The sequence below is a fragment of the Bifidobacterium sp. MSTE12 genome, from assembly GCF_000513015.1.
GTDB classification, from domain to species: domain Bacteria; phylum Actinomycetota; class Actinomycetes; order Actinomycetales; family Bifidobacteriaceae; genus Bifidobacterium; species Bifidobacterium dentium.
In genome coordinates this window covers 1-57671 of sequence record NZ_AZYA01000035.1, presented here as the reverse complement: position 1 = coordinate 57671, position 57671 = coordinate 1, and the positions used below count along the sequence as shown (strand labels likewise).

The window sequence follows — 57671 nt, the reverse complement described above, 5'->3', positions numbered from 1 at the left end:
AAGCCGGAAAACTATGCGAAAAAGAAGGAGATGTGGGCGGACATCAAAGCCTACTCGCCTTCCATGTATGCGGATGTACGCAAAAAGGCCATGTCGCGCGCGCTGAATCTGCGCGGCTCAATCGGTCGGTTCGTGATTCGCAACGGCTATTTCGTGGCGGAACACGTCGTCGGATTCAACTGAGTCGGCCGAACCGGAGCCGATGCGCCGTACGACGGGCTCAGTTCCAGCGATCCGACATCGCGAAACCGTTGCGCATAAGATTGCTGGACGTGTACAGCACGTCGTTGAGCAGTTTCGTGGCATGCGTACGCAAGTATTCCGCCATCTCGTCGTTGGCCGCCTGCAGCCGCCCGGCAATCGGCTCCCCCGCTGTCTCCGCCACGGAATCGCCGACGGCCGAATCGTCTGAATCCTTGCCGATATTGCGTAAGGCGGCATCCGCATGTTCGACCAAACGATGACCGTACGTGCGAGCGGCCTCCGCGAATGCTTCAATCGCATTGCTGGTCTCATAGAAATGTGCATCGGCGAGCGCCGCAATCAGCCGGTTCGTCCAATACAGATTGTCGGTCGAGACCTCCGGCGCGATGGCGACGAATCGTTTCGGATCGTAACGGCCGGATCCGGAATCGTCATCGCGGGCGATGATGGTGGAGCCGTCGTAACTGGCTTTTTGCCTACAAGAATCGTGGTGCATGACATATGCCTCACTCTAGGCCGATTTGATGGGTGACGACGGAATTCCCGATATATTCACTGGTAGATTCACCGCGCATCGCCAATTCGTGTGGCGTTTGGTCCGAATGTGCTGTATACTATGTCACTGTTGCCCCTCTAGCTCAACGGTTAGAGCAGCGTCCTTTTAAGTCGTGGGTTCAGGGTTCGAATCCCTGGGGGGGCACAGGTTCTTATCCCGCGTTTCGTTGCGCATCTTGTCCCGTATCTCGTTGCGTAGCAATGTCATTCCGAAAGCACTAACCCGTATCTCAGTGGCATTTCATTCGCTATCTCCGGCTCCTGTTCCTTTCGTTGTTGAGTGTCCTCATGCCATTTCAGGGCTGGAAGATCGTTCGCATTGGCCACCGGGCAATCCATCTGCGCGGAAAATCCGTAGGACGATGACGCGACGGATACGCCAGCCGCAATGGTCGGCATGGACGGATGCGGCCTGCGCACGCTTCAGGAACGGGCGAGGACTCGATTGGCGACATGCGAGATGGGTCACATTCCACGCTTTGGGATAGACTGGAATCATTCGAACAAACGTTCGTACCTGACGTCAATCTGGGGAATTCCCCACTATATGCAGTGGTGAAACGCGCGACACACCACTACAGGTAGTGTGTATCCTAGATAGTGGTTTGCAGACGAACAAGCACAACCGAAGAACGTGGCCAGTACAGCTTGCATAGGGAGGAATCGATGACCGTAACCGTTTTCACCAATCCGAGCAACCCGCAGTGCGAAGCCACCGAGCAAGAGCTTGCAAAACTGGGCGTACGCTATGTGGCCATTGACCTGACGCAGAATCCCTCAACGTTCGAGCAGATCAAGGACGCCGGATTCAAGCAGATTCCAGTGGTGATTTCGCCAAACTCGTCCTGGAGCGGGCATAGGCCGGATCTGATTCGACAGCTGGCGCAAAGCTTCGCGGCATAGCAAGCACCCCCTAATGCCGTCACGCCCACAGCGTAACCCTCCCCCGTCTGGGGAAGGGGCAACGGCTACATGCGGCCAGCGGAAGACGGGTCGATAGACATGGTCTGGAAACGGTCGACCATGAACGCATCATTGAAATAGGTGGCAAAGAACCGCGAGACCGGTGAATTCTGGGCGATGCCGGCCATGCGCGAATACCAGGCGTCCAATGCCATCAGCGTCATTACGCCGTCGACGAACAGCAGCACGAAGCATACGGCCGTCAACGAATAACGCACCTTCCACGGAATGCGCTGAATCAACGCCAGCAATCTCGGCAAAATCAGCTTGACCCATATCAGACCGAGCAACCCCCAGAAAAACATGTACTTGCCGGAAGTGCGGCCGTCAATCGACAGCCATTGACCCGTATAGTTCCACGCCGTGATGCCGAAGGCCGTTTCCATGAACCAACTGGTGAAATATTCGAAGGCACCGCCGATCAGCGCACTGGCACAGAAAATCAGCAGCCAATTGGACCGCCACAGGTGATTCAACAGCACGGTCAGGATCACCGCGCCAAAGCCGTAAATCGGCGAAAATGGCCCCCATAGGAAGCCGGCACGATCCTGATACTCGCCGAACAGAATGAAATGGTAGATGGTCTCAATCGCCAGACCGAACACGCAACCGACCACGAATAGCCAGAACAGATTGAAGAAGTCCAGCGAAATGTAGCCTTTGCCGGTCAGATCCCGGCCGGCCATGCCCACGGCCACGGCATCCTCGTACTCACTACGCGCATCCATGCGGCGCAAGGCGAACTGCAGTCGGCGCTCCTCGCGCAGCGACGGGTCGGCGGTGATATGCAACGCAATCAACACGACCAGCTGCACGGCCGGAGCGATCAGATTGACGTCAAGACCTTGCAACGCCAACGATAAGAGACCCTCCGCGAGGGTGAGCGGAATCATCACGTATGTCCACTGCGCCACGTGACGCCGTTTGTTCAGTACCAGCAGCACGCCGAACACCGCCAGACAGGCCGTGGTGGCCAACAGCACGACCGCATGAATGACCGACAGGATAACGGTGAGGTTGATGGCGTCGACCGCCATACGGCCTTCGATCACGGCACGTACCGCATACAAGGCCGCAAGCACGATGATCGGCAGCGTGACCACACCCTCGACCAGCATGATGATGCCGTAGATGCGGAAAATCAACGGCAGGCGGCGATCGGCGGGGTTGCTGGATTCATCGGCCGTCACCGCATCAACGGCTTGCGCACCTTCGATGGCGTCGATAACGGTTTCGTCGGCGATGGCCGCGCTTGTTTCGTGCTCGTTCATATGTGCACCCTCCCGGGCCAACGCTATCAAAAAACGCGTAATATCGCGTAGGGAAAATGCCAAGTGCCCGAAAACATGAAACCTCATACCCCCTAAAACGCTATCTGGCTGCCGTGTGAGCGAAAAACATGACATGCCCCGATATCGGTTCCTATAGGCCGCTATTTTTAGCGAATCCCAGGAACCGATATCGGGGCATATGGGCAAAGATGCTCACACGGCAGCCAGATAGCGTTTTAGGAGCATAAAGAATCCTCGCGATGAAGGCGCAAACCTTCACCGCGAGGAGGAAAACGCCGCGCGTTCCCATTCAGCATGACATATGCGGTCAGCTGGCGATGGTGTCCGAATCGTCGGCGTCGGAATAGCTGCTGCTGGAGTTCGAACCACTGGACTTGCCGGAGCTGGAGCCGTCGGACTGGCTACCGGAATTGCCATTGGAATCGGACCGGCCATCAGAGCCGCTTTGGCCGCCCTGCCCGCTCGGAGGCTCACCCATCTGGCCATTGCCATTCTGGGAATTGCCATTGCCGGACTGGCCGCCCATCTGCCCCGGGCCGCCCTGGCTCGGGCCACCTTGCTGGCTCATCTGCGGCTCATTGGAACCGGACAGCGCATTCACGGCGAAGGCACCGCCGACGCCACCGACCAGACCGCACAGGAGGCTTATGCCCGCCACGACGCCGATGACCTTGCCACCGAGCTTGGTATTGGACTTCGCGGCAACCGGACCATTGAACGAATCCGGAACAGGCTGCGCCGGCTGGGTGGGCGGCGCATAATATTGCTGAGCGGGCTGCGAAGCCTGCGTACCCTGCTGTTCGGGCATGGTCTGGGTCGGCTGCCCGTCGGTGTTCTGCTGCTGGTTCTGGGTGTTCCTGGTATCGAAATCGAAGTTAGTCATGATGTACTCCTTTGAGTGCTATTGCAGTGATGTTGGATATTGGGTTTGCCGTGGGGATCAGAAGGACCAAGAGGTGCTGGTGCCGAATTGCTTGTCGAATGCCGTGCGGTCAGTCACATCCGAGCTGAGTTCGGTGTCGGAACCGGCCTCGACGGTGGTGCCGTAGGAGCCGGTGACCGTGACGGTCAGGTCACTGTCGCCGGAGACCACGGTTTTGCCGTTGGCCTTGATGGTGACGGTTTTGCCGGAGGAGTCCACCACCTTGCCGCCATCGGCCACGTTCAGGGCGGAGACGGTCGTGTCGGCCGTGACCACCCACGTCGAAGTGCCGTCAACATTCACGGTGATCGGAGCGTCCGAAGTCGAACCGGCGGAATTCTCAGTGATTTCAGCGGAACCCGTCCACGTGGAGCCTTCCAGCAGGTTGAGCGTCACGCTCGAAATGGTGTCGGCGCTCACCTTGCCCTTCAACGTCTGCGAACGCCCGGTGAAGTTCACCGTCGCACCGTTCGAGCCTGCGGTACCCCAGTTATTCGAATCGTTGCCGGCCGCCATGATCAGGTTCGCCGCGTCCGAGTCGAAGTCCAGATCGGTGTTCGAGAGCACCACGTCGGCTGTGGTGTTGGTGAAATAGAACATCGATCCGCTGGTGATCGCCGATTTCAACGTGGAGTCCTTCGCCTGGAAGGTGGCATGTTGACCGGTCGAGGATTCCGCGTCGCCGGAGGTCGACTGGTAGATGATCACGCCGTTCGCCACCGGATCGGAACCGGTGGTGCCGGTATTCGTGCTTTCCAGCGTCGAATTGTTGATCAGGATGGTGTTCAGGCCCTCCATACCGGCGATCTGCGAACCGCTCGCCGTACCGGTCACGCCCGAAACCTCAATATCGCCGGTCGAGTACAGCAGTGGGGAGCCACTGCCGGCCGTGTTCAGCGTGGAGTCGGTCACGGAAACCGATCCGCCGCCGCGATCGGTGGCGAGTGACGCACTGTGGTCGCCCTTGGTCGAAATCGTCATCGCATTGGCGATGATCGAGCCTCCATAAGTGGCATCAAGGCCACGCGAGTTGGCCGCGGACGTGGTGATGTTGACATTATTGGCCAGCACGGATGCGGAATCGGTGGAGAAGATGGCGTTCGATCCGGAGCTCGTCGCGTCAATGGAAGAGTCGGAGATGATGGCCTTCGACTTCTCCCCCACCGCCAGCAATGCGGAGTTGGTGCCGTAGAAGTTGCAGTTGTCGGCGTTGTCACTGTCGCCGGATTTGGTCAGCTTGCCATTGGCGATGGTCAACGTTCCGCCATTTTGCACAAGGGCTGCGTTCTGGTCGGAGCTGGTTGCGGAAACCGTTTCACCACTCGACTCCACCGACTTGCCGTCGGCGGTGAGAGCCCCGGAATAGCTGCCGGTGTAGTCGTAGCTCATGGTGTCGGCGCCGCCTCCCTGCCCTACCAAAGACATGACGGATTGCTGACTGGTTGCGCTCGCTTTCACGATGGCGGCTACGCCTGCGCCCGCACCAAAACCGGAGACTAGCGAGACGGCCGCCGCGATGGCGATGATTTTGCCGACCGGTCGATGCGTTTGCCGTGGATGATGAGCTGCATAAACCATGATCGTTCCTTTCACGAGAAGGTGGATGTTCTTGGGTTATGCGACGTCGTTAGTTGTATTGAACAACAGCCGATTGGCCGATCTCTGGAAACCGTCAGGAAGGTTTCTAGAAGATTTTTGAACATTCGCTGACAATGATTTCCCCCTTTTCCGCCGCATTTCCTACGACACTGCCCGTATCTGAGAACGGGAAGCGGAATTGTCCGGGAGATGGTATTACGCTACTTGAAGCGTAGCGCTACGAATTGCGTATCGCTACGCGACAGTCGTGAACACCGCCACTACCGGAGCGATCCGGCAAAAGGGAGCACTTCCTATGAGCAACGTGCTGAAGATCCTGCACCGTGACATCATGCGAATTCTTCGCGTGCCCGCGGCGTGGGTCATCATGACCGGCCTGACCGTCATTCCGCCGCTGTATGCATGGTTCAATATCTATGGATTCTGGGATCCATACGGCAACACCAACAACATCAGGGTGGCGGTGGCGAACGTCGACGAAGGCACCGACAACGCCATGCTGGGCCAGCTGAATCTCGGCGACCAGATTGAAAGTACGCTCAAGAAGAACGATCAGCTCGGCTGGCAGTTCATGAGCAAGGCCAAGGCCATGGAGGCCGTGCAGTCGGGCGATTGCTATGCGGCCATCATCATTCCCAAGGACTTCAGCGAAGACCTCGCGGGCGTGATCACCGGCAATTCCGAACGTCCGACCCTCGAGTACTACGTGAATGAGAAGGCCAGCGCCTTCGTACCGAAGGTCACTGATTCGGGAACCACCACCGTGGATCGCACCGTGAACAGCACCTTCGTTTCCACTGTGAGCGAAGTGCTCTCCAAAACCGTGAACTCGGTAAGCGATACCATCACGACACAGACCGACAACGTGACCAGCGAAGCCGTTGCCGAACTTGACAAGACACAGCGGAACGTAGAGAAGATTCGCACCACCATCAGCGATCTCAGCGCCAACCTGGCCAACACCCCCGATCAGATTCAGGCCGCACGCGCCGCGTTGCACGACGTACAGACCGCCGCCGCGAGCGCCGGCAAAGGGCTGTCCGGCACCGCCAATCTGATCACCGATACGCAGACCCGCATCAACACCTTCTCATCGACCGCATCGGCCTCGCTTGACCAAGGCTCGGCGCTGCTCTCGCAACTGTCCACGCAGACGAACACCAGCGTCAACACGGTGACCAGCGGTCTGGCGGCGGCCAACGGCTACGCCGGCAGCGCCATCGGCACCATGCAGAAGGTCAACAGCGACAATGCGAAAGTGCTCGACAGCCTACAGAAGATCGACATCTCCAATGTCAGCCCCGAACTGAACAAGCAGTATCAGCAGATCATCAGCGACCTGCAATCACGTAACCGACAGTCGGCGAATACGCTCAACGACCTCAATCAGCTCAATACCGACACCAAGAACACGGTGGCCGGCACCACGAAACTGTCGAACCAGTTCAACACCTCCACGCAGTCCACGCTGAACTCCGCCACGGACGCACGCAACGCCATCAATTCGAGTGCGCTGCCCCAACTCAACAGCGGCCTGAGCTCGCTCGCCGCGACCGCCGGAACCCTTTCCGGCACCGTGACCAGCCAGAATTTCCTGACGCAACAGACCTCGTCCGTACTCGACCAGCTTGAGCGGGTCTCCGCCGACACGCGTTCCATGCTTAAGGACACCGATGAGCAACTGCAGACCATCGAGAACAAGCTGAGCCAGCTATCCACCGATCTGAACGCACTGTCGGGCGCGAGCCTGCTGAACGACCTCATCGGCGAAGATGGCCTGGACGTCACGAAAATCGCTGATTTCATGCAGTCCCCCACCGTGATCAAGACGAAGAACATCTACCCGGTGAACACGTACGGCTCCGGCATGGCACCGATGTTCAACACCCTCTCGCTATGGGTGGGTGCGTTCGCTTACATGGTGATCATGAAGCTCGAAGTGGATGACGACGACCTTGAAGATCTCGATCTGACCACCACCGAGAAGTATCTCGGCCGCTTCCTGCTGCTCGCCATTCCGGCCGCCATCCAAGGCGCACTATGCGCAATCGGCGACCTGATCATCGGCGTGCAGGCGGTCAACCCGTTCATGTTCATACTGACCGGCACATTGACGTCGCTTACGTTCCTGAGCATCACCTACGCGTTGTCGACTACCTTCATGCACGTTGGCAAGGGCATGTGCATTCTGCTCGCGATTCTGCTGATTCCGGGAGGTTCCGGCCTATACCCGATCGATATGATGCCGCGATTCTTCCGCGCGGTCTACCCATTCATCCCGTTCCGCTATACCATCGACGCCTTCCGCGAGACGATCGCCGGCTTCTATGACGGGCATTGGCTGAAGATGGTCGGCGTGATGCTGCTGTTCGTGGCGATCGCCTTCTTCATCGGCATTGTGATCCGCCCGCTGCTGACCAATCTGAACCGCCTGTTCGCTCGCGAGATCGAGGAAAGCGACATGATCATCGGCGAGCGGCCGATGGTGGAGAATCGTGGCTATAACGTGTCGCAGATCATCCACGTCCTGTCCGACAAGGGCGGCTACCGCGAGGCCATCGAGTACCGTGCGAGCCGGTTCACCGAACTGTACCCGAAGCTTAAGCGCGGCGCACTGATTGCGGGCTTCATCGTGCCGACCATTCTGGCCACCGTATTCTCGCTGACCAATGGCACGAAACTGGTAGCACTGGCCACATGGATCATCTGGGTGTTGCTTATCATCGGGTTCCTGATGGTCATCGAATACATGCGCGACAGCATGCGCCGTCAGGTGGAGCTCGGTTCCTTGAGCGACGAAGCCATCCAAGGCATGCTCATGGAACGCCAGAAGGCCCGCATTCGCCGTAAGAAGCGCGCCCTGGAGGAACGCAAGGCCAAACTGACGCGCAAGGCCGCCAAGCACCACCGCACGAAGAACGAAAAGGACAACGCATGAAGGCAATCTGGAAGCTGTTCGTAGGCGACGTCAAGCGCCTCACCAGCAACGTCGTGTCCGTAATCATCGTCATCGGCCTGACCGTGCTGCCCGCGCTGTTCACTTGGTTCAACGTGGCCGCCAGCTGGGATCCGTTCTCCAATACCGGCAATCTCAAATTCGCCGTCGCGAACGTCGATGCCGGCTACAAAAGCGATCTGATTCCCGTCAAGATCAACGTGGGCGATCAGGTGGTCAACACCCTGCGCGCCAACAGCCAGCTCGACTGGACCTTCACCTCCAAAGAGGAGGCCATCGATGGCACGAAATCCGGCAAATACTATGCCGCCGTCATCATTCCGAAGGATTTCAGCAAGCGCATGATGACCTTCTTCTCCAAGGATTCCAAGCATGCGGAGCTCACCTACTACAACAATGAGAAAAAGAACGCACTCGCGCCAAAGGTGACCGGTCAGGGCGCCGACACCGTGTCGGCGGAGATCAACGAGATGTTCTCGAAGACACTCACCGAAACGGCGCTGGACCTCGCCACGCAGCTATCCGATCAGCTCGACAAGCCCGAGGCAAAGAACCAACTGCAACAGTTCAGCTCGAACATCAGCGATTTCGCGGCCGGACTCACGCAGACCGCCTCATCACTCAAGACCTTCAGCTCATTGACCGGCAGCGCACAAACCCTGCTCGACAGCTCCGGAACCCTGATCCAACAGGCCGCATCCAGCGCGAAAACCGCCGGCAAACAGCTGAAATCGGCTTCCGGCAGCGTGACCGACCTATCCGGTGCGCTGAACACCTCCACCGAAGCACTCAGCACCGCCATCAAGCAGTCCGGCGAAAGCTTCGCCGCGGTGGGAGACGAAGTCGACTCATTGTTCGCCAATGTGAGTACGCAGGCGGGCGATACCGCGACCGCGTTACGCAATCAGGCATCCAACGTGACCAACCAGACCGCGCAATACCAGCACATCGTCGACGATCTGCAGAAAACCCACGATGATCTGCAGAACAAGCTCGACACCGATACCTCGCTGACCGATTTGGAGAAGAAGACGCTGACGGCGATCATCGGCAAATTCGAGGCATCCATCAGCAAGCTGAACAATGCCATCGATATGCAGAAGACACTCGCAGCCACACTTACCGATGCAGCGCAGCATATCGACGACGGCATCAGCGATTCCAAGGAAAGCCAAGCCGCCATCAAGGATCTCGCCACGCAGGCGAAGGCCTCGATCAATGCCGTGCACTCCGATTTCGACACGAATCTCAAGCCGCAGCTCAACGAAATCGGCAGCTCCGTAAACACCGCTTCGAGCGCACTCAACGCGAGTGCCGCCAATCTTAAGAGCGCACTCGGCGACCTTAACAAGACCACGTCGAGTGCGGACAAGCAGCTGACCACCATCCGTGAGGTGTTGGACTCCACCGCCGACAGCCTCACCACGGCCGGTAACAAGCTTTCTACATTCAATGCCACGCTGTCCGACGCGCTGAACAGCGGCGACATGAGCATGGTCAAGGACGTGCTGGGCAAGAACACCGACTCGCTGGCCACCACGCTCGCGGCCCCTGTCAAGGTGAAGCGCACCGCCGTGTTCCCGGTGAAGAATTTCGGCTCGCAGCTCGCCCCACTGTACACATTCGTGACGTTGTGGGTGGGTTCACTGCTCATGGCCGTGACCTTGAAGACCTCCGTGTCCCGCAAAACCCGCATGGCACTGGGCAACCCGAAACCACACCAGCTGTTCTTCGGCCACTACCTCGTATTCGCGGTGATCGCACTCATGCAGGCCACGTTCTCGCTTGGCGGCAGTCTGCTATTCATGCATGTGCAGGCCGTGCACCCGTGGCTATTCATGGTTTCCGGCTGGATTTCCGCACTGATCTACTCGTTCTTTGCATATACGATGGTGGCGAGTTTCGGTAACGTGGGCAAAGCCATCGGCGTACTGTTCCTCATCATGCAGATCTCCGGTTCGAACGGCGCGTATCCGCTGGCCGTCATGCCGCGCATCATCTCCGACATCAGTCCGTTCCTACCGGTCACGCATTCGGTCACGGCCATGCGTGCGGCCATCGCCGGCATATACAACAATGATTTCTGGACGTCGATCGGCGCGCTGGCGCTGTTCATCCCACCGCTATTGCTCATCGGCCTGCTGCTACGCATTCCGATGATGAAGTTCAACAAATGGTATATCGCAAAGGTGGAAAGCACGAAGGTGATCATGTGATGAATGGATTAATGAACACCGGTGTGCCGCCGACTGTCTCCCCTGCCGCTTCGCCGGCAAGCGTGGTCGAGACGGCGGTGCAAGGAGCCGTGCAGAAGATTCAGGGCCGACGCGAGCAGTTACGTGAGCAGACCGATCGCAAGATCATGAGGGCCACTTTGGAGATCATGATTTCCAAAGGCGTTGCGGCCGTTACGATTGAGGAGGTCGCCCGCCGTTCCGGCGTAGCCAAGACGACGATTTACCGACGCTACAAAAACGCCGATGACCTGTTGCAACGCATTCAGCTGGAAGTTGCGGGATTGCCGGATTTCAGCGATTTGCAGCCGTCTCGTTCCGGCCTGCAGGCCATGTTGGAACGTATCCAGAACTGCTTCGACAGCGAGATCGGTCTGAAAGCGGTCGGCGTGGTGCTCTCGTCCGACAACGATTCGTTGAAGACGATCGCCGATCAGGTAATCACGCCGGCGGAGCAACGTTTTGCGACGTTCGTCGAGCGCGGTGTGGCAAGCGAAGCCTTCCGCCGTGGACTGGATACGAAATTCCTGTTCAGCACCATACTGGGCTCCATGCTCACCTGTAAGGCGCTGTATAAGGACTCCGACTCAGACGTTCCTTGGTCGGAGCGTATGGCCACGCTCATCTGGCCGTTTGTAAAGGCATGAGTCGTGAAAATGCGTCGATGGTTCAGACTGCCGGAGGCAGCCTGAACCATCATTAACGGTAATTTTGATTTCCGGTAAATCAGGTTATCCGTAATGAAGCAACTGCCATATGCATCGGATTTCTAGAATGGCACGCCGCATCGGAAAATCACATTGGCGTACGAGGTGGTTTCACCTGTGCGAACGACAAACTTCGCATTCTTGATATGGGACTTAAATCCCCCCGAACCGTCATGCGGCACATAAGACAAAGGTACATTGAAGTGATCTTTGACCCATCGTTCGGCCTGTTCGCCTCGAGCCTCTTCAGCCATCAGACCCTCCTCTAATACAAGCTGCGGCCGTAGCGCTTCCAGCACTTCTTCGAAGCGAGGCACACCGAATACCACCGCCAAGTCAATGACTTCAATACCCTGCGGCACAGGAAGACCACAATCGGAAACGACGAACACATCCTTGTGCCGTAATCCCGCAAGCGCAGCTGAGAGTTGTGCATTCAGTATTCCATGAGTAAGCATATCGGCTATCCTTTCGTAGTGTTGGCATGCGGATTGCGAAATGGAATCCATTCTTGGCTGCGTTTTCCCTCAACGCATTCCGCATGCCATGGGGGCAGAGGCATCTTCACCTCAGCCTGTTGTGTCAAATCCAGTCACTGGAAATCCGCGACATTCTCCTTGGTGACGGTTTTGACTTCAATCGACTGGGGTTTATCGACTTTCTCGCCTTTGATCGCCTTGACTGCCGCCTGTACTGCCTGCTTGCCGAGCTCCTTCGGCTGCTGCGCAATGGTACCGGTCAAGGTGCCGGAAGAGATGGCCTTCAGACCGTCATCAGTTCCATCAAAACCGACAATCTTCACGTCCGTACCGGCCTTGGAGCCAAGAGCTTGAATCGCGCCTAGGGCCATTTCATCGTTCTCTGCATAGACTCCGACGATATTAGGATTGGCCTGCATCAAGTTACTGGTGACATCGAGTGCTTCGGAACGATCAAAGTTGGCCGTCTGTTCAGCAACCACCTTAATGCCGGCATATTTCTTGATTTCTTTCTTGAATCCATCACCTCGGTCACGAGTGGAGGCCGCTCCAGGGGTGCCCTGCAGGATGATGATGTCTCCTTTTTCTCCAATGGCTTTCGCCAACTCATCGGCAGCCTGAGCACCACCCGCCACATTGTCGGATGCGATGTGCGCAGTCACATCCTCGCCCGTGACGGAGCGGTCAACAGAAATAACAGGCAGATTGGCGGACAGCAACGGAGCCACGGCTGGAGACGCAGCGTCGGAATCGACCGGATTAATGATGACTGCTTTGGCGCCTTGAGACTGGGCGTTCTGCGCTTGATTCTGTTGCGTTGCGGAATCGTTTTGCGCATCGGACACCAACAGATTCACACCTAGCTTATTCGCCTCAGCTTGAGCACCGTCCCGCAGATCAACGAAGAACGGATTGTTCAGGGTAGAGATCAACAAAGCCACCTTGTCGGAACCGTTGCCGGAGTTGGATGCGCCGCAAGCACTCGCACCGATCGCCAACGTAGCCGCACAGGCAACAGCAACTGCTGCGCGGATGGTTTTCTTAAAACACGGGTTAAGCATGGTCTTTCTTCTTTCTTTTCCAAATTTGGTTGGATTAGGTTCGTTTCAGTTATGTTTTTGGGGTCGGAGCAAGGAGCACGCAATTTAGAGAGCAATCACGCGATGGAGATTTGAGGAAAGCAGAGTTGCATCAGTGAGCATCGACCTTGCGACGCAAAGTATCGAAGCTGACCGCGAAAGCAATGACTAGGCCGATAACAACCTTCTGCCAGAAGGAAGAGACATTTAATATATTCAAACCGTTACGAATGACGGCCAGCAAAATGGCACCGATGAAAGTGCCGGAAACCTTACCTTTGCCTCCAGAAAGGGACGCACCGCCGATGACAACGGAAGCAATGGCGTCCATCTCATATCCATCTGCCGCCTGCGGCTGGGCGGAATGCAGACGGCCTGCAATGACCAAGCCAGCCACAGCCGCGAAGATGCCGGAGAGCACAAACACCATAATCTGCGTTTTATGCACGGAAATGCCTGAAAGCCTAGAAGCCTCCATGTTGCCGCCAACTGCATACATAGAACGACCAATAGTGGTGAAGTTCAGGATAACGGAGGCAATGATGCCCATGATGACCATCATGATGATTGGAACCGGAATACCAATGATGGTGCCGCCGAAGAAGTTGACCATGCCGGAGGTGGAGATAGGACGTCCATCAGAGATGACCAAGGTCAAGCCGCGAGCCACGGACATCATGGCCAGTGTAGCGATAAAGGAAGGTAACCTCAGGAACGCATTCATCATACCGGATAAGGCGCCGAATACTGCACCTGCCAGCAGACCGACAATGATGGTCACGCCTGCAGGAAGTCCCATGTTGGCACCTGTGTAAGCAACCAGCATGCTGGCGACAGCCGCTGTCGCACCGACCGACAGATCGATGCCCGCAGCAACAATCACAAATGTCTGCCCGAAGGCAAGAATGGCGACGGTTGCCGCCTGGATACCGACGTTCATGAGATTCGAGGCGCTGAGAAACGCCGGAGCCACAATGGACAAGGCGATACACAGGATAATCAGACCGATTAGCGCACCATTTTGTGAGGCAAATGTCTTGATGCGAGCGACCGTGGTCTTGTCTCCGGAATCATAACCGAGTTTCTTGTCTGCATTGGTCATTTGTATTCTCCTTAATCCGATCAGTGTTCGTTGTCGTTTTCGTCATCCATATGGGAGACCGCGAGTGCCATTACCTTTTCCTGCGTGGCCTTACTAGCGGGCATATGGCCTGTAATACGGCCTTCGCTCATTACCAGGACCTTGTCCGACATGCCAAGCACCTCTGGTAGATCCGAGGATGCCATAAGCACCGCGCCTCCATTGGCGGTAATTTCATTGATAAGGTCGTAGATTTCAACACGGGCACCAACATCGACGCCTCTGGTTGGTTCATCAAGCAGCAGCACTTTGACGTTGGCCATGGACCATTTGCCGAACACTATTTTCTGCTGATTACCGCCTGATAACGACCCTGCGGTTTGATTGACGTTGGCCATTCTGATACGTAGTTTTTGGGCGGTCTCGTTCTCACGCCTGCGTTGCCCTGCGAGATCGGCGAATCCGCATTTTGCAGTAGACAACATAGTCGCCAAGCCGAGATTTTCAGCCACCGAGGCATCCAGAATTAGACCTTGCGTACGACGATCTTCCGGCACCAGGCCCAGACCAGCCTCAATGGACTGAGCAATGGACTTCTTCTGCAGCTTTTTTCCGCACACGCTGACGGAGCCAGAATCATATGAATCCGCACCGAAAATCGCACGAATAACTTCAGTTCGCCCTGCACCAACCAGGCCAGCCAATCCCACAACCTCGCCGGCATGCACTTGCAGTGACACTTTATCGAGCGCACCTTCACGAGTCAGCTCTTTTACATCAAGCAGTACCTCGCCCGGCTCCTGCGCGATGCGTGGAAACTGGTTGGTAATGTCACGGCCGACCATAAGCTTGACAAGTTCATCCTCACTGGTAGACGCTGGAACCGTATCGATGTATTGACCATCTCGCAGCACCGAAACCACGTCTCCCACACGGGCTATTTCGTCAAGATGGTGGGAGATGAAGACCATACCTACGCCTTTCGCCTTCAGCTCATCCATGATGGCGAACAACTGGTCACATTCCCTGCGGGTCAGCGCGGCAGTCGGTTCATCCAGAATCAGAATCGATGCATCCTGCATCAGAGCTTTTGCGATTTCCACCATCTGCTGACGGGCCACACCTAATTCACCCATCGCAGTGTGCACGTCTTCTTCCAACCCAATGAGCTTGATGGCTTTTCTGGCTTTTTCAGCCATGGTTTTGCGATCGACAAAACCCGCTTTGTTCGGCAGTGTGCCAAGGAATAAATTCTCCATAATGGACAATTGCGGAACAAGGTTGAGCTCCTGATGAATAACTGCAATGCCGAATTTACGGGCGGTATCAACATTGGGAATACGTACTTCTTTGCCGTCAATCTCAATATGGCCTTCATCAGGTTGGTAGATGCCGCTCATCATTTTGATGACGGTAGATTTGCCGGCACCGTTCTCACCGAGAAGTACATGGACTTTACCCGGTTCCACTTTGACCGAGACATTGTTCACTACCTTGGTGCTTCCAAATATCTTGGAGACACCGACAAGAGATAGTTGCGTCATATTCTCTCGCTTTCCCTACGGGTGCGGCAACGTTACCGCACCAAGATGCACTTATTCCTTGGGTCTGCTGAAACAGGCCCAAGCGGCATGTATTGATGTTGTTGATCAGAATCGCAGACTCGCGCCCGCAATCAGTTGCGTCTCCTGTCCCTCATCGGACAGACTCGACAGATCCTCTCTGAATATAGATTGTCTCCACTCGCCGGGATCGCGGGTGACCTCCTTGAACCATGTCAAGGAAGGTTTCCGCGCCTAAACAACCCAGTCTTTGCACTTGCTGAGAAATCACGGACACTTGCGGCGTCGTCAATCGGAATAGCTCAATGTCATCAAATGAAATAAATGACATTCCACTTTCCAGCACACCCCCCACGCCATTCATCATGGCAATGGCACGTACGGTATCAGGCGAATAGCCAAACACCATCGACGTCACGCCGGACGACAGCATGCGGCGTATCACTGAGACACAAGAGGACTGGTCAAAACTGGTAGATTCAACGAAGACATTCTCTTCGCCGAATAAACGTGTTCCGCAATCACGGAAAGCAAGCTCACGCTCTCGCAAAGTAGGCGAATCCAAAATCGGACCTGAGACATATCCAACCTTGGAATGCCCCTGCTCTTGAATGTCTCTTAATGCGGATTCCATCCCGGGGAACGGGTCGGAATCCACTAAAGGCACCATGTCGAGCTCATCCGCGCGACGGTCCACAAATACCACCGGCAATTGTCTACGCAACAGACGTTGCAATGCCTCCGACATCTCACCCTGAGGCACAATAATCGCCCCATCGATATGCTGCGACAGCATGTTCGTGATGAAAACATCCTGCTGTCTCACATTCTCGGACGATGTTCCGATGAATGTGCAATATCCCGCTTTAGATAGAGTGTCTTGAATCGCATACGCCAGATCCGCAAAGTATCCGTTTCGAATATCGGGAACAAGCAGCCCGACGGTCTTCGTGGACGATGATCGCATGGCCCGAGCACGTGAGTCGGGAATGTAGTGGAGCTCTTCCATCGCCTTCTCGACCGCATGCTTGGTCTCGGCGGATATCCTGCCATTGCCGTTGAGCGCTCATGACACCGTAGATACAGAAATACCTGCGCGCCGCGCCACGTCGCGAATCGTAACGTACGCCATAACACCTCCTCTCAACTGTGAGAATACCATGTGCGGCTTGCCAGTCTCGCTTCCGGAACCCCTCCTCATTGGGATGGATGAGATCAATTGCCGCCTCTTTTATGTATGTCTGACTGCGGACGACTTGGACGCCTCCATTGCGTTCCGCAAAATTCATTCGGAACTTCGACGTTGTCGAATGAATCAGGTCTGCCACTTTCACCCATCAGATAACCCAATCTTGCATATTCTTTGCATATATTAAGTTACACCAATGCGGTAACGTTACCTCATCTAATTCAGCTCCTTTACCATTTCAATGCGGTAACGTTACCACAACTATAATGCACTGCTTCCGGATTCTCAACTTCCGCATTATTTCAGGCGTGTCACAGGAAACCCTACCCGCCGCAACATATCCCCTTTGCTTTGAAACAAAACGAAGCGGATATCGACTCGCGCCCGATTGATCAATTCCAGGAAATTACGACCATCCATCACATTGCGATGTCGCTTATGGTTCCGTGTTCCACAAGATGCGGTTTCAATAATTCGGCATGGTGATTTTCCAGCCACGGACAACCGCCAACATCATCGGAATCCAATAACTCGATGTATTCGCGCATCTTGCCCCATCCGCGTTTCGCTAATTGGCTGATGTCTTGCGCCACACTAGTTACTGCGCGAAACAGACCGTAGTACTCCAAGACATCATCGAAACCCACCACCGATATATCCGCTGGCACGCATAGCCCTCGTTCCGTCACACGCTGTATAAATCCAGCAGCCATCAAGTCATTGCCACAGAACACAGCCGTCACACCCATATCGATGAGTCTGTCCGCCGCCATGTAACCGCTGCTAAAACGATAGTCTCCTCTCACCCACAATGCTGGATCGAATCCAATTCCTGATTCCTGGAGTACATCCACAAAACCTCGTGTACGCACTCCAAGCCCTTCCCCGTCAGCTTCATCCGTTACGCATCCAATCCGACGATGCCCTGCATCGACCAAGCGCTGTGAGGCCTGTCTGCCACCAAGGTAGCCATCAAAAGCCAGACCGTCACACCACGAGCTTGAAAACAGTCGATCCATCAACACCACAGGGCACATTACACGCTCCGCATCCTTGCGAAGCTCGCGCTCCGCTTCGTAAGATTCACGGGCAGCGACTAAAAATACACCATCTACCCCGAGAGCCGATAATCGATTCATTACCGCATGCTCTTTGGCACGCGATTCTTCCGAAACCGCTACGACGAGAGAGTAGCCATCATTCGCGCATTCACATTCAAGCCGTTTCGCCAACGATGCAAAGAATAGATTCTCTATGCTCGGCACAATCAGCGCAATCAGTCTCGATTCACCCGCTGCAAGATTACGGGCAACCTGATTGGGACGATAGTCCAGTTGCTTTGCAACCTGCAGGATACGATCGCGTTTTTCTCTTGAGATGCGCACCCTGCGGTTGTTCAAAACCAAGGATGCGGCCGTCACCGACACCCCCACCTTCGTCGCTATATCTTTCAACGTGGCTTTATGGTCTAAGCCATTATTCATTTCCTGTCCCTTCAACGCTGCATTGTTGCCGGAACAGACCTTCAGACATAAGCATTATCGCACATGGAAGCCTCACATGCCACGTTGCATCACACAATGCGATAGGGCCGAAGACGATATGTGCTAGGCGTTACATCGCCAAACAGAAATCCGGTATTTCTCCGCTGGTAAAGAAACAGTTCACAAATCGAATGATGAAACCATTACTGGATGGAAGCCTCCTGCCGAGCCACCTCGAGGGCCTTGTTGAAGGCCTCGGTGGTCCAGCTGGCGCCCGCGATCTTGTCGATTTTGAGGTCTTTCAGAGGCTTGCCCACCACGGCATCCGGCACGGCCTTGGCGAAGGCGTCCTGATGCTTTTTGGAGATGGACGTGAACGGATGGCCGACTATGCTCACATCGGTCACGTTCTGATCCTTGACGGTCAGATGCACATCGATGGTGTCTTCGCCGACCGGACCGTATTGGCCGTTAATCGAATAGGTGCCGTCGGCGTAATTGCCGGTGTCTTTCTTGTCGGACTTCGTGGAATTCGAGTCGTCGGCATGATTTTTGACGGAATCATCGTCGTTGGAGGAGTTGTCGGTGGCCTTACCGTCGGTTTTGGACTTGTCTTCCTGCGATTCGACGCTTTCGCCGGAGTTGCCGGCATACTCGTCGTCCATCGGCGTTGCTTTCGGCTCGCCACAGGCCGAAAGCAACGCAAGGCTCGCCGCGGTCAGGACGATCACTTTCACAGCAGTCGATTTCTCGTCAGTCATAGTCACTCAGTCACTCCGTTGGATTGGATCACTCCGTAGCTCCGGTTTTGGCGGCTTTGGTGGGATCGGCGAATTCGATGGCGGTTTCGCCGGTCTGCGCGCCCTCGGCGGTCGAGCCGGTGGAGGCGGGCTCGCCGCCGGCCGCCTCGTACGCTTGCCTTGCCGCTTCATCATTCCACTTTTCGCCGATGAGCACACCGTGGTTGAGCATGATTTCTCGCTGCGCGCAGGAGGCGACGAGCGCATCATGCGTGACGACGATGATCGTAGTGCCCTGCTCATGCAGCTGACGGAACAGGTCAAGCACGATCTTCTCGTTTTTCTCATCCAGATTGCCGGTCGGTTCGTCGGCGAGAATCAGCTTCGGGCAGTTGATCAGCGCTCGGGCGATGCACACGCGCTGCTGCTCGCCGCCGGAAAGCTGCCCCGGCAGATGGTGTGCGCGATCCTTCAATCCTACGCGTTCCAACGCCTCCAAGGCCTGCTTCTCATCGACTACGGAATGATAGTACTGCGCGACCATCACGTTCTCCGCAGCCGTCAAATGAGGCACGAGATAGAATTTCTGGAACACGAGCCCAATCATGTTCTTGCGCACGTCGGCGAGCTGCTTGGCATTCAGATCCTCAAGTTTGCGGCCTTCAAGCATCACGGAGCCCTTGGACGGCGTATCCATGCAGCCGATCATGTTCATCAGCGTGGTCTTGCCGGAACCGGACGAGCCGACGATCGCCAGCCATTCGCCTTCCGGCACGGTCAGATTCAGGTCGTCGACGGCATGCAGGTCGCCGTAGATCTTGGAGATGTGGTCAAGCTCAAGCAGGATGTTTTCGGAGCCCATGATTATTCCTCCCTCAAAACGATGGCGGGGTCAATACGAGTTGCGCGGCGGACCGGCGGAATGGACGCGACGACAGCGATCAGCATGCTCAACACGAGCGATGCGAGGCCCAACAGCCAATTAAAGCCGATGGCACGTTCGAATACGGTGACGCACAGCACACGGGCCAGCGCATAGCCGATGGCCGTGCCGAACAGACCGCCGATGAGCCCATAGATGGCGGATTCCACGTAGAATTCGGTGCCGATTGCCTGCGATGATGCGCCCAAGGCCTTGCGTAGGCCGATTTCGTTGCGCCGCTGACTCACGATGGAGCTGATGGTGGTTCCCACGCCGACCAGCGTCAGCACCAGCACGACAAGCGATACGATCCAGAACAGTGTCTGCAGCATGGTGATGATGCGAGTATCGGACGAGGTGATTTTGGTGACGGTCTGCGCCTTCACGCCGGTGTTCGGGTTGGCGTTGAGGGTTTTGACGATGGCGTTCAGGTCATCGCCCATGGCGTTCACGGAATATTCGACCACGTCGGCGCCACGCTTGGAGCCGGCCAGTTTGGCCACATCAGCGGTGGTGGCGTACACGATGGAATCCTCGTTGCCGCCGGTATCGACGATGCCGGCCACGCGGAATTCGGTACCTTCATTGTTCATGATGTCGGATGAGACGCGGCCGTTTTCCTTGACTTGGGATTCGGTCTGCCCCAGTTTGCCCACCGTCTGATTGTCCGATTCTCCAGAATCGGACATCTGGGACCCGTTTTCGTCGCTTTGGTTGTCCGATTCTCCAGAATCGGACGATCCTGATGCGGAGGACGCGGCCGAATTGTCGGAGGCACGGTAGCCGATGGTGATACGCGAACCGATATGCACCCCGAGTGCGTCGGCCACATCGCGGCCCACCATCACGTTGCCCTCGCTCGGCCAGTCACCGGTCACGTTCCAGTGGCGGTTCAGCGTCTGCACGGCCTTGGGATTGACGCCGGCCAACGTATACGGTGCGGAGTTGATGCGCACGCTTTCGTAACGATAGGCGGCGGATTTCGCGCTGTGTTCGGCCGTTACGAGCGCGGTCACGTTGGTGATGGTGGCCGTGCTGATACCTTCGGATTTCGAGGTCGCATCGGCAGGGGTGACGATGAGGTTCGCGCCATATGCGCGCATCTCCTCGTTCATCTGCTGAGGTACGGCAATGCACACGGAAGCCAGGCAGAACAGCGTGGCCGCACCTACCAGCGATGCGATCACGGCCATCACCGCACGCGAACGGCGACGGAACACCGCACCCCACAGCATGGCGAAGAACATCTTGCGATTGGTCATTTCATGTTTCCTACGATCAGCGGCCATGGAGCACCTCCGCAGGCTTCAGGTTCAGAATCGAACGAATCGACGAGAACGAGGCGATGAGCACGGTGACGGCAAGCAGCACGAACACCAGTACGAACACCATCGGACGCATCGTAATGCCGGAGCCGAACACCACGTGTCCGACGATCTGCGCCACGCCGGAGCCAAGCAGCGCGCCGACCAGCGCGCCGACCAGCGAAATCACGGCGGTTTCGGCGAGCATCAGGCGGGAAACCGCACCATCCGTCGCACCGATCGCCTTCATCAAAGCAAGTTCGGAGCCACGTTCGCCAATCGAGGCGGCCATCAGATTCGCCACGGCAATCGCGGCCGCAACCAGCGACAGCACGGTCATCAGCACCATCACCGCCTGCGTTTTCTGAAGCACATCGCCCTGCAATGCGGCGACCTGACGCACCTGCTTGGCCACCGACCCCGGAATCACCTCTTCGATCTGATAGGCGATGGATGACGGATATGCGGTGCAGTACCATGTCTCCCACTCGTCTTGCGTAAGCGCATTCGGGTTTTTCGACGCCTTGCGCGCCAGATCGTTGTCAGGCGTAGTCAGCGCCTTGACTTCGATCTTGTCGATCGAGTCGGGCAGATTCGCCAGCGTCTGCGCCACGATGGACGGAATGTACATGCCGTTGTTGTCGGAATCGCCCGAATCGTAGATGCCGGTGATCTTCACCTTCACCTGATTGCGTTCGCCGGTGGAGATGGTCTTGCCAAGCGTGACGGTGTCACCGATCTTCACGCCGAGCTGCGAAGCCAGGGTGGTGCCGATCAGTCCCTGTTCGGTGTCGTCTTTCGGCCAGGAACCGTCGAGTTTCCACCAGGAACGCATGCCATTCATGCCGGCCACGGTGGATTCGCCGGAATCCATGTGCAGGGTTTTGGCGAACCATGTGCCCACGATCGGCACGTTGGTGGCCTTGCATGAATCGGCGGATGTCGAGCCGTCCGAGCATCCCGCGTCCACGTGGATGTTGAGTTCCGGCGCAAAATTGGTGATGTTGAATGCCCAGAAGATCGTCTTGATCTTCGGCGCATCCGATTCCTTGAGGAACGCGGTCGGGTCGGAATCGGAGGACGAACCCGAAGATCCGCCCGTGTTGTACAGGTCGCTCACCACCGCGTCGGCCTTCGGCTGCACGGTGATGTTCGAGCCGTATGTCGACAGTTCCGCGTTGAGCTTGTCGCCCACGTCGAACACCACGCCGAGCATGGCCACGCTCACGGTGGCCGACAGGCACACGGTGACGGCGATCAGCAGACGGCGTTTGAACTGACGGCTGAACGAGCGGAAAATCATGCGGAGAAAGAACATCGGTCGATCACTCCTTTCCGCTCACTGGAAGTGGCTCGACAGCGCGTCGAGCACAGAGGTTTGGATGACGATTTTGCCCGGCTTGACCTGATAGTCGAACGGCACCGGATTGCAGCCGCCCTTGAAGCCGATGGTCGCGAGATTGATGGCCACATCGCACTTCTTGCAGATGATCTTGCCGTCCTTCTCATAGTAGCCGGCGTCGCCGCAGTTGTCGCAGGCGTCGAGGCCGACGCCGTACGCGCCGCCGTTCTTCTTGATGATAATGAAGCGCATGACGGTGCCATCCTTCGCCTTGTATTGGAAGCGGTGCAGGTGGCCGTCGGAAACCTGGCTGAAGGTGATGGTGGCCACACCGTCCTTGAGCGAGTACTCTTCAGGCGGCGAAAGGGTGATGACCTTCTGCGTCTGCGCCACGCCATAGGTCAATGCCACGGTGATGCCGATCATGGCGACAAGGCTCCATGCGCCGGCGGCCTTCGCGCGACGGCGGAACGCCACATGGGAACGTGCGATCGCCTCGTTGGGTCCGGTCGGTTTGACCTTGAAGCCCATGACGATGCTGGCAACCGCCGGAATGACGAACACGAGCGCCATGGCGATGGCCATTTCGCGCTGATGATTGATGCCCCACACGAGCGCCAGGAATGCGGCGGCCGGGAAGCTGACGATGCGCTTGGATTGCAGCAGCTGCGCCAGATCGGTGAAATGAGAGGCGAACAGCAGCATGATGAGCAGCAGCACGGCCGTGGTGAACGACCAGCGCACGGCGGTGGAGCGCATCGTACGGAAGATGCAGGCCGCGATGATCGCGGTGGCGGCGCCGAGCGCAAAGCCGAGCGCGCGGAGCAGCATATCGGAGGTGAAGACCGGATCGCCCGGCTCGACGAAAATCGTAAGACGCAGGATCACGTCCGGCAGCGCACGGAAGGTGGTGGCGGCGATGGACAGCGCGGCGATGAGATTGGCCGCATCCAGCAGGGCACGATGATTATGCCATGCCGTGGTGATGCGTCGCGCGAAGATCACGATGACGAACACCGCAATGTCAAAGATCACGCAACACCATAGCGTCGGATAGTTGACGAAAGTACGCTGCGTGATGACGGCCGTGGCACGCAGCGCGGCGAACACGATGGCGCCCGCGAATCCGACGAGGAAGCCGGTCAAGCGCCAGTACGCGCTCAGCGGCTTGTCACGCCCCTCACCGACGGTGAGCATCACGTTCAGCGCCATGATCAGCAAAGCCGGTGCCAGCAATCCCTGCAACACCGTCACATACTGCAGCAGCATCTTTCCCCTTACAATTACGCATGAAGTCGGAACCCGCTTTCGCGAGCTCCGACTCAACTGCATTTATGGTTTAAATGGTGGGGCTCACCACTCCTGCGGAGTGTAGTTCCAATCCGGGAAGGTGACCTCAAGCGGCTCGGTCCAGAAGCGGCCCTTGACGCCGGTTTCCGGATCGACGTGCAGCATCCAGCCCTTCTTCTCCGGGGATTCGATCTTCAGCACGAGCTTGTAGGAGCCGGCCTTGTCGAGCTTGACGTTGGCGCCGTAGTGCGGGCCGTCGGAGGCGTTCATCTGCATGAAGGTACCGGAGCCGACGGATTCGTTGGAGGTCTTGTCGATGATGTCATAGTTCACGGTCAGATCCGGAACGAAGTCACCCTTACCGTAGCCGAGTTCGGTGCCCTTCTGGTTGGCGTGGATGTCGGCTTCGAGATGGAAGCTGGCGTCGGCGGCCTTCAGACCCATGCCGGACGGCTCCATATCGATCGGCTGGAAGTATACGGCGTTGACGGTCAGCGGGCCGACTTCCTGATCGGAGTGCTTCTCGTCGACCTGAATCTCTTCGAAGCCGGCGGAATCGTCGGAGCTGGAGTCATCCTTGCTGGAATCGTCGGTGGCCGTGGACGAGGAGCTGCTGCTCTTGTCGTTGGAGGCGGAGCTGTTGCTGTTGCCGCAGCCGGACAGCGAGAAGGCCATGGAACCGGCCAGCAGGAGGCCGAGCAGAGCGGCGATCTTCTTGTTCTTCATTATCTCTTCCTTTGTTTCTTGGGAGTTCCGTTTAGGAAATATCGGAAATCTTGAGTTTGCGCTTCTTGACGAAGCCGACCACGAACAGCGTGATCACGGCGATGGCGGCCAACGCCTGTGCCACGAGACATTCGACGTACGGGTACAGGCCGATCCAGTCATTGGTCGGTACGTTGCTCAGGTAGGTGCCTTCGATCAGGTCGCCTTCGATCAGCGCGTGGATGCCGCCACCGGCGAAGATGACGACCAGTACGGCCATCAGAATCGACGTGACAAGGAAGAACGGGCCGATCGGAATCTTCACGGAAGTGAAACGCAGCACGAAGAAGATGATCAGCAACACGACCGCGGCCGCAATGCCGCCAATCCACATGCCTCGCGAGTCTTGGCTCATCGAATAGATGGACTCGTAGAAGATCACGGTTTCGGCGCCTTCACGGAACACGGCGAGGAAGCTCAGCATGGCGAGTGAGACGACCATGCCGAAACTTACGCCTTCACCGGCCTCCATCTTGCTTTGCGCGCTGGCCACAGCGGCTTCGGTTTTGTTGCGGATATAGCGGTTCCACGCTTCCACGGAGCTCTTGTTGAGCATCCAGTTGCTGGTCCACAGCAGCATGGCCATGGCGATGAGCGCGCACACGCCTTCGGAAATCTCCTGAATCGGGCCGGAGCCGCCGAACAGGAAGGTGAAGAGCACCGCAATCAGGCCGGAGCCCGCCAAGCCGGCGAGTACGCCGAGGTAGATGAACTTGGTGAAGCGCTTGTTGCCCGACTTCACGAGGTAGGCGATCACCGCGGCCACCACCAGCAGCGCTTCGAGGCCCTCACGGATCAGGATGAGGAACGCCTGTCCGACGGAGCTGGTGATGAACTTGGTGAAGCTGTTGACATTGCTGGTCGCACCGCCGTCAAGCGTGGCCGCGTCTTCCACGAGCCAGCTCTTGAGGTCGTCGACGAGCTTTTTGATCTCTTTCTGGGAACCGCCGTCGCGCATGGTCTTGCGGGTCATCTTGAACTGGTATTCGACCTGCGAGACGCGGTCGCCGGAGATCGCGTTCATGACGTTCTTTTCGAAGCCGAGCTTCTCGTAGTACTGGTAGTACGCGTTGTTGACGAGGCTGGAGCCTTCCGCACCCTTGCCGGAGATAGCGGCCTTGTATGCCTTGTCGAGGATGACGTTCATTTCGCTGGCCACGTCGCTCCAAGTACGATCGCCCTTGCCCTTGGACGAGTTCTTCTTGGCGGCATCGAGCTTCTTACGCTCCTTGGCGGTCTCTTCCGCGCGCTGCTTCGCGTATGTCTTGGGATCGGCGAGGCTGGTGTCGGCGTCGAGCGTCTGCGCGGTCGCGTTGAGGTCGGCGGTCAGCGCATCGACCTTGGCGGTGATGGCGTCGCCCTGATCCTGCTGGTAGGCGAGGCTTTCGAGGTCGGTGAATTCCTGCAGCAGCGCTTTCTGCTTGTCGGCTCCGATGGTGTCGTTGACGACTTTGGAGAAGTTGGATGCGTCGTAGCCGACCCAGTGCGCATTCTGGAAGTCGGTGCCAGCCTGATAGTAGTTGCCGTCGTTGTAGTCCTGCTCGGCGGTCTCCAGCTGCTTTTCAATGTTGGCCGCGACCTCGGTCCAGGAATCGAAATTCGTCTGGGAGTCGTCGGCGGCAAGCGCCTGCTGCGGCATTGACGTGAAAGTGAACATCGTGGCAAGCGCAATCATCATCGCCGCGATGATGGCGGTGATGCGGCCAAGGCCCTGCGAGCGCACGTCGCGCAATGACATGAGACCGGTTCCTCTCTCTCAGCCCGTTCCAAAAGTTCGATTGATGCGCCCCCGTTGCCGTACGCAACACGCGCACCGTGACCACAACATAGAACGGAAGATTCCCGAAGAACAGTCTTGATTTTTGAAGAATTTTGTTGTAGGTGACATCAAAATGGCGGAATCCCGCCATTTCTGATTTTCCTATCTTGTGCGCTCCGTCTCACATAGTGGTTACTGCCACCCTTTGCCCAGCAAGGCGGGGCATGGAACGGCGTGAGCCTTGCCTGCTATCGAGGTTTGCGAAACCAGGAATGACAGGCAAGGCTCACGTTTCGGGAAGGGAAAACAGCGTTAGGCGACCTTCTTGATGAGCATGATCACCACGGCGCCGATGAGCACGGAGACGATGGCGACCGGGAAGATCTGCGCGTAGCTGCCGGTGGCCACCACGATCGCGCCGGTCGCGACCGGGGCGAGTACCTGGCCGACGGTGTTGGCGAGGTTGAGGATGCCCAAGTCCTTGCCGGCCTCGTCGGCGCTTGGCAGCACGTCCACGTTCAGCGCCTGGTCCACGGCGATGTAGATGCCGTAGCCGACGCCGCCGATGCCAGCGTAGAGCATCATGCCCAGCGCGGTCGGCATGAAGAACGGAATCGCCACGCCCACGGCGATGATCACGGAGCCGATGGCCACGATGATCTTGCGCTTGTGCAGCTTGTCGGAGATCGGACCGGAGACGACCGAGCAGATCATGAGCACGACCATCGAAATCAGCGACATGGTGGCAAGCGTCGAAGCGGCATCGTCAACGCTAAGTCCGCAATACTTCTTGAGAATGTACAGCTGGTAGCCGGAGATCATGGACCATCCGAAAATCAGCAGCAGACGGCCGACGAGTGCGAGATAGAAGTCGCGGCAGTTCTTGGTCGGCGGAATGAAGGACTTCGCAATGGCAGCCGGGCTGAGCTTCACGTTCGCCTTGGTGTCGTCCGCCGCGCTGCCGACCTTCGACGAGCGTTCGGCAGGCCAGATGATGATCGTCAGAATGCCGGTGATGGCGAACAGCACCGCGCCGATCACGAAGCCGACGCCCATGGTGTCGATGAACTTCGATCCCAAGAAGGTGCCGGCGGACTGGCCGACGATCATTGCGCCGCCGTAGAACGACGAGAAGGTGCCACGTACGTTTTCGGGGATGCGGTCGGACAGGACGGCCACGGCCGGGGCGATCATCATGTTGACGCCGACCTGCACGATGGACCAGCCCGCCACGATGCCCGCGAGCGAAGCGGACGAGAACGCCAGCACATAGCCGGCCGCGGTGACGAAGCCGCCGGCCACGATCCACGGGGTACGCTTGCCGAAGCGCGAACGCGTGATATCGGACAGCGCGCCGAAGATGATGTTCGCGAACAGCGCGAAGATGCAGCCGACGGAGTTCATCGCACCCAGAATCACTTCCGGGGTGCCGATGTTGAGTTCGTCGAAACGCTGCGGCAGCAGTACGCCGGATCCGGAAGTGCCGGCGGTCATCCACAGCAGCGAGAACAGTGCGAAGCCGATGCCGAAGCGCAGTTTTTCGGCCGTGGTGAGGCGACGTCCGGTATCTGGGGCGATTTCCTCCGGTGGAATGGCGGCGGCGACTGCCGACTCATCGTTGAGTGACATGATTATCCCTTTCTCTTATTGTTTTGCAGCCGGGTTGACCCCGCTGGCAGGCTTCATGGCCCGGCCCGCCAGCGGAAGGATCCGATTTACAGCGCCACGACCAAGTGGTGCGTTCCGCCAATCAGTTCGGTCGGTTCGTGGTCGGGCAGTTCCACCACTGCGGTGGCGCCGATCGGCACGGTCACGTCGAGTTCCACGCCCGTTTCGGAAGTCTTCCAAGCCACGGAGGCCTTGCCGTACGGGGTGACGTGCGCAGTGGAGGCATAATCGATGCCGCCGCCGATCACCGGCGCCACGCGGAATCGCTTCCATCCGGCTTCGATGGCTTCGAGGCCGCCGATATGCGCATGCATCCATTCGGCAACGGAGCCGAGCGCATAATGGTTGAACGAGGTCATGCCGCCAGGGTTGAGCGATCCGTCCGGACGCATGGAATCCCAACGTTCCCACGTGGTGGTGGCGCCCATCTTCACCTGATACAGCCAGCTCGGGCACTCCTCGGAAAGCAGCAGCCCGTAAGCCTCCTCGTTATGTCCGGTCATGGTCAGCGCCGGCAGCACGAACGGCGTACCCGCAAAACCGGTGCTCACCTTGCCGCCGGACTCGCGCACGAGCTTGGCCAGGCGGTTGCCGGCCTTCACGCGGCGCACCGGCTCACCGTCAAGCAGACCGAACGCAATCGCCAGCGCGTAGGCGCACTGCGTGTCGGACGTCATCGTGCCGTCCAGGTTCGTGAAACGTCCCAGGAAACCGGAGGTGACATGCTTGCGCAAATCACCGAACCGTACGACGTCCTCGCTCTTGCCGAGAATCTGCGCAATCTGCTCGGCCTGTGCGCAGGAACGGGCGAAGAAAGCGGTCGCGACGAGCTCCTTCTCGGTCATCGCCTGCGTCGGATCGTCCGGCGGAGCGGTCGGGTCAAGCCAATCGCCAAGCTGTCCGAGCACATAGTCCGGGCGGCGGTCCCATACGCCGTCGGCAGAGAGATATCCGGCCACCTCGTCGATCCAGTCACGGCTCAACTCGTACGAATCGGCAAGAATCTGCGGATCGCCGGACTCCATGTACAGCACCCACGGCACTTCGACCGCGGAATCACCCCACGTGGAGATGGCCTGCGGATGAGCCCAGCCGCCGAGCGGAATGAACGGCACGTAGAACGGCACCGTACCCCATTTGACCTGATCGGCGCGAACGTCCTTGAGCCAGCTCTTGAGGAAGCCGTACACGTCATACAGGTAAGCGGCGGTCGGCGCGAACAGGCAGATATCGCCCGTCCAGCCCATGCGCTCGTCACGTTGCGGGCAGTCCTGCGGAACGGATACGAAGTTGGAACGCATCGACCACAATGCATTGGCGTGCAGTCGATTGAGCAGCGGATTGGAGGTTTCCAGTTCGCCCGCACGGTCCATCACGGAGTGGTACACATGGCATTCGATGTCGGCGACGGTCAGCTCGCCCACCACGCCCTCGATCTGCGCATAACGGAAGCCATGCATCGCGAAACGCGGCTCCCACCAGGCGTCCGTGCCGTTGGACGTGTAGATGTCATGCTGCTGGCCGCGGCGCAAGGTGCGTGTGGCGATCTCACCGTTCGGTTCGAGTACCTCCACATGATGCAATTCCACGCTCTGCCCGGCCTCAAGGCCTGCGATGCGTAGACGAATGCGCTGCGTGCAGTTCTGGCCGAAGTCGACCAGCCAGATGCCACGGCCGTCAGGAGTGTCGCCGGTGCGCGCGATGGATACCGGTTCGTTGATTTCATGCGCGCGCACCGGTGAGGTATCGGGATTCTCGATTTTCGCGGGATCGTAGAAAATCTCGGAAACCGGCTTCCAGTTCGAGTCGTCAAAGCCCGGCTCGGACCAGCCTGGCTGCTCGAGGCGTGCGTCGTACCGTTCACCCTCACACAAATCGGAGCAAACGATTGGGCCGAGCGAGGCCTTCCACTGACGGTCCCACGCATTGGAGTAGACGTGCTCGATGCCGCCGTCCTCATATTCGATTTCGAGCTGCGCGAACACGCCGAGACGATCGCCGTAGTAATTCACATAGCCGCCATCAAAGCCGAGACGGCCGCGATACCAGCCGTCGCCGAGCCAGAAGCCCATGGCGTTGGCGCCCTCGTTGAGCTCGTCGGTGACGTCGTAGGTCCAGCACTGCACGCGCTGTTCGTAGTTGGTCCAGCCGGGGATCAACGCATCATTGCCGATTTTCACGCCGTTGATTTCCGCTTCGACCAGGCCGAGGGCGCTCAGATACAGGCGTGCACGCTTCGGCTTCGCCTTGATCGCGATTTCCGTACGCACCAGCGGCAGATGGCGATGGTCGGTTTCCGGTTCCGCCCAGGACGGTCCCACGAAATCGGCGACATGCTCGTATTCCTGCATGAGGCCGGCCTCGAAGTGCAGGGTGGCGCTGGGATCGCTCAGCGGCTTGTGCGCGGCTGACACGAGCTGCACGGTGGCGAAGACCTCTTCGCGTGAAGCGAGCGGGGTGAACTGCCAAGGCACGAGCACATTATCTTCCGGAGGAAGGTAGGTGTACTCCTCCCGAGCCTGCGCGCCCGGAATGCGGCGGCTGATCTTCAGCAGAATCTGAGAGCCGTCCGGAACGGTGCGGGAATAGGTCCAGTTCATGCGCGGGGTGGCGGTCGGAATGCCGAGCGCATCTCCCGGGAAGTGTTCGATGGTAAAGCGCGTGATGTGCAGGTCCCCCACTGCAATCGGCTTGATGATTTGCGTGTCCATGATTCTCATAACTCCTTTGTTATCGGCGGGCAGGGCGCCTCCCTCCAGCGGGAGACGCCCTGCGTCGTATCATGCTTCGGCGGAAGAGGCCTTGAGCTGGCGTTCCTCGTCGGTGCCGTACTTGTTCTGCTTGGCGATCATGATCGAGCCGGCGACCAGTTCGAGCACGACCACGCCCACGAAGCACCACATGGTGGTCTTGATGGTGGACGGCAGCACGAGGGCCGGGGTGATCAGGGCGAACAGGCCGCACAGCAGGCGGGAGAAGCCGTTGATGAAGCCCTGGATGGAGGCGCGGATCTCGATCGGGAAGGATTCCTGGGTCCACACCTTGTACATGGCCTCGCCGGCGAACGGACCACCGAGGTTCATCAGTGCGGTGGCGCCGAAGATGACCCACATGTTGGTGCCGCCCAGAGCCAGGCAGACCATGGCCACGATGGAAATGCCCATGCCCACGAAGAACAGCTTGTTGCGATACTTGCCACCTGCGATGGAGGCGAAGGCGATGTTCAGGGCGAGGGTGATGAAGTTCAGGATGATGCCCAGGCCGGTGGCCAGGGACTGGGAGGCGTTGGCCTGCACCAGCATGTAGGTCTGGAACTGACCCCAGGTGTTGGCCAGCAGGTTCCAGCCGCAGTAGAAGATGGTGATGGCCAGGAAGAAGCCGAGCAGCATCTTGCTGTTTTCGGTGCCTGCGAACAGCATCTTGGTGACGGAGACCTTCTCGGTGGCGGTGGCGACGTGGCCTGCGGCGGCATCACGGGCGTCGGCTTCCTCGTGGAAGCGGCGGAAGGTCGGGGAGATCAGACGCCACAGCCATGCGATGACGGCGAACACGGCGAGGATGGCGAAGACCACGCGGCCGCCCATCGCACCCTCCATGGTGGAGACGAGGAACGCGCAGATGAAGGAGATGAACACGCCCACCTGCCAGAACACCTGGGTGGTGGAGACGAGCTGCGCGGCGACCTTGTCGTTCGGGGCGTCATGGGAGACGATGGTCATGGAGATCGGCAGATCCGCACCCGAGGCGACGCCGGCGACGATCAGGCCGATGAGCAGTACGGTGAAGTCCGGCGCGAACACGCAGATGGCGGCGCCGATGGCATACAGCAGGTTGATCCAGTTGAACACCAGCACACGGCCAATCTTATCGGCCAGACGGCCGCCGAACAGCGAGCCGAACGCGATGGCGAAGGTCAGGATGCCGGAAAGCAGGCCGACCTGGGTGGTGTCGAGGCCGAGACCGTTCTGCCAGACGGTGATGGTTGCGGACAGGCCGACGATGATGCCGGATCCCAGCATGGAACCGATGCCTGCGGCAACCGCGAGCGGCATGTACCCGCCGATTCCTTCCTTCTTCTGAGCTGCAGCATTCATTTCTCTTTTCCTTCTTTTGAAATATTCAACGAGACTCGAGAGCGTTCAAGAACCTCGCTGTTACTTGATATTTCTTCCTTGACAAATTCAAGAATAAATCCTTGTTTTGAAATTTTCAATCTACTTTTCACCTGGCGTGTTGAAAGTTTCAAAACGGGAATCGCGATCTTCATCTAATATTTCATTGAAAGCATCAACCGCAAGCCGAAGGAGGCCCTATGCCAGCCAACAAGAAAGTCGGCGTCTCCGACATCGCCAAGCATGCAGGCGTCTCCATCGGCACCGTCTCCAACTATCTCAACTATCCGGAACGTGTCTCCGAAACGCTGAAAACAAAGATCAGCCGCGCCATCGCCGACCTCGGCTACGTGCCGAAACACAGCAACGGGCAGATCCCCGCATCCAACGCCACGCCCGTAATCGGCTTCGTGATGACCGACATCGAGCACTCACTGTTCACGTCGATCTTCGAAGGCGCACAGGAGGTGTGCGAGGACCACGGCATGCAGGTCGTGGGACTCAACGCATTGTCCGACAAACAGCGGCAAAGCGATATGGTGCGGCTGCTGATCGGCATGAACGTGGCCGGCATCATCCTGAGCACCGTGGAGGATTCACCGGAAGACGTGGCGGCCGCGCGCGCCGCAGGAATTCCGATCATCCTCATCGACCACACAAACCCCCGCGACGCCGATCCGGTCTGCTCCATAATGACCGACAACGTGTCGGCCGGTCAGATCGCCGCCGAGGAACTCATCCGCACCGGCTGCACGAAGCTCGCGTTTCTGGCGCATTCATTCGACTACGAATCCGTACAGGACCGCCAGCTTGGCGTGCAGAAAGCCGTCATGCTGGCCACCCGCGGCAACCGGACGCCGCAAGTCTCCGCGGAAGTAATCGATTCCGGCGGCCTGTACATCGAAGACGGCTACGAATCCGGCCTGACCATCGCCGCAATGCCGGAAGGCGAACGCCCCGACGGCATCATCACCGTGGACACGCCGTTGGGCGTAGGCGTCGTCAACGCACTGCTCGACCAAGGCGTGCGCATCCCCGAAGACATCAGCGTGATCGCCTGTGATGAGGCACAGATCAAACCGCTCGGCTCACTGCCGCTGACCAGCGTGGCCGCCAACGCCACCGATATCGGACGCAAGGCCATGACCCAAATGCTTGATCACATGAGTGACGCCGACGCGCATGTGCACGCCACCACGCTGATCAAACCCATACTGGTCCGCCGCGCCTCCACACGTCGATGACGCTCAGGATTCGAGCACGCTGAGCACCTTGCGCTCGTTGTAGAACGCGAACACGAGGCCTCCCATGCCACACAGCACGGCGGCGCAGATGGCGGCGATGCGATAGCCGGTTCCAGACGCCATGCCGATCGTGCTCACACCGGTGAACAGCAACATCGCCACGGATTGCCCCATTTTCATGGCGAACGTGCGGGCCGCATAGAACATGCCCTGGCGGTCCTGGCCGGTCGTCTTCGAGCTCGCATCGGCGATATTCGCCACAATCGCCTGCGGAAGAATACCGAACGCGGCCATCGGAATCGCGCCGACGATCGAAAGAATCAGCCCCTGCGCCATGGGCGGAATCGCGCCGAGCAAGCCGGAACCAAGCGCGCCGGCGAAGGCGAATGCACAGGTGAAGATCGCGAATGCGACGAGCAGGATCCTCTTTTTGCCGACGTGGTTCGCCATCAGATTCACCGGCAGGTAGAACAGCACGGATACCGCGGTCATGAGCACGAAGTAAATCGTCGTAGTGGTTTCGGGCAGCTTCAGCAGACTCGTCACGAAGAACGGCAGGCCGGTCTGGAACGTGGTGATGGCCACCCAGTAAACCACGTCGGAACAAACGAACTTGCGGAATTCACCGTCACCGAAGGTCTGCTTCAACGATTCGACGGTTGACTCGGAGGTCGGTTGCGAGTTGACGTAATCGCGTTCCTTGATGGCCAGCGGCGGCACGAGCATGCAGGCAAGCGCGATGGCGGCCATGATCGAGAAGGTCAGGCGGATGGCGTTCACGCGGCCGAGTCCCGGAACGAAACCGGCCCAGACCACCGGCGCGACATACGCGATGGCGGTGCCCGCCACCCACGTGAACGAGATGGCGGTGGAAATCGTGAGCTGTTGCTTGGAATCATGACCGAGTTCGGCGATAAGCGCGTTGTATGGCGTGCAATAGAACGTGAGCGCGATGTAATAGCCAATCACTGCGACGAACAGGAACACACCGTTGACCCAGCTGGTTCCGTTGATCGGACTCCAGAACACCAGCACGGTGACAAGAGCCAGCGGCAATGCGGCGCACTTCAGGAACGGCATGCGGCGGCCGGCGGCCGACTGGCAACGATCGGACAGGCTTGCCACGGCCGGGTCCACGAAGGCGTCGAAGAAACGCGCGAACGCGGTGATGCCACCGACCACCGTCACGACGCCAAGCACTGCAAGCCCTTGCGGCACGAATACCGTCTGACCTTGCGCGATGGTCTCGTTGTCGGGCTGGTAGAAGTACACCAGCCAATTCGAGATGATGCCGGACAGCAACGCCCAACCGAACTGGCCCACCGCGAACGCCCATACCTTGGGCATCGGCAGATCCAGCGCCTTTCGGGACTGCCCCGACTGGACCGTCTGCGCCGCGCCACCACTCATCACAACCTCCTTGTTGACACTATGTCAATCACTCTAGCATCGTTTCCGGGCCCAACTGTACGCACTATCTCGCTTATAGATGGCGGATTCTCCTGGAGACAACGTCTCCAGGAGGCATGGGAATACCCCCTTTCGACCATTCCTTCAGGAGAATCCGCCATCTATAAGCGAAATACCACTAGCATCGTAGGCATGTTCTCCCTTTCACTGCGCATGCCCCATGTCACAGCCTTCCCGAAGGCGCTTGGCACCGGAATCGTGATTTCAACGCCTCAACCGGTACATGAGGATCTGCGCACAAGGATGTCGGAGCTCTTGGAAACGTACGAGCAGGTGCTGTCCCGGTTCCGAGACGATTCGCTCGTCGCCGAAATCGGACGGGCAAAGCATGGCGGGAATTTCGATTTCCCGGATTGGACCGAACCGCTGTTCGGCCTGTACGACGCATTGTTCGCCGCCACCTCCGGCGCAATCGACCCGTGCATTGGCGAAGATCTGATTCGTCTCGGCTACGACGCCTCCTTGAGTTTCACGGTCAAACCTGGGTCCGCCGAGCATCTGGGCGCCCTGCGAGGGCGGCCCACATGGGGTGATGACGTGGAACGCCGAGGCACCACGCTGATCACCCGCCGTCCAGTCGATCTGGACTTCGGCGCCTGCGGCAAAGGGTATCTCGTCGACCTGCTCGGCGCATTCCTTGCCTCTGCTTCCGCCGAGTTCGTAATCGACGCGGGAGGCGACCTGCTGATTCATTCCGCCGAACCGATAGCCATCGCACTCGAGGACCCAGATGATTCCACCCGCGCGATTGGCGTGGCGCACATCATCGACGGCGCGCTCTGCGCAAGCGCCCCCAGTCGTCGCCACTGGGAGGTAGCGGTCAACGAGCGTACCCAACTGAGCATCCACCATCTGCTCAATGCCATTGATGGCCTGCCCGTCCAACAGACCGAAGCCACATGGGTTTACATGCCCGGATCAGCGCCGGACCTGTCGGCGCGAGTTCGCGAGCCGGAGGCGCGTGCCATACATGGCGCACCACGGGCTTCGGATTCGTCGCCTCAAGATGCCATCGGACCGTTTGCCGCCCATCCCAGCGCTCTGGCCGACGGCTTGGCCACCGCATTGTTCACGACCAGCCCGGAAGAGCTGAGACGCGCGTTCTCGTTCGCCTGCGTGACCTTGAATGCCAGTCGTCACGCCGCCGTCAGCAGCGATTTCCCCGGAAGGCTGTTCTGAACAAGCTTGGATCGCCAACGAACGCCGAGGAACGGGCCATACCGCATACGGACGCTCGCACAGCGCCACACATGATCGTACATCTTCGTATACATTCGTACATGTTGGTATACTTTCGTATACATTCATACATGTTCACATGTCTTGATTCGAAAAGATTCACGGAGAAGGTGCTCCATGGCAATGAACCCATTCAAGCCGACTGCCGGCAAAATGCCGCCGATACTCATCGGCCGCGAGACCGCCATCGAGGAATTCACGGAGGGGCTGGACAACGGCGCCGGCGCCCCAGGACGCATCATGTTGGTCACCGGGCAGCGCGGCTTCGGCAAGACCGTGCTCCTGACCGAATTTCGCCGCATCGCCGCCGAGCGCGGATGGGAGACCATCTCCGAAACCGCTTCACCCGATGTTGCGCAACGCCTCATTGAAGCGCTTACGCCCAGCGGCCTTCACATCAATCAGGCAAGCGTGAGCCCTTCGGTCAGCATCCCGGGAATCGCCAGCGCAAGCCTCGGCCATATCGATCTTTCCTCAACCACCACGCCGCTCACGCTACGCAATGCAATCGCCAAACGTTTGGAAAGCGGAAAAATCGGCAAGGGGAAAGGCATTCTCATCACCATCGACGAAACACAGGCCGCTTCGCTTGACGACCTTGTCGCCATCGCCACAGCCATACAACACGTCACTACGTCCATCGATGAGACCAATGTGCCCGACGCCGAGAAGAAGGGCATCGCCATCGTATTCGCGGGGCTGCCATCAACGGTCAACGACCTGGTCAACGACGATGTCGTCACTTTCCTGCGCAGGGCCCTGCGTTGCGAGCTTGACAACGTTCCACTGGTGGATGTCAAGAACGCATTCCTTGAATCCGTCGCCGATTCCGGCAAGACGATCGGCAACGACGAGGCCTGGCTGGCGGCGCAGGCAACCAACGGATACCCTTACATGGTGCAACTTGTCGGTTATTACATGTGGCAGGCCTCCCAGCGCCGCCACGCGACGGGAATCACCGCAAGCGACGTTGCGACCGGCATTGCGGACGCGCAGATCGCTTTCGATGATGCCGTATGCGCACCCGCGCTGGACGGGCTGAAGCCGGCGGAACTCGAGTTCCTGAATGCCATGGCTTGTGACGCGCCAGCCGCAACCGCAGTCAGTGCAATCGAAACCCGAACCGGGCGTAGTCGAAGCTGGGTGAATAAGTACCGGGCCGCATTGATCAAAGACAAGATCATTCAGCCGGCCGGCCACGGATCCCTCGAATTCGCCATCTCCCATCTGGGCGCTTATCTTAAGAAGCGCCTTTAGGCACCACGCCGTATAGCGCCGGGCATGGCACCTGCCGTTGCGGAGGACTGTTCGGCCCATTGGCCCATCAACGGGCCGAACAACCACTCTGCCGGCTGGCCGTTCAGCCAGCCAACCGTTCAGCCAGCCAGCGTGAACTGACTGTTGTAGATATCGGCGTAGAAACCACCCTTCGCAAGCAGCTCCTCGTGCGTACCGCGCTCCACGATATCGCCGCCGTCCATCACCAGAATCATGTCGGCGTCACGAATCGTCGACAGGCGATGCGCGATCACGAAACTCGTACGCCCCACCGTCAGCGCGTCCATCGCCTTCTGAATCAGTTCTTCGGTACGCGTATCGACGGAAGAGGTCGCCTCGTCCAAAATCAGAATCGGCGCATCCTCCACCATCGCGCGCGCAATCGTCAGCAACTGCTTCTGACCCTGCGACAGCGACGCCTTGTCATCGAGAATCGTGTCATAGCCATCCGGCAGCGACATGATGTAGTGGTGCAACCCAACGGCCTTGCATGCGGCGACGATCTGCTCGTCGGTCACGCCCTTCTTGGAATATGCGATGTTTTCACGCACCGTTCCACGGAACACCCACGTATCCTGCAGCACCATCGAGAACTGATCGTGCACATTCCAGCGCGGCACCGATTTGGTATCGACGCCATCAATCGAAATCGTGCCGCCGGAAATCTCGTAGAAGCGCATGAGCAGGTTCACCATCGTGGTCTTGCCGGCACCGGTCGGGCCGACGATGGCGACCTTCTGACCGGACTTCACCGAAGCGGAGAAGTCGTGGATGATCGTCTTGTCGGATTCGTAGCCGAAGCGTACGTGGCTGAATTCCACGTCGCCACGCACCGGTTGCGGCCTGCCGTCCGCATCGACGCCGAGCAACGGCCGTTTATCGGATTCGTCGGCCAACTCCGGCTCCTCCAGGAAGCCGAACACGCGCTCGGATGCGGCGGCGCAGCGCTGCAGGTTCTGGAAGGCCTGCGCGAACTGCGACAGCGGCTGCGTGAACAGGCGGATGTACATCATGAACGCCACGATCACGCCGAACTCGATCTTGCCATCCATCGCAAGCACCGCACCGACCACGCATACGACCACATAGCCGAAATTACCGATGAAATTCATCAGCGGCATCATCAGGCCGGACAGGAACTGGCTCTTCCAACCAGACACGTACAGGTCCTGGTTGTAGCGTTCGAAGCGGCTGATGGAATCGGCCTCGCCACCGTACGCCTCGACCACGGTATGCCCGGTATACATCTCCTCAACATGGCCGTTCACATCGCCGAGGGCCGCCTGCTGGCGCGCGAAGTATTGTTGCGAGGCCTTCATGATGCCGCCCATCACGATCAGGCCGAGCAGTGCGGAGCCGATGGCGCACAACGTTAGGATCACGTTGTTGTAGAACATCATGATCAGCGCACCGAAGAACAGCGTGACCGACGTAATCAGCGAGCCCAGCGACTGGCCGAGCGTCTGCCCGATCGCGTCCACATCGTTGGTAATGCGGCTCAGCACATCGCCGTAGCTGACCTTGTCGAAATATTTGAGCGGCAGGCGATTGATCTTCCGGCCGATCTCCTCGCGCAGCTGTTGCGCGGTGCGTTGCGTCACGCTTGCCATCAGCCAGCTTTGCAGATAGCACAGCACCGCATAGCCGACATACAACGCCACCAGCAGCCATGCGATACGGCCGACCGCGGTGAAGTCGATCGAGTTCATCACCGGCTTGCCGTGTACGATGGCCGGCAGGCCCTTGGTGATCTCGTTGGTCATGTCCTTGAGTTTGTCGGGCCCGATGATCTGGCATACGGTTCCGGCTGCGCCAAGCACCAGCGCGATGATGATCACGGGAATGTAGCGGCGGCAGAAACGTATGAGTTTCTTCATCACACCGCCGAAATCCTTCGGTTTTTCAGCAGGTCCACGTCCCATTGGTCCCCTAGGCATGTCAGCGGCCTCCCTTCAGTTCGTCTTCGCTCAGCTGCGACTGCGCGATCTGCCGATACACATCGCAGGTCTCGAGCAGTTCACGGTGCGTGCCCTGTCCGACCACCCTGCCTTCGTCGAGCACGACGATGCGGTCGGCATCCATGATGGTGCCGATGCGCTGCGCGACGATCAGTTTCGTGGAATCCTTGGCCTCCTTCGCGAGCGCGTCGCGTACGGCACGGTCCGTTTTGAAGTCAAGTGCGGAGAAGGAGTCGTCGAAGATGAGGATTTCCGGATGCCGATACACGGCCCTTGCGATTGACAGTCGTTGCTTCTGCCCGCCGGACACGTTGGCGCCGCCTTGCGAAATGTCGGATTCGTAGCCATGTTCCTTCTTGTCGATGAATTCCGTGGCCTGCGCGACATCGCAGGCGTCCTTCACGTCCCGTTCGCGCAGTTCGGTGTCGCCGTATGCCACATTGCCGGCGATGGTGCCCTTGAACAGGAACGCCTGTTGCGGCACGTAGCCGATCTTGTCGCGCAATGCCTTGAGCGTGTAGTCGCGCACGTTCACGCCGTCGACGAGCACTTCGCCCTGGGTGGCGTCGTAGAAGCGCGGCACCAGATTGATCAGCGACGATTTGCCGGAGCCGGTCGAGCCGATGAACGCGACCGTCTGACCTTTTGCGGCTTTGAAGCTGATGCCTTCCAGCATGGCCTCGCGCGAATCCGGGTAGGCGAAGCTCACGTTGCGGAATTCGATGTCGCCTTCCATGCCGGACTTTCCCGCAGTCCGGCTGCCATCTACGACCATCGGCTCGGTGTCGATCACTTCAAGCACGCGCTGTGCGGATACGTCGGCGCGCGGCCACAGCACGAATACCATGCTCATCAGCAGGAAGCTCATGATCACCTGCACGGAATAGCTGGAGAACACCACCATGTTCGCGAAGGTGGTGAGTTTGTCGGTGGCGTCGGCCGCTTCGATCAGGTATGCGCCGATCCAGTAGACGGCGAGCATCAGGCCGTTCATGATGGTGTTCATCAGCGGCATCATGACCGCCATGGCACGGTTGGTGAACAGCTGGGTTTCGGTCAGTTCCTTGTTGGCCTGCGTGAATTTCGATTCCTGATAGTCTTCGGCGTTGTAGGCGCGCACCACGCGCAGGCCGGTCAGGTTTTCGCGCGCCACCAGGTTGATGTTGTCCGTCAGACGCTGCATGGACTTGAATTTCGGCATGACCAGCGCCATCAGAATGCCGATCGCGACCAGCAGTACCGCCACGGCGATGCCAGTGGCGAGCGTCCATTCGAATCCGTCGCCCGCAATCTTGCATACTGCCCACACGGCCATGATCGGCGACTTGACGATCATCATCAGGCCCATGGTGATGAACATCTGGATCTGCGTAATGTCGTTCGTGGAGCGGGTGATGAGCGACGCGGTGGAGAAGCGGTTCATTTCCGCCGGTCCGAAGCTTTCGACCTTGTTGAACTCCAGCGAGCGTAGCCTTTGGCTGAATGAGGCGCCCACGCGTGCAGCGATGTAGCCGGTCACGACGGCGCAGGCCGCGGATCCCAGTGAGATGGCGAGCATTTTGCCGCCGGCCACCCAGATGTCGGACATGCTGCTGCCCGGAGTTTCAACGAGTTCGGTGATGTTGGACATGTAGTCCGGCAGGGTCAGATCAAGCCAGATCTGACCGATGATGCTGACCAACGCTATGAGCATCTGGCCTATCTCCGCTTTGGAGAGGTATCGCATGATGCGAAGCATGCTCGGTTCCTTCTCTATGGTGATTACTTTACGATGTCAATTACTTACAGTGTAAGATATTACGCCCGTTTCTGTGTATTCCCTGAGAGCGATTTGCGATTGCATGGTTTGCCGCTGTTGGTTGCGGCGCATCCGCGAACGATCGGCACACACTACCGCCCGCGGCCGCAGGGCTGACTGGATGCGATTGCTTGACCGGACGCGACATTGCGCGCGCCGAAACAGAACGCCACCCGCCACGGTATTGCCACAACGGCTCCACGATATCGTCACGGATTGCCCGCGCCGGGATGGCCCGCGCACGCCGTCAGCTTGCTGCGCCGTCGGAGCCACCTGTCGAGCCGAAGGCCTGCCTGACCTGCTCCGGAGTGGGGCGTGACTTGCCCGGCATGCACAAGGACATGTAGGTGGTAAATTCGACGGCGAGGTCCACGAACTCACGGGTGCGCCGTTCACCCATCTGCGAAAAGATCCAGCAGACCGCCTCCCGCATGTCCTCACGCTGCTTTTCGGCACGCCGTTCGCCTGCTTCGGTAAGACTCACATGCACGATTCTGCGATCATTCGGGTCGATTTCGCGCGTAATCTGCCCCTTCTTTTCCAACGCGGACAGCAACGTGGAGACCCTGCCGGTAGTGGCACGCATCGCCACGGCCAGCTGCGTCGGCGTCTGCGGACCTTTCCGCGAGAGCTCCTGCACGATGAACGGCTCACCTTTCGCGCCTTTTGACATCTCCTCCTGCATCCGGGATTTCTTGCCCCAGATATTCGACATCAACTTGCGGAACGCTTCCTGTTCATAGCCCACGCGTACCCTCCTTCCCGTATGATCAACCGATATTTTATCTTACACTGCAAACTGTTTATCTCCTGATCACGCTACGCGTGCCGCACACAGCGCAATCCGCCCTCGCTCACTGCGAACCGTTGAATCTCCCCACGTAAGGTGACAGCGCGCGGTCCGTTGGAGACTAGCTATTCAGGAATCCAAGCTCCTCATCGGCAAGCGTAAGTTCGGTAGCGGCGAACGAATCCTGAATCTCATGCGGATTGCGGGCACTCGGGATGGTGAACAGCCGGTCGTAGCGACTCAACTCCCAAGCCAATACCACACGCTGGTAGGAGCATCCACGCTTATCGGCAATCACGCGGAACGCATCGTACGCGCGTTGGTCGAACGCATCGAGGAATCCCCCCAATGGCGACCAACAGACGAACGCAAGACCTAGCTTTTCACAGTGTTCCAGCGTATGTTCGGGGTCGGGGTATGACGGTGAGAACTGATTCTGCACGGCAACCAAGCCATCTCCCAAAATCTCACGGGCGAGGTCAATCTGCTCGTTGTTCACGCGCGAAATGCCGGCGTTCCTGATCACCCCCTCGTCAAGCAGTCGCTTGAGCGCACCGATCTGATCCGCATAATCCACCGCAGGATCCGGACCATGCGAATACAGCAAATCGAGCGCCTCCACACCGAGGTGCATGGCCGACTCCTTCGCATCGCGAATCATCGTTTCGGGCCGCGAATCCGCCATCCAACCGTATCGACTGCCAACGGCCTGCAGATGCTGACGTTCCGCAGATCGGTCGGACCGCATAGCAGGTGTTACGGAATCGTCATCGCGTGCCGCGGAATATGCACGCGGGGCTGCCGGATCGTCAGTGTCCGATTCTGGTGAATCGGACACTCGCACGGAAGACTCCATCGTGCGACGGTAACCGGTCTTCGTGGCGACAAGCACTTCGTCGCACGGACCATCCCAGGTCGCCAACGCATCACGCACCAGTTTCTCGCCATAGCCCAGATCCTCCGGGGTTCCGGTACCGGGCCGGCTCGGCAGATAGTACGACCATGCGGTATCCAGATATCGCACGCCGGCATTCAGACCGGCATGAATCGCGCGGATTGCCGTGTCACGATCCGGCCGGCCCTCGATCGCCAGCGCCATCGTTCCCATGCCAAGCCGAGGAATCGTAAATCCTGCCAGTTCGCCCATCACTGCACCTGGCACTGCGTCCGTTGCTGAATCCTTCAACGCCATCTCCTTCTCGTACCCTGATTTCATTCTCACATACCCTCCGACTGGCTCGGGAATCCTTAGGGCAGCAGTCATGGGACATACGCCGCGAGAATCGGCCTGTTGCTCGACGGTGACGGCCTCGAGCCCGTGTGTTTGGGGCTGCAAACCGTGAGAATCGCCCCGTTCCTCAACGGTAAGAGCCGTTCCCAGACCGATTTGAGGCTGCCGTCGTTGGGCAACAGGCCGATTCTCGCAGTCCAGAACCCGAGCCACACGGACTTAAGGACGCCACCGTCGAGCAACAGGCCGACTCTCGCAACTCAGAGGCGAATCTTCAGGCAGTGAGCCAATCCATCACCTGATTCCGACGATCTTGTCGGGCGGCTGAGGGAAGATAGGGGCACAACCGAACGGGAGCCGAAAGGCTGAGAGGGAGTCGCAAGACTTCGACCGAGGACTTGATGCGGGTAATGCCGCCGTAAGGAGACGGGTTGTTCGCGCTGCAAGGCGCATCTCAATCTTCCGTTCGCGATAACCGAATATCGCGTGAATCAGGGTCACGGAGGGGCGCACCACCTCACAGGGTACGGTTCCTTCGGAGACCCTTTTTTCGTATCGGAACCTCGGTACGGAATCCCATCAACGCGCCGCCCGCCGGTACAGCCTGCAGGTTTCGTGGATGTCCGATTCGTCAGAATCAGACATTCCGGACAATCTACGGGCGCCACGAGTGTCCGATTCACCAGAATCGGACATCCACGCGAATGGCAAGGTTGCGGCACGGCGGTGGATTCCGTTGCATGCCAACGGTTCCAAATCGCACAACAGAAGGGATCGAACATGATCATCAATGGCAAGGAAGAGCACATCGCCACGCCGATCACCGTGGCCGAACTGATCGAGCAACGCGGACTGCGTGCCGAACGTGTGGCCGTCGAACTCAATGGCGAAATCGTGCCGCGCGCACTGCGTGCACAGACCCAACTCAAAGGCACCGACACCTTGGAAATCGTCACCTTCGTACAGGGCGGCTGAACCCACACCAAGCGAGTCGCGAACAGGCACGCCTGAGTCAAACGTGAGGCTCGGCCAATCACACCGGAGAACCGGGACCGCCGCGAACATTCCACAGAAGCCGCCTGTACGCGACGGATACCGGCTGGCCACGAATGTGAGGCCAGGCGGGGAGACGGAATCCGCCTGTATGCGGCGGACACGGTACATGCCGGGCCGCGCACGCCCGCACCCAATCACACGCAAACGAACGGAAACAAGACACGACCATGACCTTTGAACCATCCGCAACCCCCGAGCAAATCGAAGCACGCCAAACCGCATTCAACAACCTCCCCGATCCGGCAACGCTCGTAAGTCGCGAGGAGATCCGCGCCGCCCTACTCGACCGCCATACCGCGGCCACCCAAGATAAACTGGATGCCGCACGCGTGGCCATCTGCGGTTGCGGCGGCCTCGGCTCGACGATCGCCGTGGCGCTCACCCGCATCGGCGTCGGCCACCTGCATCTGATTGACTTCGACCGCGTAGACATGACGAACCTCAATCGCCAGCAGTATTTCCTCAAGGATCTCGGCCAGTACAAAACTGAGGCGCTGCGCAGCAACCTGCGCCAGATCAATCCGTTCATCGACATCACCGTCGACACCGTCAAGGTGACCGATGAGAACGTGCCGACGCTCTTCGAACACGAAGACATCATCTGCGAGGCGTTTGACGTGCCGGAGAACAAAACCATGCTGGTCAACGCGGTACTGGAGAACCTGCCAAGCAAGAAGCTCGTGAGCGCCTCCGGCATGGCCGGATTCCGCAGTTCCAATCTGGTGAGCACACGACGCGTCTCAAAGAATTTCTACTTCTGCGGCGACGGCGAAACCGCCCCGGTACCGGGTGCCGGCCTGATGGCTCCGCGCGTGGGCGTGGTCGCCTGCCATGAAGCGAATATGATCACCCGCCTGATTCTCGGCGAAGAAGACGCCTAAGCAAACTCAATCAACCGAAAGGACCCGACGATGAGTACCGAAAACACCGTAACCACAGCCGAAAAGGATTTTGCGACCGCGCCGAACGCCACGCTCGACGAGCTGGTCGGTACCACCACGAATACCGCGATTCTGCCGGAACCGGATGCGCACGCATACGACGAAATTGCCACCGGCAGCGCAGACCCTCTGATTCTCGGCGGACATGAGTTCACCAGCCGATTCATTCTCGGCTCCGGCCGTTACGATCTGAACCTCATCAAGGCCACGATCGAGAACGCCGGCACGCAGATCGTCACCATGGCGTTGCGCCGTTGCCGTACCACCGAAAACAACCTGCTCGACTACATTCCCAAAGGGATCACCATGCTGCCGAACACGTCGGGCGCGCGCAATGCCGAGGAGGCGGTGCGCATCGCCCGCTTGGCGCGCGAGGTGTGCCAGACGGACTTCGTGAAGGTGGAGATCGAACACGAGGCGAAGTATCTGCTGCCCGATAACGAGGAGACCATCAAGGCCACGGCGATGCTCGCCAAGGAAGGTTTCGTGGTCATGCCGTACATGTTCCCCGATCCGATCGCAGCCAAGCGCCTCGAAGATGCCGGTACCGCCTGTGTGATGCCGCTCGGCGCGATGATCGGCTCGAACAAGGGCCTGCGTGCACGCGACTTCATCGAAGTGATCATTAGGAATGCCAATGTTCCGGTGATTATCGACGCCGGCATCGGCCGGCCGAGTCAGGCCGCGGAAGCCATGGAAATGGGCGCCGACGCGGTGATGGCGTACACTGCGATCGCCTCCGCCGGCAACATTCCGCTGATGGCCCGCGCCTTCAAGAAGGCGATTGAAGCCGGCCGTGAGGCATATCTGTCCGGCTTGGGCAAGGTTACGGAAGACCACGCCGTGCCGTCCAGCCCGACGAACGAAGCCGACTATATCGGCTGACGCGCATAACCGTCATATAACCGTCGCATAGCCCCATATATCTAGCAAAAACCGGCTGATTCCCAGCATATAGTGTGGAAAATCAGCCGGTTTCCGTGTATTTAGACCGGTTTCTGTGCATTTCAGCCGGTTTCCGCCCACCGCACCTTCATTTACGCAACGAGTCCTTCAGATCACGGTTCTGGTAGCGTTCATGCAACAGACAGTAACCGCCGAACGCCACCAACCAGACCACACCGGCAATCGCGGAGCCGATGGTGTCGGCCGACAGGAACAACGTGCCGTATACGAACACGAAGAACGCGATTGCAATCCAATCCGTCACCTTCCAAGCCGGCATCAGGAAGCCGTCGGCAAGAAAGTCGGCGCTCTTCCGGTAGCCGCGGTGCGCGAACATCGTCAGCACGTAGATAAAGATCACCACGGCGCTGGCGGCCGATGAGAACAGCACGAATGCGCTGGAGATGCCGGGCAGCGCGTTGATGATCGGTGACAACAGGATCATACAGCCGGACACCACGATCGCCTTCGCGGGCACCTTGCGGTCCGACACTTCCGCCAAGCGCGACATCGCAGGCGAGTCGGAATCCTGCGCCAGCTGATACAGGTGACGACCGGCCGAATACAGCAGCGAATTCAACGACGAGGCGGCCGCGGTGATCACCACGAAGAACACGAGCGCAGCGGCCCAGTCAAGGCCGGCATACTTGAACACCATGATGAACGGCGAGCCGAACGAGCCGTCGGCGTTCTGATGGAAATTACGCCACGGCACAATGCACATGATGGCCACCAACGCGCCCACGTAGAAGATCAGAATGCGCATGATGATTTCGTTCACGGCTTTCGGCAGCACCTTGCGCGGATTCTGCGTTTCCGACACCGTAACGCCCACGAATTCGATGAGCAGGTAGGCGAAGAACACCATTTGGAAGCTCATGAAGAAGCTCATCCAACCGTTTGGCGCGATCTGGAAGCCGTTGACCAGATTGCGCAGACTCACCGTCGCGCCCGCAATGGTGCCGTCAACGCCCTCGATGTGCGTGGCCGGGTAGTGGAAGCCGATGACGAGCATCACCACGGCGGTGGCGATCAGGCCCACAATCAGCGTGATCTTGATCATGGAGAACCAGAATTCCGCTTCGCCGAACACTTTCACGGCAATCAGGTTGACGCATGTGAGCGCCACGAGGAAGCACAGTTCGATCAGCCATTTCCATGCTTTGAGATTGATGTCGAACATGCCGAAGAACGTGACGAAATACGTGCTGACGGCTGTGATTTCGGTCATGCCGGTCAGGATGAGCACGATCCAGTACGTCCAGCCGGCGAATTTGCCCCATCCGCGGCCGAGATAGCGGGTGATGAAGTTGATGAAGGTGTGCTGGCTGGGGTCGCGGTACATCATTTCGCCGATGGCGCGCATCAGCAGGAACATGATCAGGCCGACGCCGATGTACACGAAGATGATGCTCGGACCGGTCAGTGCGATCGACTTGCCGGAACCGAGGAACAGTCCTGTGCCGATGGTGCCGCCGATGGCGATGAACTGCACATGGCGATTGTTGAGGCCTCGGGCCATCTCGTTGCCTTTATCGAGCGACTCGACGGGTTCGGCGGTTGCCGGCGTCGCGGCCTGGGCAGCTCGCATGTCGGCAGGCGAGGTTTCGGATTGCATACCGCCCTGGCCGGCGGAGTTCGGATTCTCGTAAGTCATAATGATTTCCACCCTACCCCGCGCATCGCACATCCGTCCCGCAATTAGGCGGGCTGCCGAATTCTGCCCACTGCTTACTTATCGCATGCCCGGTTTACTCGGGCGTGAGATTCATGCGTTTCGGGTTCCGTTACGCATTCCACCGACTGCACTCGCGTACACTCGCGAATTTAGGCGCCGTGCGCAACCAAGACTTAGGCGACGTGCGCGGCCTGTTCGCGGAGCGCTTCATTGGCTCTCTCCAATTCGTCGATGCGCCTGGCTTGCTGTTTGATGATGATGCTGGCCGTCTCGGCGTCGATCGCGTCCGTCCCCGTATCGGCAGTCTGTGGACTGGATGGCTGCATGGCTTTCAAGGAGGCTTCGGCATTGGTGGCGGCCATGCTCGCATCGGATTCCATGCCGATGATGTTCTCCGCAATGCTGTCAAGATTCTTCCGTGTTACCAGCGCACGCCTGTACCGATCAACGAGCTGAGCGATGATCTCACCATCGCTCATGCTGTCGCTGCCGTTCACGGATTTGATGGCGGCCGCTTTCCAGCGCGCCACGCTGCGTTCGATGCGCTTGTAGCCGACGAGGTCCGGCGGCAGGCCCGCTTCTCGAAAGATTTTGGTCGGCGACTCCCCCGCCAGGTAACGAATGGTGCATACCTGTTTGAAGGTATCGGAGTAGGTGATGCGATCCTGCGTGACGTTGGCGACCGCCGGCAATCCTCGCAATAGTTGGATTTCCTCGCTACTGAACGATCCGCCGCCCCGTGCCATCGTCGTTCCGCCTTTCTCGCTGCATTGCCCTTCACATATCTGTTTGGTGAATTCGCTAGCGATTGTATGGCTCGCTTTCCGCACAATACCCTCGTTTTCCTCCCCTCCCCGTCAACCCCCGTAAAACCTTCCTTCCGCATACCCTCGCCATTTCGCCGACCCGAGCCCCCGTAAATCGCACTCTATAACCCCCGAAAAAGAGCATCGCCCATGAGAGGCTTTCGCGTCTCAAAACCCTTCTTATCCCAAAAAACGAAGGGTGACTGCGATGATGTTCTCGCAGTCACCCTTCGAGGGTTCAGCCTATCGATTCAGTCTGATGAGAATCAAGCCTTGGCGTTCTTGGAACGAGCCTTGAGCACCACGGTCGCGCCGGCACCGGCCAGCAGCAGGGCCATGACGGTGAACAGGATGGTTCCGGCAGCACCGGTGAGCGGCAGCTGATCGACGGACTTCACGTTCTTCACGGTCTTGTCGGCGGTGTTGACCAGGCCCCACGGATCAGAGGTCCTAGTCGTGCTGAGACCTGCCTCGTGGTCATTGTTGAAGTAGACATAGAACGTCGGCTTGAGATCCAGGTACTTTCCGGTAGCAACCTTGGTTTCCTTCACGGTGTAGGCCTTCGATGCCGAGGCATCAACACCGGTGACCTTCACGGTGCCATCAGCGGCGGACACGAGGGTATCAGTGGCACCTTCGGTGTCCTTGGAAGCGGCCTTCTTGTAGGAGCCGTCATCCTGCTTGACGAAGTACAGCACTTCGACACCATCCAGAACCTGGAACTCAGCGCCTTCGATGCCCTTGTTATCGGAATCGATCTTCGTGAAGTCGAAGCTACCGAGCTTGGTGGTGACCTTAATCGGCTCGCCGTAGTTGTAAAGCTCGTTTACGACGCCATCTTCGACAACGGCTTCGTCATTCACCAGAGCCTGGAACTCGACCTTGATGGTCTGGCCAACGTACTTGGATGGATTGTTCACGGTGACGTCGAAGGAAGTATTGCCGTCGCCCTTCACATCCACTTCAGGGAAGGTGAAATCGGTGGACGGATCCTCGATGTCTCCATCAGCTCCAACCGTGTAGAACTTGTAGGTTCCAGCCTTGACGGTCAGGCCAACGCCCGGGGTATCGGTGAATGCGAAGGCAGTCGGAGCCGGGTTGGAAATAGCACCGGTCAGGGTGTAGGTCAGGGTGTCGCCAATGGCTGCGTATGCCTTGTCGACTTCCTTCTTCTGATCAGTACTCTTGGTGTTCTTCATGTTGACGGTGTTATCGCCGTTCACCGGATCAGTCAGCGCATCGCCGCTCACAGTACCAGAAGCAACAATCATCGGAATGGCCACGGTGACCTTGTCGATGGTAGAAGTATTGGCGTCCAGAAACAGATAAATGCCCGCAGTGAGCGTGACGGTAGCCTTATAGCCGTCCTCATCGGAACCGGTCGGCTCCAGGGTACCAATCGCCTTGCCTGCCTGCAGATCCTCTCCAGCAAGAGCGTTGGCGAAAGCACGAGAAGTGCTGGCCACACCCTCCGCGGTGGTGTTCCACGGGCGAGTAGCGGAGATATCAAGCTTGCCTTCGTTCAGCGCGGCGGCCAGGTTATCTTGGCCATCCTCGACTGCGATGCCAGCCTTCTCCAGAGCGTTGTCAACGGTAGCCTTATTGGACTCGTTCGTGGCCACACTATAAGTCCCAGTCGTGCCATACTGAACGTAGTCACCGATCTTGTAGGCAACCAGATTGGCGTTCTTCAGCTGCTCCGCGCTATCGGCGGTAAACGTGAACGTGGCATCGTCGTTAACGATGGTCTCCTCCGCCGAAGCGCTGGTAGCGCCCACGGCCAGACCACCCAGCAGCGTCGCCGCGGCGGCGATGCCGGCGAAAAGTTTCCTCATCTTCATGAGTTAGCCCCTCTTCCTTTTTTCTATTGCTGTTGGGTTTTTAATCACGAAAAAATGGGCCCAACATATCCCAAAAATCCGTAAATCTTGATGTGTTCCGTCGGGCCATCCGCGCTGTTGGGACGGCCCGACTTGGCCGGATTCCGACCGAATGTCAGACGAGGCGTTTCCTGCCGCGCCAGATTCCGGCCGCGCCGATCATCAGCATCGCCATTCCGGCGATTCCGCCACCGATCAGCAACCACTGACGATCCGTCGTGCCACCGGTCAGCGGCAACGAAGCCACGGAGATGGAGCTGTTGGTGATGATCACCGTCGCTTCCTGCGATTCGGTCGATTCGGGAACGGTTACCTCGTTGCCGTCGGAAAGCTCCTCATCAGCGAGCTTGTGCTGGTAGGTTGCATTCCACAGGCGGCTCAAGCTGGTTTCCGTAACGGTGTAGGTCTTCTCCTCACCGGCCGGAATCGCCACGTCGGCAGTCCATTTGCCGTCGTTGTCGGCCTTCAGCGCGACGGTCTTGTAGACGTCGTCTCCACGCTTGACGTCCACCGTGACGGTTTCCGGCTTGTTGCCGTTACCCTTCCACTGCTTTTCGATATGCAGGGTGGAGGAGACCACCTGAATCACAGGATGCGGGTACGGGTTGTCGGAGCAGGCATGCGCCACATTGTTGGCCGTGTAAGTCAGGCATGCGGACTCGTTCGAGTGGAAGCCAGGCTGGCCGGACGACGTGGTGTTGCCGTCAAGATCGGTGCCTTCGTCGCCAATCGTGTCGCCATAGCCGTTGGCCGCATACTCGTCGTATGCCTCTTGGGTCGGCTTCACGTTATAGGCGAGTGTGTAGGTAACATGGTCACCCAACGTGTTCAGGAACACGACCGTGAACTTCTTGGCGGATTCGTTGTAGGTCAGTGTGTAGTCGGTGTTCGCTTCGAGAGCGACTTCGTTGCCGTTGACGTCCTTCGCCGTCACCGTATAGTTCTCGTCGGAGAGTTCGACGTATTCGGAAAGCGTATCTTCGATGCTCACACCGGTGAAACCTTGAATGACGGTTTCTTTCTTCTGAATTTCTTCGAAGATCTTATACAAATCCGATGCGTTAGTCGCGACCTTGTAGTAGCCGTTGTCTCCACCATCACCCAGATTGAACGTCGTGGTCCCCGAGCTGAATTCAGCCGTGGCCTTCGGATAGTTGTTGGAAACCGCGTTAAGGAATTTGTTGATGTTCTTCGTGGTATCCGAAGGATCAGCGCCGTCAACCACACCGATGCTGTATATCGTCTTTCCGGAATCCTTGAGTGCCTTCGCAGCCGTTACCGCATTGGCCGCAACATTGTCCGAAAACGCCCCAGGGTGTGATGAATGCTGCGGAGCGCCATCAGTGAAGAAGATAACCACCTGCTTAGCATCGTCCCTACTTCCGGTAACTTCGTTAACCTTCTGCAGACCAAGCTCCGAACGGGTGCCCCTCGAAGTGGTCAGTCCGCTCACCGTCTGCTTCATCGACGTGAAATCATCAGTGAAATCCGATTTCACGGATGCGCTTCCATTAAACGAAATCAATGACACCTTCACCAGCGCTGACTGCTTATTGGCATCCGCCGCTTTATCGAGGAAATTATCCACCGCATCCTTCAACGCTTGGAGTTTCGTCACGGTACCATCAATTGTTTCTGTCATGGAGCTAGACGTGTCAAGCACCAACGTGAAATCAACCGATTCGCTGGTCACGATGGTTTCATCGGCCTGCGCACCGGTCACGTCGACATTCACCGTATAGGTGTTGTCGTTATTTTTCTTGATCCTCTTATTCTTTTCCGGTGCGCCGAGCGACTCGTTCGCATTACTCGTCACGCTGATTGCGGAGGAGTTCTCAACAGCACCCTCGTCATCCGCGCCTGAATCCGTCGCTCCATCAGCGTCATCCTGTGCATCAACATCAGGGTCAGCTTCAGCATCAGCGTCCGTCTTGTTCGCATCTTCGGCGGAATCATCTACAGTGTCCCCATCCGCAGCGGACTCGTTATCGATTCCTTCGGAATCGGAGGCTTTCTCATCCTGCGATTCGCTTGTGGTCTTCGCAGACTGTTCCGTCTGCTGCGCCTGCTGCTGCGTCGTATCATCCTGCGCAACAGCGGTGCTGGCAGTGGCATATCCAAGACCACCGAGCATGGCCACAGCAACAAGCGCCGCGATGACTCGCTTAGCAAGTCCCCCTTTGCGCACTGCCTGCCATTCGTCGCATGCACGTTTCATATTGTCCCCTTACGCAGCGCCTTGCGGCGCTAGGTTGTCTTCATACGGCTTCGACGACCTTGCAGTCGTTCGACACCGCTCCAACCCTGAAACGTAGGGGAATTCACCCAAGCACACATACACCCTAACGGCGGGAAAGTCGAGGGGAAAGATTCACGGCAAAACCTACTGGCTGCAACGCATGAAGGTTGTTTTCGGCACCCGATTTTCGAAACAGGAATCTATCCCCTTTTTGGCCATTTGGCCGCATGCCTGCGGATATGCCACGGCTTTCTGCGCAACCACAACAGAACCAATCCGAGCAGCAATGTGATTACAGCGGCCACGATCGCAATCAACCGCGCATCCTTCGCCGCGTCCGATTCGTCGGGAATCACGTCGGGAATCGACGAGCGTACCGCGGAAACCAGCAGACGGTGGGTGTTCACGCCGTATGGCGTGCATGTCATCAGCGTCACGCGATCCTCGCCGGGCACAATCTTCAGCTTTGATGTATCGTTCGGTTCGATCACGGAAATGCGGTCCACCTGATAGCCGAGCGTATGACCCATCACGTCAAGATAGAAGTAGTCGCCAACGCGCATCTCGTCGAGCCGCGTGAACATGGTGGCGTTCACCAATCCGCGATGCCCGGTGATCACGGCATGCGTGCTCTTGCCACCGACCGGCAGGCTGCTGCCGTACAGATGCCCCGCGCCGGAGGCCAGCGCCGACTGCGACGTGCCGTGGTAGATTGGCAGGTTCACCGAAATCTTAGGAATGCGAATGGTGCCCATCACTCCGCCACCGGAATCCAACAATCCCTGATATTCCTCGTCTTTGGAACTCGCACTGCCATCGTCATCATCCGTCTCGCTGGCCCGCGAACCGCCCTGAACCGCAGCGAACGGATCCTTCGCCTCACCCAAAATCGGTTGCCCCGAAACCGCAAGACGTTCGTTGTATGATTTCGCGGCAGCGAACGCATCATCCGCCTGCGGATACGGCCAGCCCGCAATCGTTCGTGCGGATTGCGCCGACGTACGCGACAACTCCACTGCGGCACGGTACTGCAATGCCGCCGGAAACCCACCAATGCAGATTGCGGCGACGATCAGCAACGCACCAATCGCATACATCATGCGCATACTACGGCGATTCCTGCGGCGTTCACGCATCTCATCGGCAACGTCGATCACCTCATCAAACGCAGGCTGCCGCCAGCCCATTCCCACCGTTTCCGATTCCATCAAATCCTCAGCATGCACTGTTTCGCACCGCGACTCCCGCATTAGCGACTCTCCGATCCCGCCAAATTCAGCCCGAACGCTGTTGACTGCAGCATTTCGGCAATCCCGCTACCTTTCGACGAACTGCCGCAATACACGCTCCAGTTCGTCGATGCGCAACGCCTGCCGCGCAATCAGCAGATCACGCTCATTGATGGCCAGCTGAGCCCTCGCCAGCTGCGACAGCCCCTCCTCGGAATCGCCGGCATTCGGCGACCCCCATTCCGATTGCGTAAGATTGCCGTGTTCCAATATCCGCAAATCATCGGCATCGAGCGCATACGGACTCGTCCGCTTACCGGACTTCGCCTCCTTATCTTGCCGACGTTTCCATCTGGCGATGCAACGTTCCACGCGCTTGTACCCGATAAGTTTCGGATCAAGACCTGCCTCACGGAAGATAGCCGCAGGCGACTCCCCCGCACGGTAACGGCACATGCATTCGACACGGAATTGGTCGGTATAGCGAATATGGGATGCACTGACGCTTTTGACCGCGGGCAGACTGGCCAGATAGGAGCGTTCCTTGGCAGTGAACTTACCGTCAATCATCATTGCCGCCCCTGCTCGAGCGTCATCGTACGGTCCGGCATCATCGCAAGCCCTGCAAGATCGCCTGTAAATTACATGTGGGCGGAAAAGAAGCCCCCCCCCCCAGCGAAAGTATTTTCATATGGCGACCCCCTCATATAACTGCGATACGCCGAATCGTATCGGGGGGATTTGTTCCGATACCCTCTCTACGACCCCCGCATGATATTCTCACCGCTCTCAACATTCACGGCACCGCACCTTGCTTACAGCGGAACGAATCAATGCGGGCAAACCCCACGAAAAAACGAGTCACACGGCTGAAACCCGCAACACTCGGACACAACGGTCAAGACACGCCAACCGAAGCGTGCGGCCTCACGCCAAACGCATGCTCCATACACCCCCATATCTTCAATGGTTTCATGAGCCACACAGCGCGTGATACACATGAGAAAGGAGGAAAATGGCGGGGTATGCTCCCCTGAGTCGTATTACTCCACCGACTTCAACGAACTGACCGGCTCGATCCGATCAAGCACCGGATTCACGAACAGTTGCACCAACAGCGCAAACGCCATGGTCGCCGCCGCCGCAATCACGTAACTCATCGGTTTGACCTCCACCTCGAAATACAATGCCGGCATATTCAGCGCAGCCGTGAGCAGACCACCGACCCATCGACCTATCGGCAAACCGATCACCACTCCCATGGCCGTCAGAATCATCATCTCTCGATTCACATACCGATGCACTTCGCGATCGAAGAATCCCAGCACTTTCAACGTGGCCATCTCGCGCACGCGTTCCGACACATTCGTATTGGCAAGCGTGAACAGCACTACAAGCGCCAGACCGCCCGCAAGCGCAACGATCAAGGCGACCACCGCGCCCATGAGGTCAAATTTGAAGCTGGCGGCCATGTCCGCGCAGCACACCGTCTTCATCACCGAATCATCCTTTTCGAGGGTGTTGGCGTATGCGATCTGCGCATCGTCGGATCCGGTGAGCTTGGCGTATACGGCGTTCCAGGTCAAGGAGCCGCCGGAATCCGATTTGTCCGATTCTGGAGAATCGGACATTCCGGACCCTGAACCGAACAGCTTGCCATAATACGATTCACTCACGTAGATGTCGGAACCTATGAGGTTACGCGTCACCTCGCTCACCTTGGCCTTGGCCTGAATGCCATCGCCGTTGGTGAGATTCACCGTATCGCCGGCCTTAACGCCCAGAGCGTTGGCCGCCGACTGCGACACGATCACCCCACTGTCGCCCAACACCGCCTTCGAGCCGCTTCGTTTGTCCGATTCTCCAGAATCGGACAACTGCGCCCCGGTTTTGACGTCCTGACTGTCCGATTCTCCAGAATCAGCCATCCGCACCTCGGATCCGCCACCCTGTTTGTCCGATTCACCAGAATCGGACATTCGCAACGTGGTTTCGACTGTTTTACTGTCCGATTCTCCAGAATCGGACAGTCCGAAGAACTTGCGCACACCATCCCATCCGGATGCGACCGGCTTGAGCGTAACCATCTCGCCCAGTTCATCCAGATGCTCCTCGGGCACCACCACAAGTTGGATGCCCTCGCTTCCCTCATCGTTCGCCAGATCACCGGATTCGACACGTATGTCCATGGTCGAAGTCGTACGCCCGTCCGCTCGCAACTTCGCCCGCATTGCATCCGCATCGGTATCGTTCGCAACGACCATCACATCGTATCGGTAGATATCGCGATACTGTTTGACGCCAAGTTCCGCCACGGTGTCGTTGATCACAAGCCCGCATATGATCAACGCCGTGCATCCGGCAACGCCTCCGACCGTCATGACCAGGCGCGACTTGAAACGGAAGATATTGCGCGCAGTAACCTTGCTTAGGAATCCCAAACGACTCCAAATCGGCGTAATCCGCTCCAATAGAATGCGCGAACCTGCGCGCGGGGCTTTCGGACGCATCAAGCCGGCGGGCGTCTGCCGCATCTCTTCGACGCACGCGTAGATCGTCGCACCGAGTACGCCGACCACGAACAGCGCGATACCAAGCGATCCGTACAGCCAGTCATACTCGAATCGCACGCCCGGCAGCACATACATGCCTTGTATCACAATCAGCAAAAACGCTGGAATGCCAAGGAATCCAAGCAATAGCCCAAGGCCGCCGCCAATCAGGCAGGCAAGCAGTGCGAACAGCATGTAGCGTGCGGCGACCTGCAATCGTCCGTAACCGAGGCCGATGTAGGTGCCGATAAGGCCACGGTCCTCTTCGACCATGCGCGCCATGGCGGTCAGGCTCATCATCACCGCAACCAGTAGGAACACGACCGGGAATGCGTTGCCGATGGATCGGATCGAACTCAGGTCGGATTTGAGCGCACTGTATCCGCCGAGGGATGAACGATCCTGCACGTACCAGCGCACGTTCGGCACGCTGCTTTCGAGCTCATCTTCCTTATCCTGGAAGGTTTGTTCGGCACTGTTCCTCTGCTCGTCCAATTGCGATTGCGCCGCGTCCAACTGCGCCTTGGCTTCCTGGAGCTGCGGACTGCTGGAGATCACTGTTTCACGCATGGTTTCACGGGTGGATTCGTCCATGGTCGCACCTGTGCCCAGCATTGCGCTTTGCTGTGCCACAATCTGATCGATCTGTTGATTGAATTGACTGCGATTCTCGTCTATCTGTTTCTGCGCATCCGCGAATTGCCGATTGGCTTTGTCTCGCGCTTCGTCGATTTTCTTCTGTCCCGCATCGATGAGTTCCTGCCGTCGTGCTTTCTGACGATTGGTTTTCGTTTTACCTTTGATGCGGTTCATGACTTTGCCGACGATGGTTTCGTAGGATTCGTCGAACGTGCTTTCGTCTGCCGCACCGTCGACCAGCAGAGTGACCGACGTATAGATGGTGCCGGTCACGCCATCGGATGGCGCGAAAAACGTGTAATCGCTCGTCGCAGTCGAACGGAACGAGGTCATGGCCGAATATCCGTCAGGATTGCTCAGGTTCTGAGGATCAAGCACCACGCCCACGATTCGCAGCTCCGTCGGGAATTCCGGCGACTGTTCATCCGACACCGCTGAAGTGTCCGATTCTCCAGAATCGGACATCTGGGAACCGGATGTACCTGCCTGA

General features: G+C 58.2%; 43 protein-coding genes, 1 tRNA gene and 1 pseudogene (1 of these 45 running past the window's edge). 12 read left to right on the top strand and 33 right to left on the bottom strand.

Annotated elements, in window-relative coordinates; translation table 11 throughout:
- A protein-coding gene (locus HMPREF1494_RS08310; protein WP_034522013.1) for a glycosyltransferase family 2 protein crosses the window boundary here: on the top strand, positions 1-183 show its final stretch. Its footprint begins 849 nt before the window's first position; 183 of the gene's 1032 nt are visible here — the last part of the coding sequence; its start codon lies beyond the left edge, outside the window; its stop codon occupies positions 181-183.
- Between the two features lie 37 nt (positions 184-220).
- Here HMPREF1494_RS08310 and HMPREF1494_RS08305 read toward each other — a convergent pair whose 3' ends face one another.
- Positions 221-700 (bottom strand): C69 family dipeptidase, encoded by a 480-nt coding sequence (locus tag HMPREF1494_RS08305; RefSeq protein WP_396334911.1) that lies wholly within the window; start codon positions 698-700, stop codon positions 221-223.
- A 131-nt stretch (positions 701-831) separates the two neighbouring features.
- Between HMPREF1494_RS08305 and HMPREF1494_RS08300 the strand changes: the two genes are divergently transcribed.
- Both HMPREF1494_RS08300 and HMPREF1494_RS08295 read left to right on the top strand, forming a co-directional pair.
- Positions 832-904 (top strand) — tRNA-Lys (locus HMPREF1494_RS08300).
- 521 nt (positions 905-1425) lie between these two features.
- Complete coding sequence (locus HMPREF1494_RS08295) at positions 1426-1662, top strand: glutaredoxin family protein (protein ID WP_003837823.1); 237 nt, start codon at positions 1426-1428, stop codon at positions 1660-1662.
- Positions 1663-1727: 65 nt separating this feature from the next.
- Here HMPREF1494_RS08295 and HMPREF1494_RS08290 read toward each other — a convergent pair whose 3' ends face one another.
- The 3 genes from HMPREF1494_RS08290 to HMPREF1494_RS08280 form a co-directional block, all read right to left on the bottom strand.
- Positions 1728-2993, bottom strand: a complete 1266-nt coding sequence (locus HMPREF1494_RS08290) for a putative ABC transporter permease (protein ID WP_034522010.1) — start codon at positions 2991-2993, stop codon at positions 1728-1730.
- 328 nt (positions 2994-3321) lie between these two features.
- Entirely contained in the window at positions 3322-3897 is a 576-nt protein-coding gene (locus HMPREF1494_RS08285) for a hypothetical protein (protein ID WP_034522007.1), read from the bottom strand.
- A 57-nt stretch (positions 3898-3954) separates the two neighbouring features.
- Entirely contained in the window at positions 3955-5514 is a 1560-nt protein-coding gene (locus tag HMPREF1494_RS08280) for a hypothetical protein (protein ID WP_034522004.1), read from the bottom strand.
- 316 nt (positions 5515-5830) lie between these two features.
- Between HMPREF1494_RS08280 and HMPREF1494_RS08275 the strand changes: the two genes are divergently transcribed.
- From HMPREF1494_RS08275 to HMPREF1494_RS08265, 3 genes are read left to right on the top strand one after another with little or no spacing between them, the layout of a single operon-like run.
- Positions 5831-8473, top strand: a complete 2643-nt coding sequence (locus HMPREF1494_RS08275) for a YhgE/Pip domain-containing protein (RefSeq protein ID WP_034522000.1) — start codon at positions 5831-5833, stop codon at positions 8471-8473.
- The gene (locus HMPREF1494_RS08270; RefSeq protein WP_034521997.1) at positions 8470-10707 is read left to right on the top strand and encodes a YhgE/Pip domain-containing protein; all 2238 of its coding nucleotides are present in this window, start codon (positions 8470-8472) and stop codon (positions 10705-10707) included. The genes HMPREF1494_RS08275 and HMPREF1494_RS08270 overlap by 4 nt, the downstream gene beginning before the upstream one ends.
- Positions 10707-11372 carry a TetR/AcrR family transcriptional regulator gene (locus HMPREF1494_RS08265; protein ID WP_003842867.1) on the top strand — a complete coding sequence of 222 codons (666 nt, stop codon included), beginning with the start codon at positions 10707-10709 and terminating at the stop codon, positions 11370-11372. The genes HMPREF1494_RS08270 and HMPREF1494_RS08265 overlap by 1 nt, the downstream gene beginning before the upstream one ends.
- Before the next feature lie 122 nt (positions 11373-11494).
- Here the strand turns inward: HMPREF1494_RS08265 and rbsD are convergent, their stop codons facing one another.
- From rbsD to HMPREF1494_RS11505, 17 genes and pseudogenes are all read right to left on the bottom strand, one after another.
- Positions 11495-11890 carry a D-ribose pyranase gene (rbsD, locus tag HMPREF1494_RS08260; RefSeq protein ID WP_034521994.1) on the bottom strand — a complete coding sequence of 132 codons (396 nt, stop codon included), beginning with the start codon at positions 11888-11890 and terminating at the stop codon, positions 11495-11497.
- A gap of 134 nt (positions 11891-12024) precedes the next feature.
- Positions 12025-12972 carry a D-ribose ABC transporter substrate-binding protein gene (locus HMPREF1494_RS08255; RefSeq protein ID WP_034521990.1) on the bottom strand — a complete coding sequence of 316 codons (948 nt, stop codon included), beginning with the start codon at positions 12970-12972 and terminating at the stop codon, positions 12025-12027.
- A gap of 130 nt (positions 12973-13102) precedes the next feature.
- A complete protein-coding gene (locus tag HMPREF1494_RS08250; protein WP_003837842.1) occupies positions 13103-14092 on the bottom strand; it encodes an ABC transporter permease in 990 nt (329 codons plus the stop codon).
- Positions 14093-14112: 20 nt separating this feature from the next.
- On the bottom strand, positions 14113-15615 hold the full coding sequence (locus HMPREF1494_RS08245; protein ID WP_003837844.1) for a sugar ABC transporter ATP-binding protein: 1503 nt from the start codon (positions 15613-15615) through the stop codon (positions 14113-14115).
- 151 nt (positions 15616-15766) lie between these two features.
- A pseudogene (locus HMPREF1494_RS08240) lies at positions 15767-16765 on the bottom strand (LacI family DNA-binding transcriptional regulator).
- Between the two features lie 476 nt (positions 16766-17241).
- Positions 17242-18306, bottom strand: a complete 1065-nt coding sequence (locus HMPREF1494_RS08235; protein WP_034521987.1) for a LacI family DNA-binding transcriptional regulator — start codon at positions 18304-18306, stop codon at positions 17242-17244.
- A gap of 203 nt (positions 18307-18509) precedes the next feature.
- On the bottom strand, positions 18510-19067 hold the full coding sequence (locus HMPREF1494_RS08230; protein ID WP_034521984.1) for an FMN-binding protein: 558 nt from the start codon (positions 19065-19067) through the stop codon (positions 18510-18512).
- A gap of 28 nt (positions 19068-19095) precedes the next feature.
- Entirely contained in the window at positions 19096-19908 is an 813-nt protein-coding gene (locus HMPREF1494_RS08225) for an ABC transporter ATP-binding protein (protein ID WP_034521981.1), read from the bottom strand.
- Positions 19909-19910: 2 nt separating this feature from the next.
- A complete protein-coding gene (locus tag HMPREF1494_RS08220; protein WP_003844733.1) occupies positions 19911-21230 on the bottom strand; it encodes an ABC transporter permease in 1320 nt (439 codons plus the stop codon).
- A gap of 16 nt (positions 21231-21246) precedes the next feature.
- Complete coding sequence (locus tag HMPREF1494_RS08215; protein ID WP_034521976.1) at positions 21247-22590, bottom strand: ABC transporter permease; 1344 nt, start codon at positions 22588-22590, stop codon at positions 21247-21249.
- 21 nt (positions 22591-22611) lie between these two features.
- Positions 22612-23883: a DUF2318 domain-containing protein gene (locus HMPREF1494_RS08210; RefSeq protein ID WP_034521973.1), complete on the bottom strand. Its 1272-nt coding sequence runs from the start codon at positions 23881-23883 to the stop codon at positions 22612-22614.
- A gap of 84 nt (positions 23884-23967) precedes the next feature.
- Positions 23968-24630 carry an iron transporter gene (locus tag HMPREF1494_RS08205; RefSeq protein WP_003837858.1) on the bottom strand — a complete coding sequence of 221 codons (663 nt, stop codon included), beginning with the start codon at positions 24628-24630 and terminating at the stop codon, positions 23968-23970.
- A gap of 31 nt (positions 24631-24661) precedes the next feature.
- Positions 24662-26407, bottom strand: coding sequence for an FTR1 family iron permease (locus HMPREF1494_RS08200; RefSeq protein WP_034521968.1), 1746 nt, complete (start codon positions 26405-26407; stop codon positions 24662-24664).
- A gap of 333 nt (positions 26408-26740) precedes the next feature.
- On the bottom strand, positions 26741-28057 hold the full coding sequence (locus tag HMPREF1494_RS08195) for an MFS transporter (RefSeq protein ID WP_012901799.1): 1317 nt from the start codon (positions 28055-28057) through the stop codon (positions 26741-26743).
- Between the two features lie 86 nt (positions 28058-28143).
- The gene (locus HMPREF1494_RS08190; RefSeq protein ID WP_034521965.1) at positions 28144-30816 is read right to left on the bottom strand and encodes an alpha-L-rhamnosidase; all 2673 of its coding nucleotides are present in this window, start codon (positions 30814-30816) and stop codon (positions 28144-28146) included.
- Positions 30817-30876: 60 nt separating this feature from the next.
- A complete protein-coding gene (locus tag HMPREF1494_RS08185; protein WP_034521962.1) occupies positions 30877-32190 on the bottom strand; it encodes an MFS transporter in 1314 nt (437 codons plus the stop codon).
- Positions 32187-32363 carry a hypothetical protein gene (locus tag HMPREF1494_RS11505; protein WP_153881420.1) on the bottom strand — a complete coding sequence of 59 codons (177 nt, stop codon included), beginning with the start codon at positions 32361-32363 and terminating at the stop codon, positions 32187-32189. Before HMPREF1494_RS11505 ends, HMPREF1494_RS08185 begins: the two co-directional genes overlap by 4 nt.
- Positions 32364-32408: 45 nt before the next feature.
- Here HMPREF1494_RS11505 and HMPREF1494_RS08180 point away from each other — a divergent pair, with 45 nt between their 5' ends.
- Positions 32409-33452 carry a LacI family DNA-binding transcriptional regulator gene (locus HMPREF1494_RS08180; RefSeq protein ID WP_034521959.1) on the top strand — a complete coding sequence of 348 codons (1044 nt, stop codon included), beginning with the start codon at positions 32409-32411 and terminating at the stop codon, positions 33450-33452.
- A gap of 3 nt (positions 33453-33455) precedes the next feature.
- On the opposite strand, the gene HMPREF1494_RS08175 is transcribed toward HMPREF1494_RS08180, so the two are convergent.
- A complete protein-coding gene (locus HMPREF1494_RS08175) occupies positions 33456-34862 on the bottom strand; it encodes an MFS transporter (RefSeq protein WP_034521954.1) in 1407 nt (468 codons plus the stop codon).
- A gap of 192 nt (positions 34863-35054) precedes the next feature.
- Here HMPREF1494_RS08175 and HMPREF1494_RS08170 point away from each other — a divergent pair, with 192 nt between their 5' ends.
- Positions 35055-36101, top strand: coding sequence for an FAD:protein FMN transferase (locus HMPREF1494_RS08170; RefSeq protein ID WP_034521951.1), 1047 nt, complete (start codon positions 35055-35057; stop codon positions 36099-36101).
- A gap of 177 nt (positions 36102-36278) precedes the next feature.
- Positions 36279-37418, top strand: coding sequence for an ATP-binding protein (locus HMPREF1494_RS08165; RefSeq protein WP_034521946.1), 1140 nt, complete (start codon positions 36279-36281; stop codon positions 37416-37418).
- Positions 37419-37537: 119 nt separating this feature from the next.
- Here HMPREF1494_RS08165 and HMPREF1494_RS08160 read toward each other — a convergent pair whose 3' ends face one another.
- The 4 genes from HMPREF1494_RS08160 to HMPREF1494_RS08145 all read right to left on the bottom strand — a co-directional run bounded on the left by HMPREF1494_RS08160 (position 37538) and on the right by HMPREF1494_RS08145 (position 43132).
- Positions 37538-39376 (bottom strand): ABC transporter ATP-binding protein, encoded by a 1839-nt coding sequence (locus tag HMPREF1494_RS08160; RefSeq protein ID WP_155807182.1) that lies wholly within the window; start codon positions 39374-39376, stop codon positions 37538-37540.
- Between the two features lies 1 nt (position 39377).
- Complete coding sequence (locus HMPREF1494_RS08155) at positions 39378-41135, bottom strand: ABC transporter ATP-binding protein (RefSeq protein ID WP_034521939.1); 1758 nt, start codon at positions 41133-41135, stop codon at positions 39378-39380.
- A gap of 307 nt (positions 41136-41442) precedes the next feature.
- Positions 41443-41943, bottom strand: coding sequence for a MarR family winged helix-turn-helix transcriptional regulator (locus HMPREF1494_RS08150; RefSeq protein WP_034521935.1), 501 nt, complete (start codon positions 41941-41943; stop codon positions 41443-41445).
- Between the two features lie 163 nt (positions 41944-42106).
- The gene (locus tag HMPREF1494_RS08145; RefSeq protein WP_034522172.1) at positions 42107-43132 is read right to left on the bottom strand and encodes an aldo/keto reductase; all 1026 of its coding nucleotides are present in this window, start codon (positions 43130-43132) and stop codon (positions 42107-42109) included.
- Between the two features lie 864 nt (positions 43133-43996).
- On the opposite strand from HMPREF1494_RS08145, the gene thiS reads away from it, so the two are divergent.
- The 3 genes from thiS to HMPREF1494_RS08130 all read left to right on the top strand — a co-directional run bounded on the left by thiS (position 43997) and on the right by HMPREF1494_RS08130 (position 46098).
- Positions 43997-44191, top strand: coding sequence for a sulfur carrier protein ThiS (gene thiS, locus HMPREF1494_RS08140; RefSeq protein WP_003837883.1), 195 nt, complete (start codon positions 43997-43999; stop codon positions 44189-44191).
- A 248-nt stretch (positions 44192-44439) separates the two neighbouring features.
- Positions 44440-45153 (top strand): sulfur carrier protein ThiS adenylyltransferase ThiF, encoded by a 714-nt coding sequence (gene thiF / locus HMPREF1494_RS08135; RefSeq protein ID WP_034521932.1) that lies wholly within the window; start codon positions 44440-44442, stop codon positions 45151-45153.
- A 30-nt stretch (positions 45154-45183) separates the two neighbouring features.
- Entirely contained in the window at positions 45184-46098 is a 915-nt protein-coding gene (locus HMPREF1494_RS08130; RefSeq protein WP_081724131.1) for a thiazole synthase, read from the top strand.
- Positions 46099-46246: 148 nt separating this feature from the next.
- Here HMPREF1494_RS08130 and HMPREF1494_RS08125 read toward each other — a convergent pair whose 3' ends face one another.
- The 7 genes from HMPREF1494_RS08125 to HMPREF1494_RS08095 all read right to left on the bottom strand — a co-directional run.
- Entirely contained in the window at positions 46247-47749 is a 1503-nt protein-coding gene (locus tag HMPREF1494_RS08125) for an amino acid permease (RefSeq protein WP_302534708.1), read from the bottom strand.
- A 260-nt stretch (positions 47750-48009) separates the two neighbouring features.
- Positions 48010-48582, bottom strand: a complete 573-nt coding sequence (locus tag HMPREF1494_RS08120; protein ID WP_003837890.1) for a hypothetical protein — start codon at positions 48580-48582, stop codon at positions 48010-48012.
- Between the two features lie 326 nt (positions 48583-48908).
- Entirely contained in the window at positions 48909-50483 is a 1575-nt protein-coding gene (locus HMPREF1494_RS08115) for a SpaH/EbpB family LPXTG-anchored major pilin (protein WP_034521925.1), read from the bottom strand.
- Positions 50484-50637: 154 nt separating this feature from the next.
- Positions 50638-52740 carry a DUF7604 domain-containing protein gene (locus HMPREF1494_RS08110; RefSeq protein WP_034521922.1) on the bottom strand — a complete coding sequence of 701 codons (2103 nt, stop codon included), beginning with the start codon at positions 52738-52740 and terminating at the stop codon, positions 50638-50640.
- A gap of 221 nt (positions 52741-52961) precedes the next feature.
- Positions 52962-53969, bottom strand: a complete 1008-nt coding sequence (locus HMPREF1494_RS08105; protein WP_051404746.1) for a class C sortase — start codon at positions 53967-53969, stop codon at positions 52962-52964.
- A gap of 108 nt (positions 53970-54077) precedes the next feature.
- Positions 54078-54563 (bottom strand): HTH domain-containing protein, encoded by a 486-nt coding sequence (locus HMPREF1494_RS08100; protein WP_003837897.1) that lies wholly within the window; start codon positions 54561-54563, stop codon positions 54078-54080.
- A 470-nt stretch (positions 54564-55033) separates the two neighbouring features.
- A partial coding sequence (locus HMPREF1494_RS08095) for an ABC transporter permease (protein WP_034521915.1) occupies positions 55034-57671 on the bottom strand: 2638 nt, incomplete at its 5' end.

What these genes read in the sequence shown, in the direction of transcription:
- HMPREF1494_RS08305 (WP_396334911.1), bottom strand. Translation starts at nt 700, where the DNA reads ATGCACCACGATTCTTGTAGGCAAAAAGCCAGTTACGACGGCTCCACC.
- HMPREF1494_RS08295 (WP_003837823.1), top strand. Translation starts at nt 1,426, where the DNA reads ATGACCGTAACCGTTTTCACCAATCCGAGCAACCCGCAGTGCGAAGCC.
- HMPREF1494_RS08290 (WP_034522010.1), bottom strand. Translation starts at nt 2,993, where the DNA reads ATGAACGAGCACGAAACAAGCGCGGCCATCGCCGACGAAACCGTTATC.
- HMPREF1494_RS08285 (WP_034522007.1), bottom strand. Translation starts at nt 3,897, where the DNA reads ATGACTAACTTCGATTTCGATACCAGGAACACCCAGAACCAGCAGCAG.
- HMPREF1494_RS08280 (WP_034522004.1), bottom strand. Translation starts at nt 5,514, where the DNA reads ATGGTTTATGCAGCTCATCATCCACGGCAAACGCATCGACCGGTCGGC.
- HMPREF1494_RS08275 (WP_034522000.1), top strand. Translation starts at nt 5,831, where the DNA reads ATGAGCAACGTGCTGAAGATCCTGCACCGTGACATCATGCGAATTCTT.
- HMPREF1494_RS08270 (WP_034521997.1), top strand. Translation starts at nt 8,470, where the DNA reads ATGAAGGCAATCTGGAAGCTGTTCGTAGGCGACGTCAAGCGCCTCACC.
- HMPREF1494_RS08265 (WP_003842867.1), top strand. Translation starts at nt 10,707, where the DNA reads ATGAATGGATTAATGAACACCGGTGTGCCGCCGACTGTCTCCCCTGCC.
- rbsD (WP_034521994.1), bottom strand. Translation starts at nt 11,890, where the DNA reads ATGCTTACTCATGGAATACTGAATGCACAACTCTCAGCTGCGCTTGCG.
- HMPREF1494_RS08255 (WP_034521990.1), bottom strand. Translation starts at nt 12,972, where the DNA reads ATGCTTAACCCGTGTTTTAAGAAAACCATCCGCGCAGCAGTTGCTGTT.
- HMPREF1494_RS08250 (WP_003837842.1), bottom strand. Translation starts at nt 14,092, where the DNA reads ATGACCAATGCAGACAAGAAACTCGGTTATGATTCCGGAGACAAGACC.
- HMPREF1494_RS08245 (WP_003837844.1), bottom strand. Translation starts at nt 15,615, where the DNA reads ATGACGCAACTATCTCTTGTCGGTGTCTCCAAGATATTTGGAAGCACC.
- HMPREF1494_RS08235 (WP_034521987.1), bottom strand. Translation starts at nt 18,306, where the DNA reads ATGAATAATGGCTTAGACCATAAAGCCACGTTGAAAGATATAGCGACG.
- HMPREF1494_RS08230 (WP_034521984.1), bottom strand. Translation starts at nt 19,067, where the DNA reads ATGACTGACGAGAAATCGACTGCTGTGAAAGTGATCGTCCTGACCGCG.
- HMPREF1494_RS08225 (WP_034521981.1), bottom strand. Translation starts at nt 19,908, where the DNA reads ATGGGCTCCGAAAACATCCTGCTTGAGCTTGACCACATCTCCAAGATC.
- HMPREF1494_RS08220 (WP_003844733.1), bottom strand. Translation starts at nt 21,230, where the DNA reads ATGACCAATCGCAAGATGTTCTTCGCCATGCTGTGGGGTGCGGTGTTC.
- HMPREF1494_RS08215 (WP_034521976.1), bottom strand. Translation starts at nt 22,590, where the DNA reads ATGTTCTTTCTCCGCATGATTTTCCGCTCGTTCAGCCGTCAGTTCAAA.
- HMPREF1494_RS08210 (WP_034521973.1), bottom strand. Translation starts at nt 23,883, where the DNA reads ATGCTGCTGCAGTATGTGACGGTGTTGCAGGGATTGCTGGCACCGGCT.
- HMPREF1494_RS08205 (WP_003837858.1), bottom strand. Translation starts at nt 24,630, where the DNA reads ATGAAGAACAAGAAGATCGCCGCTCTGCTCGGCCTCCTGCTGGCCGGT.
- HMPREF1494_RS08200 (WP_034521968.1), bottom strand. Translation starts at nt 26,407, where the DNA reads ATGTCATTGCGCGACGTGCGCTCGCAGGGCCTTGGCCGCATCACCGCC.
- HMPREF1494_RS08195 (WP_012901799.1), bottom strand. Translation starts at nt 28,057, where the DNA reads ATGTCACTCAACGATGAGTCGGCAGTCGCCGCCGCCATTCCACCGGAG.
- HMPREF1494_RS08190 (WP_034521965.1), bottom strand. Translation starts at nt 30,816, where the DNA reads ATGAGAATCATGGACACGCAAATCATCAAGCCGATTGCAGTGGGGGAC.
- HMPREF1494_RS08185 (WP_034521962.1), bottom strand. Translation starts at nt 32,190, where the DNA reads ATGAATGCTGCAGCTCAGAAGAAGGAAGGAATCGGCGGGTACATGCCG.
- HMPREF1494_RS11505 (WP_153881420.1), bottom strand. Translation starts at nt 32,363, where the DNA reads ATGAAGATCGCGATTCCCGTTTTGAAACTTTCAACACGCCAGGTGAAA.
- HMPREF1494_RS08180 (WP_034521959.1), top strand. Translation starts at nt 32,409, where the DNA reads ATGCCAGCCAACAAGAAAGTCGGCGTCTCCGACATCGCCAAGCATGCA.
- HMPREF1494_RS08175 (WP_034521954.1), bottom strand. Translation starts at nt 34,862, where the DNA reads ATGAGTGGTGGCGCGGCGCAGACGGTCCAGTCGGGGCAGTCCCGAAAG.
- HMPREF1494_RS08170 (WP_034521951.1), top strand. Translation starts at nt 35,055, where the DNA reads ATGTTCTCCCTTTCACTGCGCATGCCCCATGTCACAGCCTTCCCGAAG.
- HMPREF1494_RS08165 (WP_034521946.1), top strand. Translation starts at nt 36,279, where the DNA reads ATGGCAATGAACCCATTCAAGCCGACTGCCGGCAAAATGCCGCCGATA.
- HMPREF1494_RS08160 (WP_155807182.1), bottom strand. Translation starts at nt 39,376, where the DNA reads ATGCCTAGGGGACCAATGGGACGTGGACCTGCTGAAAAACCGAAGGAT.
- HMPREF1494_RS08155 (WP_034521939.1), bottom strand. Translation starts at nt 41,135, where the DNA reads ATGCTTCGCATCATGCGATACCTCTCCAAAGCGGAGATAGGCCAGATG.
- HMPREF1494_RS08145 (WP_034522172.1), bottom strand. Translation starts at nt 43,132, where the DNA reads ATGGGCGAACTGGCAGGATTTACGATTCCTCGGCTTGGCATGGGAACG.
- thiS (WP_003837883.1), top strand. Translation starts at nt 43,997, where the DNA reads ATGATCATCAATGGCAAGGAAGAGCACATCGCCACGCCGATCACCGTG.
- thiF (WP_034521932.1), top strand. Translation starts at nt 44,440, where the DNA reads ATGACCTTTGAACCATCCGCAACCCCCGAGCAAATCGAAGCACGCCAA.
- HMPREF1494_RS08130 (WP_081724131.1), top strand. Translation starts at nt 45,184, where the DNA reads ATGAGTACCGAAAACACCGTAACCACAGCCGAAAAGGATTTTGCGACC.
- HMPREF1494_RS08125 (WP_302534708.1), bottom strand. Translation starts at nt 47,749, where the DNA reads ATGCGAGCTGCCCAGGCCGCGACGCCGGCAACCGCCGAACCCGTCGAG.
- HMPREF1494_RS08120 (WP_003837890.1), bottom strand. Translation starts at nt 48,582, where the DNA reads ATGGCACGGGGCGGCGGATCGTTCAGTAGCGAGGAAATCCAACTATTG.
- HMPREF1494_RS08115 (WP_034521925.1), bottom strand. Translation starts at nt 50,483, where the DNA reads ATGAAGATGAGGAAACTTTTCGCCGGCATCGCCGCCGCGGCGACGCTG.
- HMPREF1494_RS08110 (WP_034521922.1), bottom strand. Translation starts at nt 52,740, where the DNA reads ATGAAACGTGCATGCGACGAATGGCAGGCAGTGCGCAAAGGGGGACTT.
- HMPREF1494_RS08105 (WP_051404746.1), bottom strand. Translation starts at nt 53,969, where the DNA reads ATGGAATCGGAAACGGTGGGAATGGGCTGGCGGCAGCCTGCGTTTGAT.
- HMPREF1494_RS08100 (WP_003837897.1), bottom strand. Translation starts at nt 54,563, where the DNA reads ATGATGATTGACGGTAAGTTCACTGCCAAGGAACGCTCCTATCTGGCC.